Source organism: Fibrisoma montanum (genome assembly GCF_003583365.1).
GTDB classification, from domain to species: domain Bacteria; phylum Bacteroidota; class Bacteroidia; order Cytophagales; family Spirosomataceae; genus Fibrisoma; species Fibrisoma montanum.
The window spans coordinates 57,433-115,103 of the sequence record NZ_QXED01000009.1; the positions used below are offsets into that span (position 1 = coordinate 57,433).

General features: G+C 55.0%; 54 protein-coding genes (2 of these 54 only partly in view). 21 read left to right on the plus strand and 33 right to left on the minus strand.

From position 1 onward, the window contains the following. The 4 genes from DYU11_RS26020 to DYU11_RS26035 form a co-directional block, all read right to left on the minus strand. Positions 1-2,507 carry the 5' portion of a histidine kinase gene (locus DYU11_RS26020; protein WP_158600364.1) on the minus strand. It extends 667 nt beyond the left edge of the window, so the window shows 2,507 of its 3,174 coding nt (coding positions 1-2,507); its start codon is at positions 2,505-2,507; the stop codon falls past the left edge of the window. A 201-nt stretch (positions 2,508-2,708) separates the two neighbouring features. After that, a complete protein-coding gene (locus tag DYU11_RS26025; protein WP_229366052.1) occupies positions 2,709-3,848 on the minus strand; it encodes a bZIP transcription factor in 1,140 nt (379 codons plus the stop codon). A gap of 856 nt (positions 3,849-4,704) precedes the next feature. Beyond that, positions 4,705-5,076 carry a hypothetical protein gene (locus tag DYU11_RS26030; protein WP_119670669.1) on the minus strand — a complete coding sequence of 124 codons (372 nt, stop codon included), beginning with the start codon at positions 5,074-5,076 and terminating at the stop codon, positions 4,705-4,707. A 247-nt stretch (positions 5,077-5,323) separates the two neighbouring features. After that, on the minus strand, positions 5,324-6,193 hold the full coding sequence (locus DYU11_RS26035) for a hypothetical protein (RefSeq protein ID WP_147368037.1): 870 nt from the start codon (positions 6,191-6,193) through the stop codon (positions 5,324-5,326). A gap of 106 nt (positions 6,194-6,299) precedes the next feature. Between DYU11_RS26035 and DYU11_RS26040 the strand changes: the two genes are divergently transcribed. The 3 genes from DYU11_RS26040 to DYU11_RS26050 all read left to right on the plus strand — a co-directional run bounded on the left by DYU11_RS26040 (position 6,300) and on the right by DYU11_RS26050 (position 10,579). Continuing rightward, the gene (locus DYU11_RS26040; RefSeq protein ID WP_119670671.1) at positions 6,300-8,312 is read left to right on the plus strand and encodes an McrB family protein; all 2,013 of its coding nucleotides are present in this window, start codon (positions 6,300-6,302) and stop codon (positions 8,310-8,312) included. 40 nt (positions 8,313-8,352) lie between these two features. Continuing rightward, complete coding sequence (locus DYU11_RS26045) at positions 8,353-9,414, plus strand: galactitol-1-phosphate 5-dehydrogenase (RefSeq protein ID WP_119670672.1); 1,062 nt, start codon at positions 8,353-8,355, stop codon at positions 9,412-9,414. A gap of 82 nt (positions 9,415-9,496) precedes the next feature. Further along, positions 9,497-10,579, plus strand: a complete 1,083-nt coding sequence (locus DYU11_RS26050; protein WP_119670673.1) for an acyloxyacyl hydrolase — start codon at positions 9,497-9,499, stop codon at positions 10,577-10,579. Between the two features lie 19 nt (positions 10,580-10,598). Here DYU11_RS26050 and DYU11_RS26055 read toward each other — a convergent pair whose 3' ends face one another. Then, positions 10,599-11,093, minus strand: coding sequence for a hypothetical protein (locus tag DYU11_RS26055; protein WP_119670674.1), 495 nt, complete (start codon positions 11,091-11,093; stop codon positions 10,599-10,601). A 131-nt stretch (positions 11,094-11,224) separates the two neighbouring features. Between DYU11_RS26055 and DYU11_RS26060 the strand changes: the two genes are divergently transcribed. The 4 genes from DYU11_RS26060 to DYU11_RS26075 all read left to right on the plus strand — a co-directional run bounded on the left by DYU11_RS26060 (position 11,225) and on the right by DYU11_RS26075 (position 14,417). Then, positions 11,225-11,965 carry a hypothetical protein gene (locus tag DYU11_RS26060; RefSeq protein WP_229366053.1) on the plus strand — a complete coding sequence of 247 codons (741 nt, stop codon included), beginning with the start codon at positions 11,225-11,227 and terminating at the stop codon, positions 11,963-11,965. Between the two features lie 96 nt (positions 11,966-12,061). Beyond that, entirely contained in the window at positions 12,062-12,304 is a 243-nt protein-coding gene (locus DYU11_RS26065; RefSeq protein WP_119670676.1) for a TraR/DksA C4-type zinc finger protein, read from the plus strand. A gap of 304 nt (positions 12,305-12,608) precedes the next feature. Further along, on the plus strand, positions 12,609-13,955 hold the full coding sequence (locus tag DYU11_RS26070; protein ID WP_119670677.1) for an NAD(P)/FAD-dependent oxidoreductase: 1,347 nt from the start codon (positions 12,609-12,611) through the stop codon (positions 13,953-13,955). A gap of 66 nt (positions 13,956-14,021) precedes the next feature. After that, complete coding sequence (locus DYU11_RS26075; RefSeq protein WP_119670678.1) at positions 14,022-14,417, plus strand: hypothetical protein; 396 nt, start codon at positions 14,022-14,024, stop codon at positions 14,415-14,417. A gap of 41 nt (positions 14,418-14,458) precedes the next feature. Here the strand turns inward: DYU11_RS26075 and DYU11_RS26080 are convergent, their stop codons facing one another. Further along, positions 14,459-14,983: a 2'-5' RNA ligase family protein gene (locus tag DYU11_RS26080; protein WP_119670679.1), complete on the minus strand. Its 525-nt coding sequence runs from the start codon at positions 14,981-14,983 to the stop codon at positions 14,459-14,461. A 3-nt stretch (positions 14,984-14,986) separates the two neighbouring features. Continuing rightward, on the minus strand, positions 14,987-15,430 hold the full coding sequence (locus DYU11_RS26085; RefSeq protein ID WP_119670846.1) for an OsmC family protein: 444 nt from the start codon (positions 15,428-15,430) through the stop codon (positions 14,987-14,989). 190 nt (positions 15,431-15,620) lie between these two features. On the opposite strand from DYU11_RS26085, the gene DYU11_RS26090 reads away from it, so the two are divergent. From DYU11_RS26090 to DYU11_RS26100, 3 genes are all read left to right on the plus strand, one after another. Next, the gene (locus DYU11_RS26090; protein ID WP_119670680.1) at positions 15,621-16,391 is read left to right on the plus strand and encodes a hypothetical protein; all 771 of its coding nucleotides are present in this window, start codon (positions 15,621-15,623) and stop codon (positions 16,389-16,391) included. Positions 16,392-16,581: 190 nt separating this feature from the next. Beyond that, complete coding sequence (gene lipA / locus DYU11_RS26095; protein ID WP_119670681.1) at positions 16,582-17,460, plus strand: lipoyl synthase; 879 nt, start codon at positions 16,582-16,584, stop codon at positions 17,458-17,460. A gap of 88 nt (positions 17,461-17,548) precedes the next feature. After that, on the plus strand, positions 17,549-18,766 hold the full coding sequence (locus DYU11_RS26100) for a lycopene cyclase family protein (RefSeq protein WP_119670682.1): 1,218 nt from the start codon (positions 17,549-17,551) through the stop codon (positions 18,764-18,766). A gap of 4 nt (positions 18,767-18,770) precedes the next feature. Here the strand turns inward: DYU11_RS26100 and DYU11_RS26105 are convergent, their stop codons facing one another. Both DYU11_RS26105 and DYU11_RS26110 read right to left on the minus strand, forming a co-directional pair. Further along, positions 18,771-20,237: a gluconokinase gene (locus DYU11_RS26105; RefSeq protein ID WP_119670683.1), complete on the minus strand. Its 1,467-nt coding sequence runs from the start codon at positions 20,235-20,237 to the stop codon at positions 18,771-18,773. A gap of 132 nt (positions 20,238-20,369) precedes the next feature. Further along, complete coding sequence (locus tag DYU11_RS26110) at positions 20,370-21,269, minus strand: DUF2167 domain-containing protein (RefSeq protein ID WP_229366054.1); 900 nt, start codon at positions 21,267-21,269, stop codon at positions 20,370-20,372. 145 nt (positions 21,270-21,414) lie between these two features. On the opposite strand from DYU11_RS26110, the gene DYU11_RS26115 reads away from it, so the two are divergent. Both DYU11_RS26115 and DYU11_RS26120 read left to right on the plus strand, forming a co-directional pair. Next, on the plus strand, positions 21,415-23,013 hold the full coding sequence (locus DYU11_RS26115; RefSeq protein WP_119670685.1) for an FG-GAP repeat domain-containing protein: 1,599 nt from the start codon (positions 21,415-21,417) through the stop codon (positions 23,011-23,013). 145 nt (positions 23,014-23,158) lie between these two features. Beyond that, entirely contained in the window at positions 23,159-24,100 is a 942-nt protein-coding gene (locus DYU11_RS26120) for a hypothetical protein (protein ID WP_147368038.1), read from the plus strand. Between the two features lie 8 nt (positions 24,101-24,108). Here the strand turns inward: DYU11_RS26120 and DYU11_RS26125 are convergent, their stop codons facing one another. From DYU11_RS26125 to DYU11_RS26135, 3 genes are all read right to left on the minus strand, one after another. Beyond that, the gene (locus DYU11_RS26125) at positions 24,109-25,086 is read right to left on the minus strand and encodes a type I phosphomannose isomerase catalytic subunit (RefSeq protein WP_119670687.1); all 978 of its coding nucleotides are present in this window, start codon (positions 25,084-25,086) and stop codon (positions 24,109-24,111) included. A gap of 64 nt (positions 25,087-25,150) precedes the next feature. Further along, on the minus strand, positions 25,151-26,500 hold the full coding sequence (locus tag DYU11_RS26130) for an alpha-L-fucosidase (RefSeq protein ID WP_119670688.1): 1,350 nt from the start codon (positions 26,498-26,500) through the stop codon (positions 25,151-25,153). A gap of 81 nt (positions 26,501-26,581) precedes the next feature. Then, positions 26,582-27,667, minus strand: coding sequence for a M20 family metallo-hydrolase (locus DYU11_RS26135; RefSeq protein ID WP_119670689.1), 1,086 nt, complete (start codon positions 27,665-27,667; stop codon positions 26,582-26,584). A gap of 428 nt (positions 27,668-28,095) precedes the next feature. Here DYU11_RS26135 and DYU11_RS26140 point away from each other — a divergent pair, with 428 nt between their 5' ends. Together DYU11_RS26140 and DYU11_RS26145 are read left to right on the plus strand one after the other, a co-directional pair. Further along, positions 28,096-28,848, plus strand: a complete 753-nt coding sequence (locus tag DYU11_RS26140) for an Ig-like domain-containing protein (protein WP_119670690.1) — start codon at positions 28,096-28,098, stop codon at positions 28,846-28,848. Positions 28,849-29,272: 424 nt separating this feature from the next. Further along, positions 29,273-29,605: a hypothetical protein gene (locus tag DYU11_RS26145; RefSeq protein WP_119670691.1), complete on the plus strand. Its 333-nt coding sequence runs from the start codon at positions 29,273-29,275 to the stop codon at positions 29,603-29,605. Between the two features lie 372 nt (positions 29,606-29,977). On the opposite strand, the gene DYU11_RS26150 is transcribed toward DYU11_RS26145, so the two are convergent. Together DYU11_RS26150 and DYU11_RS26155 are read right to left on the minus strand one after the other, a co-directional pair. Continuing rightward, complete coding sequence (locus DYU11_RS26150) at positions 29,978-30,601, minus strand: hypothetical protein (protein WP_119670692.1); 624 nt, start codon at positions 30,599-30,601, stop codon at positions 29,978-29,980. Next, positions 30,588-31,106 (minus strand): RNA polymerase sigma factor, encoded by a 519-nt coding sequence (locus DYU11_RS26155; protein WP_119670693.1) that lies wholly within the window; start codon positions 31,104-31,106, stop codon positions 30,588-30,590. Before DYU11_RS26155 ends, DYU11_RS26150 begins: the two co-directional genes overlap by 14 nt. Positions 31,107-31,353: 247 nt before the next feature. Between DYU11_RS26155 and DYU11_RS26160 the strand changes: the two genes are divergently transcribed. The 3 genes from DYU11_RS26160 to DYU11_RS26170 are packed head-to-tail and all read left to right on the plus strand — an operon-like array spanning position 31,354 to position 34,064. Beyond that, on the plus strand, positions 31,354-32,232 hold the full coding sequence (locus DYU11_RS26160; protein ID WP_119670694.1) for a LytR/AlgR family response regulator transcription factor: 879 nt from the start codon (positions 31,354-31,356) through the stop codon (positions 32,230-32,232). A 44-nt stretch (positions 32,233-32,276) separates the two neighbouring features. Further along, on the plus strand, positions 32,277-32,879 hold the full coding sequence (locus DYU11_RS26165; RefSeq protein WP_119670695.1) for a hypothetical protein: 603 nt from the start codon (positions 32,277-32,279) through the stop codon (positions 32,877-32,879). Positions 32,880-32,891: 12 nt separating this feature from the next. Then, on the plus strand, positions 32,892-34,064 hold the full coding sequence (locus DYU11_RS26170) for a serine hydrolase domain-containing protein (RefSeq protein ID WP_119670696.1): 1,173 nt from the start codon (positions 32,892-32,894) through the stop codon (positions 34,062-34,064). Positions 34,065-34,164: 100 nt separating this feature from the next. Here the strand turns inward: DYU11_RS26170 and DYU11_RS26175 are convergent, their stop codons facing one another. From DYU11_RS26175 to DYU11_RS26190, 4 genes are all read right to left on the minus strand, one after another. Beyond that, on the minus strand, positions 34,165-34,740 hold the full coding sequence (locus DYU11_RS26175) for a DapH/DapD/GlmU-related protein (RefSeq protein WP_119670697.1): 576 nt from the start codon (positions 34,738-34,740) through the stop codon (positions 34,165-34,167). A gap of 150 nt (positions 34,741-34,890) precedes the next feature. Continuing rightward, positions 34,891-36,084 (minus strand): NAD(P)-dependent alcohol dehydrogenase, encoded by a 1,194-nt coding sequence (locus tag DYU11_RS26180; protein ID WP_119670698.1) that lies wholly within the window; start codon positions 36,082-36,084, stop codon positions 34,891-34,893. Between the two features lie 128 nt (positions 36,085-36,212). Beyond that, positions 36,213-37,256: an NAD(P)-dependent alcohol dehydrogenase gene (locus DYU11_RS26185; protein ID WP_119670699.1), complete on the minus strand. Its 1,044-nt coding sequence runs from the start codon at positions 37,254-37,256 to the stop codon at positions 36,213-36,215. 94 nt (positions 37,257-37,350) lie between these two features. After that, positions 37,351-38,229, minus strand: coding sequence for a helix-turn-helix domain-containing protein (locus DYU11_RS26190; protein WP_119670700.1), 879 nt, complete (start codon positions 38,227-38,229; stop codon positions 37,351-37,353). Between the two features lie 294 nt (positions 38,230-38,523). Here DYU11_RS26190 and bla point away from each other — a divergent pair, with 294 nt between their 5' ends. Beyond that, positions 38,524-39,273 (plus strand): subclass B1 metallo-beta-lactamase, encoded by a 750-nt coding sequence (gene bla, locus DYU11_RS26195; protein WP_119670701.1) that lies wholly within the window; start codon positions 38,524-38,526, stop codon positions 39,271-39,273. A gap of 82 nt (positions 39,274-39,355) precedes the next feature. On the opposite strand, the gene DYU11_RS26200 is transcribed toward bla, so the two are convergent. From DYU11_RS26200 to lysM, 5 genes are all read right to left on the minus strand, one after another. Next, positions 39,356-40,138 carry a phytanoyl-CoA dioxygenase family protein gene (locus tag DYU11_RS26200; RefSeq protein WP_119670702.1) on the minus strand — a complete coding sequence of 261 codons (783 nt, stop codon included), beginning with the start codon at positions 40,136-40,138 and terminating at the stop codon, positions 39,356-39,358. A gap of 322 nt (positions 40,139-40,460) precedes the next feature. Beyond that, positions 40,461-41,345: a trypsin-like peptidase domain-containing protein gene (locus DYU11_RS26205; protein WP_119670703.1), complete on the minus strand. Its 885-nt coding sequence runs from the start codon at positions 41,343-41,345 to the stop codon at positions 40,461-40,463. A gap of 97 nt (positions 41,346-41,442) precedes the next feature. Further along, positions 41,443-41,709: a hypothetical protein gene (locus DYU11_RS26210; protein WP_147368039.1), complete on the minus strand. Its 267-nt coding sequence runs from the start codon at positions 41,707-41,709 to the stop codon at positions 41,443-41,445. Positions 41,710-41,725: 16 nt separating this feature from the next. Continuing rightward, positions 41,726-43,081 (minus strand): OmpA family protein, encoded by a 1,356-nt coding sequence (locus tag DYU11_RS26215; protein ID WP_119670705.1) that lies wholly within the window; start codon positions 43,079-43,081, stop codon positions 41,726-41,728. Positions 43,082-43,230: 149 nt separating this feature from the next. Beyond that, positions 43,231-43,704, minus strand: coding sequence for a peptidoglycan-binding protein LysM (lysM, locus tag DYU11_RS26220; protein WP_119670706.1), 474 nt, complete (start codon positions 43,702-43,704; stop codon positions 43,231-43,233). Positions 43,705-43,952: 248 nt separating this feature from the next. Between lysM and DYU11_RS26225 the strand changes: the two genes are divergently transcribed. Together DYU11_RS26225 and DYU11_RS26230 are read left to right on the plus strand one after the other, a co-directional pair. After that, positions 43,953-44,738: an outer membrane beta-barrel protein gene (locus DYU11_RS26225; RefSeq protein WP_119670707.1), complete on the plus strand. Its 786-nt coding sequence runs from the start codon at positions 43,953-43,955 to the stop codon at positions 44,736-44,738. A gap of 241 nt (positions 44,739-44,979) precedes the next feature. After that, entirely contained in the window at positions 44,980-48,183 is a 3,204-nt protein-coding gene (locus tag DYU11_RS26230) for a TonB-dependent receptor (protein ID WP_119670708.1), read from the plus strand. 448 nt (positions 48,184-48,631) lie between these two features. On the opposite strand, the gene DYU11_RS26235 is transcribed toward DYU11_RS26230, so the two are convergent. From DYU11_RS26235 to DYU11_RS26245, 3 genes are all read right to left on the minus strand, one after another. After that, on the minus strand, positions 48,632-49,006 hold the full coding sequence (locus DYU11_RS26235) for a SnoaL-like domain-containing protein (RefSeq protein WP_119670709.1): 375 nt from the start codon (positions 49,004-49,006) through the stop codon (positions 48,632-48,634). 279 nt (positions 49,007-49,285) lie between these two features. Then, a complete protein-coding gene (locus DYU11_RS26240) occupies positions 49,286-49,873 on the minus strand; it encodes a hypothetical protein (RefSeq protein WP_119670710.1) in 588 nt (195 codons plus the stop codon). Positions 49,874-49,940: 67 nt separating this feature from the next. Next, complete coding sequence (locus DYU11_RS26245) at positions 49,941-50,279, minus strand: winged helix-turn-helix transcriptional regulator (RefSeq protein ID WP_119670711.1); 339 nt, start codon at positions 50,277-50,279, stop codon at positions 49,941-49,943. A gap of 257 nt (positions 50,280-50,536) precedes the next feature. Between DYU11_RS26245 and miaA the strand changes: the two genes are divergently transcribed. Further along, a complete protein-coding gene (gene miaA, locus DYU11_RS26250; RefSeq protein WP_229366055.1) occupies positions 50,537-51,454 on the plus strand; it encodes a tRNA (adenosine(37)-N6)-dimethylallyltransferase MiaA in 918 nt (305 codons plus the stop codon). On the opposite strand, the gene DYU11_RS26255 is transcribed toward miaA, so the two are convergent. The 7 genes from DYU11_RS26255 to DYU11_RS26285 form a co-directional block, all read right to left on the minus strand. After that, positions 51,451-51,744, minus strand: a complete 294-nt coding sequence (locus tag DYU11_RS26255) for a rhodanese-like domain-containing protein (protein WP_009279869.1) — start codon at positions 51,742-51,744, stop codon at positions 51,451-51,453. The two genes, miaA and DYU11_RS26255, sit on opposite strands and share 4 nt — an antisense overlap. 125 nt (positions 51,745-51,869) lie before the next feature. Then, entirely contained in the window at positions 51,870-53,714 is a 1,845-nt protein-coding gene (locus DYU11_RS26260) for a T9SS type A sorting domain-containing protein (protein WP_119670713.1), read from the minus strand. A gap of 25 nt (positions 53,715-53,739) precedes the next feature. Next, positions 53,740-54,516, minus strand: coding sequence for a PASTA domain-containing protein (locus tag DYU11_RS26265; protein ID WP_119670714.1), 777 nt, complete (start codon positions 54,514-54,516; stop codon positions 53,740-53,742). 132 nt (positions 54,517-54,648) lie between these two features. Further along, positions 54,649-55,242, minus strand: coding sequence for a riboflavin synthase (locus tag DYU11_RS26270; protein ID WP_119670715.1), 594 nt, complete (start codon positions 55,240-55,242; stop codon positions 54,649-54,651). A gap of 33 nt (positions 55,243-55,275) precedes the next feature. Beyond that, positions 55,276-56,052 carry a class I SAM-dependent DNA methyltransferase gene (locus DYU11_RS26275; protein WP_119670716.1) on the minus strand — a complete coding sequence of 259 codons (777 nt, stop codon included), beginning with the start codon at positions 56,050-56,052 and terminating at the stop codon, positions 55,276-55,278. A gap of 54 nt (positions 56,053-56,106) precedes the next feature. After that, complete coding sequence (locus tag DYU11_RS26280; protein WP_119670717.1) at positions 56,107-57,054, minus strand: glycosyltransferase family 2 protein; 948 nt, start codon at positions 57,052-57,054, stop codon at positions 56,107-56,109. An 8-nt stretch (positions 57,055-57,062) separates the two neighbouring features. Further along, positions 57,063-57,671, minus strand: partial view of a DegT/DnrJ/EryC1/StrS family aminotransferase gene (locus tag DYU11_RS26285; RefSeq protein WP_119670718.1) — the 3' portion only. It continues 501 nt past the right edge of the window; 609 of the gene's 1,110 nt are visible here — the last part of the coding sequence; its start codon lies off the right edge, out of view — the gene reads right to left on this strand; its stop codon occupies positions 57,063-57,065.

Genomic DNA, 57,671 nt, shown 5'->3' on the forward strand with positions numbered 1-57,671 from the left:
TGCGGGTCAATCTGATTGGTGATGGCCCTCAACTCCAGCAGAGCTCGCTGGCGGCTGGCTTCAGCTAATTGTTTTTGCTTATTAGCGGCTTCGGTCTCCAGTTGGGCCAGACGGCGCTGCGTACGGGCGGTTTTCAGCCGGCGACGGGAGACTGCTCTCACCTGACGAACGCGCAAGTACGCCAGCCCGGCCACTACGCCTACGATTAGGCACGTACGGAACCACCATGTAGCCCACCAGGGGGGGGCAATGCGAAACACCTGCACGTACGGGCGCGTATTCCAAAGGCCATTGGCACGTACTACTTTTATGGTCAATCGATAACGGCCATCGGTCAGGTTGCGGAACGTAACGGTTCTCCGCTTAACCGGTGCCGACCATTCGAGGTGTGCCCGATCAGATTGGCCATCCAGACGTTCGAGCCGGTAGCTATATGTCGTATTTGCCAGGATGTTGTGCGCTTCGGGTTCGCGAAAAATTACTTCAATGTCGTTTTGGCCAGAACTCAATCGCAGTTCGCTCGATTCATCAACGATTGTTTGGCCTGTGCGCAGGTCCCGAAACGAGTGGATACCCGCCTGAACTGGCTTAAGCAGGTTTAGCAACTGCTTTTCCGGAATCATCATCATGCGATCGCGAGTCGGTATCCAGACACGCCCCTGTGTATCGTGCAGGTAGCCATTGAACAAACACTGACTTCCGCGAAACCCGTTGTCCATATCAAAGTAAGCAATCCACTCTTCCCCGGATTGGTAGAATCGCTCCATGTCCATCACGAACAGGCCTTCCAGAGTACCTATGATGAGGTATCGCCCCAGAAACCGGCAATACGTAATGGTTTTCTGGATGTAATCGGCGGCAATGTGTCGGTAGCGTTTGTAGTCGTATAGCCACAGGCCCTGATCCGTCGACAGCCAGAGATTCCCCCGCTTGTCGCGCCGAATTTCGTTCAGCATCTGAACGGGCAGCCTCTTATCCGTTTTTCGCAGCGTTTGTACCGACCGGCTTCGTCCGTCCCAGATCAGGTTCGTTTTATACCCTCCAATCCAGAACCGCCCGAATTTATCCCGCTCAATGTCGTTGTACTGCTCATCAAAGGGCACGGCAATTACGTCTGTCAGGGCCAGCGTCCGGCGATTGTAAATGAGGATGGAACGGGTTGTAGCCAGCAGATAGCGGTTACGTGCCGAGTCGTCGTAAAAAGCAGCAATGATTCCGGTCGTGTCGGTGCCGGGAAACGAACGCAGGTGCTCCCCATCAAAATGAAAGACACCTTGATTTTCGCCGGAAGCGAATACAATATTCCCTTCGGTATCGTGGCGGGTAGCAGGGTAAAAGTACCGGATAAGCCGTCCCTGGTGGTATGTGCTATCCGCCACAATTCCCTGCGCCGTAAGCCGGCTTAAGCCGTAGCCCCACGAACCGAACCAGATTTTGCCGTTTCGATCCTGAGAAACAGAATTTGTTTCATCCAGCCACCCTTCTGAATAGTCGAAGTACCGCCAGCCGTTGAGCCGCAGGTGAAAGAGCCCGTTATGCGACGTAGCAATCCAAAGCTCGCCCTGCCGATCGAACAGCAAATGATCGACGGGCGAGGTACTGATGTGGGAATTCACTACAGTTTTACCATCGTACCAGCATACGTCCAGGTCACCAACCCGTTTTTGAAACGCCAATTCGCCATGCAGGCCGACGGCACAACAGACCAGGTACGACTCCGGCACTGGTACGTCGTACAACCGGTGGAGGGTTTGTCCATCAATTCGGTACAGCGTTGTGCCGGCCAGGGCGTAGATTCGGCCAATTGGGTCCGCCAGAAGCTGTGTAACCCCAACGTTCGAGCGGATTTCGGTTAATTGTTTATCGTTCAGTTGCCACAACCGACCGTCCTCTGTCGCGATCAACAGCCGCCGATTAGCCTGATCGGCCAATACACCGCGAAATCGTTGCTCGGGCTTAGAGAAGAAGCGCCGGGTAACGTCTTCATTTTGACCTTGCCGCCAGCAATACAACCGCTGCCCCACGTTGGGGGTAGCGGTCCGGGTCGTAAACCAAAGCTGGTCCCGATTATCGGCCGTCAGAAACCGGATTCGACGCTGAACCGCCCCGGGACCGTAGTCCACCTTAAATTCCTTAATGGCAAGACCAGTCGGACCAGTGAGGTTGATCTTAAACATTCGGACGTTGGTATTGGCCCAGAGGGTACCATCGGGCATCGATACCATCTCGTCAATGTTAACATCCGGTAATTGCGGAAAACGACGATGGTTGCTGATGGGCAACGTGCCATCATAGATGTTTAGGCCGTAGACGGTGCTGATCCATAGCCGACCGGCTCTATCCTGATGCAGTCGCAATACATGGGCGTACGTCAGCCCGTCATAAACGCCATACTTTCGGTCAGCGAACTGCTGGGCTAGACTTTGGTCAGCCCCGCAAAAACCGATCGCTCCAATCGCGAAAAAGAGCAGGTGCCGCAAAAAGGAAGCCAACCGAATAGAGTTCATACGTCTTGCAGGGCATTGACGTATCAAGTTACAAGGATTAGTCATACATCGCCAGACACCCATCAGCTAATGGATGAATACCTGACATTCACGGACCAAATGACTTAGTAAACGGATGAATTTTGAGTAAGTGATACGTGTAAAATGCATAAACCGATGGTTTCCCACCGGCTTATGCATTTTACCTAATCTAGTCGACTTCTAGCGGGTTAGTTTCTGATTAAGTTGTTGAAGCTGTTGGCGTAAGGTTATAATTTCTTTCTGTTGCTGAAGAACGTACAAGGTCAGTTCCTCAATCTTTTCGAGCAGTTTGGCATCCATCTTACCCACATCTACACCGTCTTTGATTACGTCCTCTGCTGAGGGAACGCCCGGCAGGTGCTTGTTGGTTTTGATGTATGCTTCTACGTCACCCAGGCTACGCAATTGATAGTGTTCATCAAAAACCTTATCGCTCCACTCATCGGTGCTAGCGATGGCCACTTTTACCTTTTCGGTTAAAATGCCTTCCTTAACGTATAACCGATACCCAAGGGGGATTGACAAGAGATCATTACCAATGATGACGGCGTCGTTCTGGGCTGTACTTAAGTAACGGCCCTTGCGCTCCCACAAGTCGGCATTAACGCCTACACGAGCGCTGCTGTTGCTGGAGGCCAGCACTACGTTGCCCTGCCCATCCACACTCAGAAACTTGTTCTGGTTGGTCATACTCGCTGGTGATGCACTCGTCAGGTTCTCCAGCCGCAGCCCCGACTGGTTGGCTACCCCACTCACTACATGCAAGCGAGCCGATGGCGCAGACGTACCGATGCCCACGTTGGCCCCGCTGCCCAGCACTACCGCGTTACTCACATTGACTTTGGCGTTGTTACCGATGGCCGTCGCATTGCTTAGTCCACTGGCTCCGGCATCGGCCCGAAAGCCCACAAAGGTATTGTTGATACCCGCAACATTGGCTCTGCCAGCCTCAAAGCCCATCGCCAGGTTGTTGTCGCCGTTGACCCCCTGCCCGTTGCCGGCGTTAGCCCCTAAGTAGACATTGAACGAACCACCGGTGTTGCCGCCCCCGGCATTATCACCCAGAAAGAAGTTAGCCGATCCACTGGTGTTAGCAGCCCCGGCGTTGGTACCCATGATGAAGTTCGAGGAGCCGGTAGTGTTGTTCACCCCGGCCTGCACGCCGATGAAGGTGTTGAACTGGCCTGTGGTGTTGCTGTAGCCTGTGCGGTGGCCCACAAAGGTGTTGGCCGGGGCGTTGGTATTGTAACCAGATTGGTTACCGACAAAGGTATTCTGAGTTCCATGCTGGTTAGTCAAGCCAGCTCTACTGCCTAGCATGACGTTACCCGAAGCTTTATTGTTAAAGCCGGCACTATCGCCAATTACTATATTGTAGTTTGAGTTGTTACTTTTATATCCCGTCTTATATCCGATGAATACATTTTGATACCCGTTATTGATATTAAAACCGGTTAAATACCCAAGGTACACATTGCCTATCCCACCCTTGTTAAATGCGCCAGCAAAATCACCAAGAAGTACATTCCCCCAGCCAGTGCTTGTATTTTCACCAGCGCTGTTGCCAATCATGATATTGTTAAATCCTTCCGTGTTGTTACGACCAGCGTTAGCTCCTAAGAAAACATTCTCTTTACCAGTAATATTTTGTTGGCCGGCACTACGTCCAATAAAAGTGTTACTTTCTCCTCTTGTTGTTTTATTGCCGGCTTCTGTGCCCACAAACGTGTTGTTGTACGCAGTTGTCATACTGTACCCAGCCCGATAACCAGTAGCTACGTTATCCGATCCGGATGTATTCTCTAGGCCAGCCTCCCGGCCAATAAACGTGTTGCCAGCACCCGTAGTAGTCTTAGCACCAGTTCGGTAACCGGTAAATGTATTATCGCCACCACTGGTTATAGCATTACCTGCTCCTCGGCCCAACATAGTGTTGTACGGACCAGTCAACGTAGTATTGCCTGCTTCAATACCCACAATGGTGTTAGCAGAGCCAGGCGTAGGTGAGGAAGGGCCGGTTGCTACGTAGTTGTTCTGAGCCAGGACCGGCAGTTTACTCATCAGGAGTACAGCAATCAGCAGTAAGACGTAATAACGGTTCATGTTTGTGCAGGATTAAGCCAACGTCAGGCCGTATTGCACGACGTTGGCAGTGAAGAATGGGAATCTGACTTGTCTATTGATTGCTGTTGAGTCGGCTCTGGCTGCAATCGCCCGCATCAATACGGATGGCGCCCGACCATTTGCTCACCGACTTTCCGTTCAGTTTAGCGACTGCATCCATCGAATAGCTACCCGCCGGACGCTCCACCCGCAGTAGCATGCCGGCAATCTCCGTCTGACAATCCGGTTGCCGCCCCATCAGGTAAGGTTTGTTCAGCGTGCCCACCAGCTCACCGTTGAGCCGCACTTCAATCTGATCGAACTGGTCGGCGGCCTTGTTGGTGTAGAACTGGTAGCTGCCGGTGGCTGGTTTAACTTCATTCCGTTCGTTGCTACAGCTAACGGCCGTCAGTAAGGTAAGCAGGGCAATGACAATCGTTTTCATGGTTTGTTTTGATTAGTATCTGTTGTGTTTTGGTTAACGGTTCAAAACTAGCCTGCACAACGGTGGTAGGCGGACAACAGCCAATCAACGGGACGAACCCCCGGTCAACCCGATCGAAATCCAGTTATTCCGGCATGAAATGTAAGCACCTGAGCGAACGGTCAGCCGATCGAAAACCCATTAACCCAAAAACAGCAAAGCCACTCCGCACGGAATGGCTTTGCTCAAACGAAACACCCTTAAATACTCACTCACACTGGTAGGTAAATGCCTGGCGGCTTTTCCGGCTGATGGGCGTCGGTACGCTCAGGGTGTATGTCTGGGAGTTCTGCTCCTGAGCCGTCAGTTTGTTGTCTGCGTCGTACAGCAGGGAAATCGTAGTGGATTCACGCAGCGAACCGCGGGTGCCGTTTGCGTTAATGGCGTACGTTCTGAAGCCGCTCGGGGCTTTCTGGTGCCAGAACCGACCGGGCAATCCCTCGTTATTCTGAATCAACGCCATCACCGTCATCAGGCAGGGCTCGGGCAGGTATGTGTAGGGCGACGGATTGGCATCGAATGTATAGTCGGTTTCCTGCACCACGGCCGTACCATCAATGTAGCCGAATCGGGACCGCTCGTTGATCAGGTTACCAGTGACGTCGTAGGTGAACGTAAACGTCCGCTCGTTGATCAGCGCACCGGTGGGCAGCACCTGCCGGGCTTCCACGATCTTGCTCAGCCGCCCGGCCGGAGTGTACTCCATGGTGAACACCGTCTGGGTTCGTCCGCCACTGGCGTAGGTAGCACGGGTAGCCGGTGTATTGGCGCCGGCGAAGTCGAAGGTAATCGTGGCCTGGCTGTTTGCCGCCCGGACAAGGCGGTTGTTTTCATATACGGTCTGGAAGCTGGCTTCCTGCCGGGTTGATCGCTCAAACAGGGAAGCCAGAGCCTGTCCGTTGTAGGTAAACCCACGTTCCAGTACGTTGGTCAGGTTACCGCCTGGGTCAACATTCTGGTCGGTCATGCCTACCAGCCGGCAGACAACCGGGTCTGGATCAGATTCGCGCTTACAGGCCAGCGTAGCTACCAGCAACAGCAGCACAAGAACACGGTTCGGTAACAAAAAGGGTCTCATTTTTTGCGATCTATACACAGCAAATGTATATTGTATGAATAGGCTTACCTACTTTCTGACGGTAGAATAATGTAATTTAGCGAATTGACAAATTATTTCGAATTCAGTGGTACTTGATAGCCCTCAGCAACTGCTTCTTAATCGAATCAGCGAGATCGGCCACCCCGAGGCCATCCGGCGGTTCTTTGGGTTACTCAAAGAGTTGATCGACATCGTCAACCTGCCCAACGGCGATGCCCGGCTGGCGTTTGTTGCCGATAAAGAACGAACAATCACCGCCAACATAAATTTCTTCACGGCGCTACGCATTTTTAAACCTCATTCGAGTGAAGTTGAATACAGTCTGGTCATTAAAAAGGATTGTCTTGAAAGCTTGCCTTTTGTTGATGAAGTAGAGGTTGTCCCACTTACCGAAAAGTCTGACTATGTACTGGTAGTGATTGGCCATTCGAACGGTCACCTTATCAATAACCCTATCCTTCACAGGTGTTGGGCAGACAGCTTAGTCGACTTAACCGTTACTTCCAAGCGTGGCCCTCATGCGCTTCGACACGACTCTTTAGTCTATCAGGCAGCGGAAAATGACGGCTTGCGAGAAGAATTATTTAATCAAAGTATGCGTAAGACCAACGCACGTCGTTACTGGCTCTTGCATGCTAATCCGGATTTGTACGACATTACGGCGGAATTAACGTCTGCCACCGTATCAGAATTTAAAGTTTCTATTGGTAGTAAGGATAGAATAACCCCCGGTGATAAGTTTACGCTTTGGCGTTCTGGCAGTAATGCGGCTGTTCTCGCATTTGGTGAAGTGAAGGATAAGCCTTCGGTTCGGGTTAGAACCAAAGACGATGAACAGTTTGTCAAAAACTTTGATCGCCTGAAACGCGAACGCTGGGCTGTAACCGTCGAATACCAGGATAAATTACTCGAAGCCCCCGTTAGTAGAGATAGTATTCTTCATCACCCTGTTCTGAAAAATCTCCGTGTATTTCAGAATCCACAAGGCGTCACGAACACCGAACTGACGCACGAACAGTATCATGCGTTACGTGAGTTAGCTAATCTCAACGGCCACTACGTTGACGAGCCGGAAGCGGATTACACTACCCAGCCGCCGACTCCCGACCAGCCGCGAAACCTGATTCTGTACGGCCCGCCCGGCACGGGCAAGACCTTTGCCCTGCAACCGTATCTGCACGACGGGAAAGCCAGTTTGATTACGTTCCATCCGTCGTACAGCTACGAGGAGTTTGTGGAAGGCATCCGTCCCGAAGTAGTAGGCCATCAGGTTAGCTACCGGGTGCGGAAAGGCCTGTTTTATAAAGCCTGTCTGACGGCCGTGCAACAGGCCGGATACGCCACCCTGGCCGACTGCCTCAACGATTCGGCCGACAACCGGCGTCGGCGGCTGCAACAGGCTCCGCCCCATTACCTGCTGATCGATGAGGTCAACCGCGCCAACGTAGCGAGTGTCTTTGGGGATCTGATCACGCTGCTGGAGGATAACAAACGACTCGGCGCGGATCATGAACTCTGGCTGATGCTGCCCTACTCCCAGGAGCGCTTTGGCGTACCGGCCAATCTGTTTGTGATCGGCACCATGAACACCGCCGACCGGTCAATTGCGTTGCTGGACATCGCCCTCCGCCGACGGTTCTGCTTCCGCGAAATCCTGCCCGATCCGGCAGTGCTGGGCACAGTAGAAAGCATCGATCTTGCGGCTTTACTACAAACCATCAACGATCGCATCGAGTACCTGCTCGACCGCGATCACCAACTGGGCCACGCGTACCTGACGGGTATCGAAACCGTTGCCGATCTGTGCGGTGCCTTCCGAAACCGGATTATCCCGCTGCTGCAGGAATACTTCTTCAACGACTGGGCGAAAATCCAGTTAGTGCTGGGCGACAATCCAGCCTGGGGCAAGGCACCGGAGCAGCGCCTGATCTGGGTCAAGAAAAAGTACACTCCGTCGCTGATCAGCAGCCTGTTCGGCGAAGTACCCGATATGGCTGACGACGTAGTGACCTACGAGGTCAATCCGCACCTGCTGCGGGGCGAGTACGAGCAGATACCGAACGAAGCGTTTATACACATTTACCAGAAACCAGCGTAGCGGCTTGCGGCCTGTGCTACGTTGATCGACGTACTACATCATGAAAGCTCTTGTTCTGACTGAATACAATCACCTTTCCGTACAGGAAATGCCCAAGCCGGCTATCAAACCCAACGAGGTACTGGTACGTGTGCAGGCCGTTGGTATCTGCGGCTCCGACGTTCATGGTATGGACGGCAGCAGCGGACGCCGGATTCCTCCCATCGTGATGGGCCACGAAGCCTCCGGTATTATTGCTGAAGTCGGCGACGATGTCCGGAGCTGGTCCGTGGGCGACCGCGTTACGTTCGACTCGACCGTGTATGCCCTCGACGACTGGTACAGCCGCCGGGGTATGTACAACCTCAGCGACGGCCGCGAGGTGGTGGGCGTGTCGACGCCGGATTTCAAACGGCAGGGCGCATTTGCGGAGTTTGTGGCCATTCCTCACCACATCCTGTACGCCATTCCGGACAATGTATCGTTTACGCAGGCCGCGCTGGTCGAACCCGTGGCCGTAGCCCTGCACGCCCTCAGCCTCACCCCGATTCAGGTCAACGATTCGGCCGTGGTAGTAGGCGCGGGCATGATTGGTCTGTTCGTCATCCAGGCCCTGAAACTGGCCGGCTGCGGAACCATCATCGCCATCGACCTCGACGACGACCGGCTCGCCCTGGCTCAGAAGCTGGGGGCCACCCACATAATTAACGCCGGAGCGCCGGACCGCGGAACGCCGAACAGCGGAGCGCCGGACGTAGCGAAGCAGGTACAGGCGCTCACGCAGGGCCGCGGGGCCGACGTATCGTTTGAAGTGGTCGGTGCCGGTCCGACCGTCAAAACCGCCATTGACTGCGTTCGGAAAGGGGCTACCGTAACGCTGGTCGGCAACCTCGCCCCGTCCGTTGACATACCGCTTCAGGCGGTGGTCACGCGGCAACTGCGGTTGCAGGGCTCCTGCGCGATCAACGGTGAATACGAAGCGGCTCTGGCGCTGATTTCGTCGGGTCGTATCAACGTCGAGGCAATTCTGAGCGCCGAAGTACCACTGGCAGAGGGACCCGATTGGTTCAAGCGACTCTACGAAAAGGAAAAAGGCCTGATTAAGGTCGTGTTGAAGCCGTAAATGCTTAGGGCAAGGGGTTTGGGGCAGGGGTGACGATTTACCCTAAGCTCTTTTCCCCAAGCCCCTTGCCCAAGCCTGTATCATGAAAGCCCTATTGCTTCTAACCTGGTTAGGATCGGCGGCTGATCCCACGGAACCGGACTCCGTGCTGCGACAGATTGGTGTACGTACTCAAACTGGTTTCATCATTCCGCACGCAGCCGATCTGAAGGAAATCTCGCAGTCGCGACCCTTGGGCGTCGAGCTGACGTACAGCCGCATGGCCATCACTCAGGAAGCCTACGATCGCTGCAACTGCTTTGCCCGCATTGGCGCTTACGTCAACTACGTAGCGTTCAACAACCCCGCCGAACTGGGGCGCACCTTCGGGCTGGGCGGTTATTTCGAGCCGTTGATCAACTACCGCAAACCGCTGTATTTTTCGGTGCGGGCCACGGCCGGGCTGGCCTACCTGACGCGGGTCTACGACGCTGACACCAACCCGCGCAATACGTTCTTCAGCCACCCGATCAGTGGGCTTCTGGCCTTGTCGTTCAAGACGCACCTCCGCCTTTCGTCCCGGCTTCACGCCGAGGTTGGGGCCGACTACAATCACATTTCCAACGGCGGTACGCGCCAGCCGAACCGGGGCATGAACTTCCCGACGGTATCGGCAGGCGTTACGTACCACCCGGCGCAGACGGCGTTTCCTGATCCTCGCAACTGGTCACGTCCGGCGCTGGCCCGTCGGTTCATAAAGCGCGTACTCGCCTTTGGTTCCATCCGTACGGTTCCGCAAACGGCACTATTTCCCGAACGGGCCGAACCGCTTTGGGGCCTGACGGCCACGGCCGGCTACCGGGTCAGTCGGCTGAGCGCCTTCACGGGTGGGCTGGAGTTTGCCGATGATGGCTATACCCGCGAACAACTCCGACGCGAAAACCGCGACGTTGACCACCGGCGCATGGCGCTGCTGGGCGGTTATGAATTATGGCTGGGCCGGTACGTTTTCTCGACCCACCTCGGCTACAATGCTTACCAGCCCAGCCAGTCCCGCAGCGAGCGTGTGTTCCAGCGGTATCAACTCCTCTACACCCTGCAGGACCGCTGGGTATTGGGTGTTGGCCTGAAAGCCATCCTGAACACCGCCGAGGGTTTCGACGTTCGGGCGGGCGTTCGATTTTAGTCCGCGTACGGTACGATCCTTATTTTTCAGCCTCCTTGCGGGCCTCTTTCGCCTTTTTGGTGTTGGCGGTCCGGGGTTTCCCCTCCGCCGACGCCTTCAGCTTCTTGGCATTAGTGGCTTTACGCTGCGCGGGGGTCAGTTTTTCCCAGGCTTCGGCGGGCAGGTAGCGGGCCGTTTTGTCGCCTTTGTCGGCGGGTTTGCCGTCTTCGGTGCGCCAGTCCTGGTCGGTCCACTCTTCCAGGTGCTTCTGCGATTCGGTCCGCTCGTCGCTTTTGTAGGTGCCCCCGGCTTTTTCGTATTCGTGCGTCAATAACTGAGCTTTTCGGGCGCTCCACTGACCGGGTTTCCCACCCTTGTCGCCCTCCATGATTTCGTTTTTCAGCTTCTCGCGCAGCTTTGGGTCAGTGTAGTTGTCATCAGACTTTTTTGAACGGCTGCTCGCTTTGGACTTAGTGTCGTCCTTCTTAGTCTTCGAAGCCGGCTTCTTTTCATCGGTTTTGGTTTTGGTCGCCATTGTTGTTTGCTGCTTAGTGATCAACCGTTAACCGACTGTACGCGAAAAAGTTGATGGCGCCGGCAGGCACTGGATAGAGATTTTAACCATTCGATAGCTTTCAGGTTAAATTGATTGACAGCGTTATGAAAATGAAACAAGTACGTGAAGCAGTTGGGTTAATTTTTTTGGTAGTTCAGTCGTTGACCGCCCTATCGCAGCCTGACAGCAAGCAGGCGGCCGACACGACGCGTGCTATCAGTGAACGCCCAACCCGCGCTGCACTCATTGCCGAAACTGACCAGCGGTTTTTCTATTTCAGCGACTCCCGCAACGAGGCTAATCGCTGGGTTCCCATCAATGTGTGGGGGGCCCGGGTGGGCATGCTGCTTCCGGCGGCCTATAAAATCGGCGTCGGTGTTTACTACGCCAACCAGCAGATCAGCAAGCCCGGCCTGATTCCCGAAACATCGGCGTCGGTCCGGCGGCAATTATATTATCTGACTGCCTACTATGAGCCTTACCTGTACCGCAAAAAGTTGTGGGAGCTGAGCCTGCTGACCGAACTGGGCTGGGGTTACTCCCAATACGAACGCATCGACAACCCGGCGCTGGAGCAGGAACTGGCCAAAGGAAATTTCATGCCCGCCGGCCTGGGCGTTTCCTTCTCCGTTAAAATGCCTACCATCCGTGGTTTTCGGCCGCTGCGCTGGTTCGGCGTCAATTTCCTGTCGGGCTACCGGTTCATCCTGAAAAAAGACATTCCCGCCAGTCAGATCAACTACAATGGCCTTTACTACTCCATCGGTCCGGCCTTCTTCCTCGACCGTTTCACAGCCGATTACCGGGCGTGGCGCAACCAGCGAAAAGCACGGCGGTCGGCAGAGAAATAATTTGTACATTTCCTATCAAAATGATCAATAATACGCAATTTTACTGCACTATTTTATGAAGCCGGGTGTTTTATTAATGTACTACTCAGTAACGTTATGTATTGTATCAAGTGCGGTCAATCCATTCCTGAAGCGCGTCTGAAAGCTGTTCCCGGCACCAAGACCTGCGTTCGTTGTTCGTCAGCCCAGCGGGTGGCTGGCTTCCCGCTCATCACGGGCAAGACGGAGTACTCGGCCTTACAGATCGTATCACAGCAGGAAGCCCAGCAATTGCATAAGATGGGAGCCCGGCGCGGTACGGGTGCCTCTACCTACATGAAGAAAGAAAAGCGGACGTAGTGCCGCCATCACCGCCGTAACTTTTTAATTTTCTGGATTTTGGCCGGGCCATTTAGGCAGGTTAGCGGCCGGTTCCCACGGGAACCGGCCGCTTTGGTTTAAGCCCGGTTCGGTCTCGTCCGGTCAGACGTACCGTCAGACCTTGGCTGGAATATTTCGGTCTGACGGTACGTCAGACCGCCGATGTTCGTCAACAATCAGGGGAGTGCGCGCAGACGTATCCTCAAACTGCATTCCACATAGTCGGGCTATCTGTCAGCTGGCCGACATACAAACTGCCGGCAATTGCGTACATTTAGCCACTATGCGCCATATCGTTATCCTCGGCAACGGCATATCAGGTATTACGGCTGCCCGCGAAATTCGTAAGCACAGCGATGACCAGATTACGGTCATTTCTTCCGAAACCGATCACTTCTACTCACGAACGGCCCTGATGTACATTTACATGGGGCACCTCGAATACCATCATACCAAACCGTACGAGGACTGGTTCTGGGCGAAGAACCGGATTGCGCTGGTTCGGCAGTCGGTAGAATCCATCGATTTTGCCCAGAAAGAAGTCTACTGGGAGAAAGGCAGCCTGCACTACGATGTGCTCGTGCTGGCGGTGGGATCGAAACCCAACTTTTTCGGGTGGCCTGGGCAGGAGCTGGCGGGCGTTCAGGGATTGTACGGCATTCCGGATCTGGAACGTATGGAAGCGGCCACTAAAGGCATTAAACAGGCGGTGGTCGTTGGCGGTGGGTTGATCGGCATCGAACTGTGCGAAATGCTGTTGTCGCGCGGCATCCACGTTACGTTTCTGGTGCGGGAGAAAAGCTTCTGGAACAGCGTACTGCCCGACGGCGAATCGGCGCTGGCGAGTCGGCACATTCGGGAACACCACGTAGACCTGCGAACAAACACCGAGTTACAGGAAATCCTCGGCGACGGCACCGGCCGCGTTCGGGCGGTTGTGACAACGGCCGGCGAGGAGCTACCCGCGCAGTTTGTGGGCGTCGCGGTGGGCGTCAGGCCCAACATCGACCTCCTGAAAGAAACGCCACTGGAAACCGACCGGGGCATTTTGGTAAACCAGTACCTGGAAACCAATCTGCCCGATGTGTATGCGATCGGCGACTGTGTGCAGCACCGCACTCCCCCAACCGGCCGCAAGGCGCTGGAACAGATCTGGTACACCGGCCGCATCATGGGCGAAACCGTTGCGCAAACCATACTGGGCCATCGGACGGCCTACCAACCCGGCGTCTTTTTTAACTCGGCCAAGTTCTTCGACATTGAATACCAGACGTACGGCCTGGCCCCGGCGCACCTCCGCGACCACAGCCACCTGCGCACCTTTTACTGGGAACACGCCGACGGCCGGAAAGCCATGCGCTTTTATTACAAAGCCGACGATCAGGTCATTGTTGGGGTCAATACGGTAGGAATCCGGCAGCGGCAGGCTGTCTGGACCCAGTGGATCACCGACCATCGAACCATTCAATATGTTCTGGAGCACCTGCCCCAGGCCAACTTTGACCCGGAGTTTTACAAACAGCACGAAGCCGACATCCTGGCCAGTTTCAACGCGGCCAATCCGGAGAACACGGTTCGACTGAAAGCCAGAAAAGGGTTATTTAGCTGGCTAAGTGAACAGATGAGTTAAGGTATATACAGCAGTCGGATCAGCCGACGTTACTACATGACAGTCTGTTTCAACTTGCGATCTGTTATGAAAAAATGGGTACTCATCGGGCTTATCAGCCTGTTTGGCACCCGGGCATCGGCTCAGGTGCTGGTGGGCGGGGTTAACATCAACGAGAAAGACATTACGTATTGCCAGCTGATTGGATCGAACCGGTCCGGTGGGTTATCGACCACCCGCATCTGGATCGACTACGGCCAGCCCCGTTTTGCGGCTACTCCGTTCAACCAGCCGGCTATCAGTGGCCCCGATGGTGTTGCGATAGACTTTCCGACGGTTATGGCCGCCCTGAACTTCATGACCCGCAACGGCTGGGAATTAGTTTCGTGGCAGCTGGCTTCCGACAAAGAAGGGGGCGAGGGGCGGTTCGTTTATCTGCTCAGAAAGCGGGGAAATCAGACCAGCCAGGATCAGGGCCGGTAAACGAATTCAGTCTGCTTTTGGCGGGGTTAGCAACCGGGTAGTTACGTCCCGCCAAACATAAACTGCTGCTCCACGACCCACCCCTGGCCGGTATGCCGAAGCAGGGCGAATGCATCGGCGGTAAACCTGCGGTCGTAAGACTGAGCGGAAAAATACGCCCAGGCTCCCGGAAAGGCGCTCTGCGTCAAATCCCGGAATGCAACCGTCATGTGGGGATGAAAAGGTCGCCGGTCGGGTTCGACAGCATAGGTCGTTCGGCAAAATTCGGCAATCTGCTGCTGGCAGGCGGATAAGAATTCGGACGGCAGAACGTTGACAAAAATAACGCGTCGGCCAAAGCGGTCGAAGTCACGGAGCGATACGGGAAACGGTACCTGGCGATCGGCCAGCGTCTGCAAGGGAGCGAAATCAGTCTGATCCCTGCGAAACGGCGGAATCAGCGTGATGTGCGGGGGCGACCGTAGCGCATGGCCGGAACCGAACCGTTCCAGCGCGGTTTGTTTGAAAGCCGTTACCTCCCGCTGAATATCGGCAGGAGGCAACAGAGCGATGAAATAAAGCTGCACAAATCAGACCGCTTCCGCAACCTCCCACCGGATCGTTACGTCCTGTACAATATCTGGATGCAGGCTGATGGCTACCGGACACGTATGCGCAATTTTTTCCAGCCGGGCGCGGGTATCGTCGCTGGGCAGAAAAGGACCGTCGCTGTTATTGGCCCGGAGCGTCAGTTGGATTTCGATGCGGGCAATACGCCGGGGAGCATCGCTGGACATCACCTTCGTGACCGTCAGTTCGCTTCCCTTCAGGTCGATACCATCGCGCCGGGCGTTGATTCCCATGGTGGTGATGATGCACGTACCGAGCGCGTTAGCCACGAGATCGGTCGGCGAAAAGGCTTCCCCGCGCCCCTGGTTGTCGGTGGGAGCGTCGGTGTTGATTGTAGTACCCGATTGCAGGTGTGTACATTCGGTGCGCAGATCGCCCAGATAGTCAATGTGAATCGTTGGCATGTTGGAGATTCGATTTTTACGTAAGCAGCCGGTCAGCCGGCATCGGTAACCCTGAACAAACAGAGTAACAGGCTGAACCACTGAAATTACCCAAACATAAAAATTATGAATTGGTTACCCTAATAGTACTACTGCGTTATGTTGGGAATTCGTTGAACTTTAGTACTTTTAATTCACGATTTTTACAAAAATGCGAACGATATACAAAGCACTGAGTGTAGCGCTGGGCTGGTGTCTGCTGGTTGCTGGCGGGGTTTCGGCACAGAATCTCGACTCAGACGAAGATAATTACCAGACCATCACCACCTACGGCGTCACGACAAACACGAATTCCGGTATTCTGGGCGGTTTTTCGTTTCGGCAGGCTAAACTCCTGCCTACCCAGTTGTTCGGCATGAAGCAGTACCGGTACCTCAGCGTTGAACTGGTCAACGTGAAGCACCCGAAAGAATTTCAGTCCAACAACGGCATTACCGGCTCGCGCTACATCGACGGGAAGCAGAACTACCTGTTCGTGTTGCGGCCGCAGTATGGCCGGGAGGTGAAGCTGTTCGAACGGGGTCCCGACGAGGGCGTTGCCGTGAGCGGCATCATAGCCGCCGGTCCGTCGCTGGGTATCATCAAGCCGTATTACGTGCAGATTCAGGAAGGCAACCAAACGCGTACCGTTCCCTACTCCTCACTGGCTACCATCGGCGCTACCCCTGTTGGCTCCGGCGGTCTGTTTCAGGGCATCGGCCAGTCGAAACTAACGGTCGGCCTTCACCTAAAAACGGCCCTGAGCTTCGAACTCAGCACCTTCCGCACCAATACGACCGGCATCGAGATCGGCTTCCTGACCGAACTTTTCCCGCAAAAAATCATCATCATGCCCGGCAACGACCCCACCAATCCGGATGAGGGTAACCGAAGCTTCTTCACGTCCGGCTACGTAACGCTCTACTTCGGCTCGAAGAAATAAAAGTTTGAAGGAGGAAAAGGAGGAGGGAGGAAAGGAGAAAAGGGACTAATCAATTCCTTTCTCCTTCCCTCCCTCTCTCCTTTCCTTCTCCCTCTCTCCTTTCCTCCTCTCCTCCTTTCCTCCCGTCTTTCTCCTTTTCCTTGAACTTTACGGCGGGAAAAGTAATTTTGTTGGAAAGGATTGTGGAGCCATGATCGAACTACCTGTAATACCCTCCGAACAACAACGTAAGAAACGGCCGGACTGGCTGCGCGTGAAGCTGCCGATCGGCCCGGAATACGCTAAAGTTCGAAAACTGGTCGATACCTATAAACTGCATACCATCTGCGAGAGCGGCAACTGCCCGAACATGGGCGAATGCTGGGGTGCCGGTACGGCCACGTTTATGATTCTGGGCAACGTCTGCACCCGGAGCTGTACGTTCTGCGCTGTAGCTACGGGCCGCCCCAACGAATACGACACCGACGAACCCCGGCGCGTGGCCGAAGCCATCGTGCTGATGAAGGTCAAGCACGCCGTGATTACGTCCGTAAACCGCGATGAGCTGAAAGACCGGGGTGCTGAAATCTGGTACCAGACCGTGCGACTGGTAAAAGAAGCGTCGCCAACAACAACGATTGAAACCCTGATTCCCGACACAAAAGGAAACTGGGAGGCCCTGGAACGGATGATTTCGGCCGGGCAGGAAGTCGTTTCGCATAATATGGAAACCGTAGAACGGCTGTATCGCCGGGTGCGTCCGCAGGCCAGATACGAACGCAGTCTGGAGCAGATTCGCCGGACGAAGCTGTATGGCCAGCGCACGAAATCGGGCATCATGCTCGGCTTGGGCGAAACCCACGACGAGGTGTTTAAAGCCATGGACGACCTGGTCGAAAACGGCCTGGATATCCTGACGCTCGGCCAGTACCTGCAGCCGACCAAGATGCACCACGAGGTGATTGAGTGGATTCACCCCGATACGTTTGCCATGTACCGCGAAGAAGGTCTGAAACGCGGCCTCAAATACGTTGAATCCGGACCGCTGGTGCGGTCGAGCTACCACGCCGAACGACACGTGCTGGTGTAGATTTAACAGAATAGTTGCAAACAATTCGGCGTAACTGTTATTTAGTAGTAAAGTCCGGGCGATCCGTTCCGGACTTTTCTTTTGCCGCATGAAAAAATACGACTTCATCATCGCCGGGGGCGGCATGGCGGGTTTAAGTCTGGCGTATTATCTGAGTCAGTCACCCCTGAGTGATCGCTCGATCCTGATTCTTGACCGTGATTCCAAAGATCGCAACGACCGTACCTGGTGTTTCTGGGAACAGGGCGCCGGGCCATTTGAGTCAATTGTGTTCCGGAAATGGCGTACGGTCGATTTTCACGGCACTACCTATGCCGGGCCGATCGATATGGGTGATTATCAGTACAAGATGCTGCGCGGCATCGACTTCTACGACTTTATGCGGGAAAAGCTGAGCGCTCACAGCAACATTGAGTTTCAGCAGGCGACCATCAACCGGATTAAGGATACCCCCCAGGGTGGGTTTGTGATCGCCAACGATGAGCCCTACATCGCCGATTACGTTTTCGACAGTACGTTTGCCCTGAAAATGAACCAGCCCGAAAACCATAATTTGCTGCAGCATTTTCGGGGGTGGGTCATTCGTACCGAAAAGCCCTGCTTTGACCCCGATCGCCCGCGCATTATGGATTTTCGGGTAGAGCAGCACGGCGATTGCCGGTTTGTTTACGTCCTGCCGTTCGACGAACGAACCGCGCTGGTAGAGTTCACGCTGTTCAACGATAAGCTCCTGACCGAAGAAGATTACGAAAACGTACTGCGCCGGTATATTGAGCAGCACATCGATACGGGCACCATAATTCAGGGTCAGGAGTGGCTCAAGGACACCGGCCCCGTGGATGAATACATCGATACCCGAACGTACCAGATCAGTGAGGTCGAAACCGGTGTCATTCCCATGACCGATGAACCGACGCAGGAAAACCCTTCGGATCATATTGTTCGTATCGGAACGGCGGGCGGATATACCAAAGCCTCGACCGGCTACACCTTCCAGCGGACCCAGCGCTACCTCCGTGCTATTGTGGATAATCTCGTCGCGACGGGTCGACCCAACCGCCAGACGACGTGGTTTAGCCGGCGGTTTAAACTGTACGACAGCGTTTTTCTGAACGTACTGGAGAAACACCGCCACCCGGCCGACGATGTCTTTACGCGGGTGTACGTGGAAAATCCGCACCGAGTTTTCAAATTCCTCGATGAAGACACCCGCCTGCCGGAAGAACTGAAACTGTTTACGACCATGCCGTGGTGGCCGTTCACGTCCGCCTTCTTTGACGTACTGCGTCGGCGGTGGTTTGGGTAGCCTTCTACTCCACCGTTTTGACTGCCTCCTGAAAACGCCGGAGCGCATTGCGGTAGAGCCGATGGCGACCTGCGTCGGGCTCGAACGTAACGCCAAACTCGACCCGATCAGCGGCTTCGTCCAGCGATTTAACCAGCCCGATGGCTTTCATCGTCAGCAGAATAGCCCCAATGGCTCCGCTCTCGTTGCTGGCGTTGAGCCGCACGGGAACCCCGGCCATATCGGCCAGCATCTGCACCCAGAACGCTGACTGGGCAAAGCCGCCGTTCGCGTGAATGACCCGGGTGGCACCGATCTGAGCGGCCAGCAGTTCATTAATGGTGAGCAGGTTCAGGAGCACCCCTTCCAGAGCGGCCCGGACGAAATGCGCCTGCGTGTGCTGCCAGTCGACGTGCAGATACGCTCCGCGCGCGTGTGCGTCCCAGAGCGGAGCGCGTTCGCCCTGCAGGTACGGCAGGAACAGCAGCCCGTCAGCCCCGGCCGCCACCTGCTCAGCCTCCGCCAGCACGGCCTCGGTCTCCTGGCGCATAAAACGCTCCGACAACCACTCCAGAACGTTCCCCCCGTTGTTGGTCGGCCCGCCGACGACGTAGTACCCTTCATCCAGGATATAGCAGAACAACCGGCCCTGCGGATCGCGCAGCGGTTGCCGGATGGTCTGGCGAATGGCTCCGCTGGTGCCGATGGTCAGCGTAGTAATGCCCATATCAACGGCCCCGGCTCCCAGGTTGGCCAGGCAGCCGTCAGACGCTCCGATCAGTAGTTCGACGCCCACCGGCAAACCCAGTGCCGCTGTTGAGGCACCTGATTGCAACGACCGACGGTGCGTGGTAGGCACCAGCGCCGATAACTGATCAGGCCGAACCCCCGCAAACTGCATAGCTTCCTCACTCCACTGTCGGTCAATGGCATTGAACAGCCCACTGGCCGTGGCAATGGAATAATCAACCTCAAACGTACCGGTCAGTCGAAACCACAAAAACTCCTTGATAGACCCAACATGAGCCGACCGACGCAGCAGCCGGGGATCGTGTTCGCGCAGCCACGCCAGCTTGCAGAGGGGCAGCATGGGATGCACTGGAACGCCCGTCTGCTGATAGAGGAGCTGACCGAGCTTATCAGGATCGTTCCGAAGGGCGTCGGCCTGGGCTTCGGCGCGGTTGTCGGACCAGACAATGACCTTGCTGAGGGGGTTTCCATCAACGTCCATGGCCAACAGGCTGTGCATGGCCGAACTGAACGCCAGGTGGGTAATGGTACTGCCATCGGCGGCCACCTCCCGGCTTACCTCGGCCATCACCCGGCTGAACGCCTGCCAGATCTCGTCGGGGTCCTGTTCGGCATATCCCGGTTCGGGCGTGAGGGTGGTAACGGGTGATGACGCATGCGCAACAATCCGGCCCAGATCCGCCGACAGGGCAAGGGCTTTGACATTAGTGGTTCCGATGTCGACCCCGACAAAACAGTTCATACCGCAACAGGTGGGTTTACGTAGCTATACTGACGCAAGTTTGGGCAAAGGCGGCACAAAACAAAAAGCCGGGTGTTGTCGAAACAGGACAACACCCGGTATAGAACCCAATTTATCAACACAATCAGTTAGTTACGAAGCTTCTCCCGCCGGTTCATCAGCTACTTTTTTACCGCCGAACAACTTACGCAGGGCCGATAGCCCTCCAGCCACCCCGATCAGGATCAGCTTCCAGAACTTGGCAATCAGGGCGAAGACCCCTACTTTGGCCAGTACTTTTCCGGCCACCAGCCCGCCGATCCCAACGGCCGCTACTTCATCCAGCTTCGGGTCGAAATCGGTGTATTGGTTACCTGATTCAAACGCTACGCTGCCGATCACTCCCGGAATCTGCTGCTTCACGGCCGTCAGTTCGTTCATACCGGCGATGGCATTCAGGCTGATAACGCCTTTCCGCCCGAGAATGCGCACGTCGTAGTTAAGTGTATTGACCGTAGCACTATCGCCGAATTTGATTTCCTTGGCCCAGTGCAGCACTTTGTGCTCCTTATCGTAGAATGGAGGTGATGCCCAGCCGACGAGCGCAATGGCCGGGTAGCCGTTCTTGACCCGTTCGGCACTTTCGTCCTCGGTGCCTTCCTGCATGTCTTTCAGCAGGTCTTCGTAGTCAATTTCGTCAGCGTCTTCATCCTTTACGTAGCCCATCTCGTCGTAGGTCACGTTGAACGCCCACGATTGATCGGCTACCGGACCGCCCTGCTCCGGAAACAGCATCCCCTGCGTTGATGAGGCTACATCAGCGGGATTACCCCACAAGTCAATCAGCACCCGGCGGCTCTGATCGGCATCCAGAAACTTAAAACCCCTGGGGACCGTCAGCTTCGCCATCCCGTTGTTAAGTGCGATGACGCCTGTCTGGTATGTAAATGTTCGGTTAATGGAATCGATGACCGCTTTTTCGGTATCCGTTTGTGCAGACACAAGTGCCGGTACTGCCAGCAGGCAGCTCATCATCAGTAAGTACGTTTTCACGGTGGTAGAAATGGTGTTATGTAAATCCGTGTGCAAAAAGGCTACAAGTCAACAAAACCCCAAAAAAAGCTACGTCTATTTATTATTCGTATAGTACTATTCAACGCGTATGATGTATACGGCCTAAAACCCTTATTTTTGTTGAATGTCGTCTTTGCGTCTTTTCGTGATTTCCTTCACTGCGCTGCTTTTAGAGGCCAGCCTGCTGGCGTGCCGGTCGTCGTCGGCCACCGAAACGGCCACACCCGAAGCTACCCAGCTGACAGGCCAACAACTGGCGCAGGCCCATTGCAGCAGTTGCCACCAGTTTCCGGATCCGTCGCTGCTCGACAAAAAGACCTGGCAGCAGGGCGTTTTGCCCAATATGGCCCTGCGGCTGGGGGTTTCTACCGAGCAGATGGCCTTTTACTCGACAATCGCTGATCCGACCGAACAGCAACGCGTGATCGCTTCCGGCCTGTTTCCAACAACGCCGGTGATTCATCCTACCGACTGGCAAAAGATTGTAACCTACTACCAGACCGAAGCCCCGGAAACACCCCGCCCCCAGCCGGCTCACCGGCCCGTTCGGACCGAACTTCCTCTGTTTCAGGCGCAGACTCCAGCCGGTACGCTCAACGGAATGGTTACGCTCCTGCAGTACGACTCGCTGTCGCACCGCATCTGGGCAGGCGACCGATCAGGTCATTTGTACGCATTCAACGACCGGCTGGAGCGCCTGGATTCGGCCCGGGTCGGCAGTCCGCCCGTTGGTTTGCGCACCAACCGCGACGGTAGCTTCGACCTGCTCGCCATTGGCCTGATGGACCCGAACGACCAGCAGACCGGCGAGTGGCTTCACCTGCCCAATACCCGCCAACCGGCTGCGCCCCGCATCCAGACCCTGCAGCGGCCCGTCGATGCGGCCTTTGCCGACCTGAACCGCGACGGTCGCGAAGACGTAGTGGTCTGTCAGTTTGGGAATTACTTCGGCCAGTTAACCTGGCATGAACAGCTATCCTCGGGGTATAAGACGCACGTAATTGAGGCCGTACCGGGTGCCCGGCAAACGTTGATTCGGGACGTAGACGGCGACCGGTGGCCCGACATTGTGGCGTTGCTGACGCAGGGCGATGAGCAGGTCGCCGTGTTCTATAACCTGCGCAACGGTTTTTTCCGCAAAGAAACCGTGCTTCGCTTTCCACCGGTCTATGGCTCCAGCTACGTTACCCTATCCGATGTTGACCGCGACGGCGACGAGGACCTCGTATACACCAACGGCGACAACGCCGATTATTCGATCGTCCCGAAAGCGTACCACGGGGTCCGTATTTTTCTGAATAACGGGCAATTCCGCTTTAAGCAGGCCTGGTTTTATCCCATGCACGGCGCCAGTAAGGTTGTAGCCCGTGACTTTGACCAGGACGGCGACATCGACCTCGCGGCCATCGCCTACTTCCCGGATTTTTCGCAGCAGCCTAATCAGGGATTCGTGTATTTCGAGAATGAAGGTAAGCTCAGCTTCCGCCCTCGAACGTTCCTGAAGGCCGGTCGCGGGCGCTGGCTGACGATGGACGCCGGGGATATCGATCAGGATGGCGACGAGGATATCCTGCTGGGGTCGTATTTCCAGCCGGTGAACCCCAAATACCGCGACCTGATGGAAACCTGGCGCAAACCGGGGACAGGCATCACACTGCTGCGGAATACGTTGCGAAGCGCGGCACCGGGCAACAAACAGCTTGCAGGTTCGACCTTTCGGTAATACCAACAGATCAGAGACTCGTTCTGCATCGCAAAAAGTCAGCCGCTTTGTCAAGGCAACAATCCGTTAAGCTCTGATTCAAAAATCGCTGGTATTTGGTATATTAACGTCTGATTAGATTTGTTCATCATCAGACGATTACTGTATGAAGCATTCGCTACGTGCTCTCTTTGTGTTGATGCTGTTGGGTGTGGGGCTGGAACAACGGGTACTGGCGCAGGTGGATTCGCTGACCCTGGCGGATACCATTCATCTCACTAAACAACAGGCTTTTCTGTCGTTCCGACGTAGCTACGACTACCACTACGCCAGTGGGCTGTCGGACATGCAGCTACGCCCCCTGCTCCGTCGCTCTACCAACCCTACCACCCGGAAGTACGTTCGGCGGGGGCAGCAGGCTCAACACGTGAACGTCGGTATGAATGCAGTTGGTTACGGGCTGTTCATGGGCGGCTTATTCACACCCCTGAACCGGCCTGAAACCAACCTGTCGATGATGCTGGGCGGAATCGGGCTTTTCTATGGCTCGCTGATCGTGACCGGACAACGTGCCCGCCAGTACGAAAAAGCCGTACGGTCGCACAATCAGTTTCTCCGGGGTCAATCCGCCGATTACTACGCCCCCCTGTTCGACGAAGGGTTCCAGGTCCGCCCGTTGTCACTGACCGATACGATACGCCTTGTTCGCCGGGGATTGAGTAACCAATATACGTACCGGGGTATCCAGCTCCATCCGGCCGGACAACTGATGAAACTGGCCGATCGGCTCGGCGATCAGGATGTGAAAGATGGGCTGCAATACAATCGGCGGGTTAATTACATCGCTGGCCTGGTCAATACGCTCAGCATCAGCTTTCTGCTACCTCGCGTGTTGCTGTTCGGGATCCAACGGGCAAACGGACGGTCAGCCACCCTGAACTCGCCGTTGGTGTGGGGATCGCTGGTTGGTCTTACTTTTGGTCATGGGTTACGCATCCATGCCAACCGGGTCCAGCTCCAGACAGTGCAGCTTCTTAACGATCGCATACGCCATCAGCCTCCCCCTACCATCCTGACCGAATTCGGTCCCAGCCCGTCGAATCCCTGACAAAAAAGCTACGGTACGTATGATTCCAGCACGGTCATGTCGCCGTCCGGTACGAGCGTCACCGAGTTGATCGACGCCGGGATCAGCGCACACTGGCCCATTTTCAGCGGTACGTTGTAGCCGCCTTCGGTTTGAACCGTCAGCGCCCCCGCTACGCAGACCAGAATCACGAAGGAGTCAACGTGTGTGTAGTCGTGCAGAACCTCCTGGTCGAAGTTCAGTACGTTCGTGACAAAGTAATCGCTCGTTACGGCGTTCACGCTCTCGTTGCGTTTCTTCTCGTACCGGGTCTTGTAGTCGTCGTAGTGGTGATAGTTGATCGCGTCGACGGCCAGTTCAGTGTGGAGTTCGCGTTTCTGGCCTTTATCGTCGGTACGGTCGAAATCGTAGATGCGGTACGTAATATCGGACGTTTGCTGGATTTCGGCCAACAGAATCCCCTTACCAATGTAGTGAACCCGGCCGGCCGGCAGGAAAAATACGTCGCCCGCGTGCACATCCTCCATGTTCAGAATATCGGTCAGCGTATTATCGGCTACGGCTTTTACGTATTCGTCTTTCGTCACCTCCCGGTTGAATCCCGAATTCAGTTTCGCGCCTTCGTCGGCTTCGAGGATGTACCACATCTCGGTCTTGCCCAAACTGTTGTGCCGCTCTTTCGCCAGTTCATCGTTCGGGTGCACCTGAATAGACAGGTCGTCGTTGGCGTCGATGAACTTCACCAGCAGCGGAAACGTATCGCCAAATGTTTCGTACACGTGTTCACCAACCAGCTTTTCTTTGTATTCGCCCACCAGTTCCTTCAGGTTCTTTCCTTTCAGTGCCCCTTCGGCAACCACCGAAATGTTACCGTCAACCCCCGAAACCTCCCAGGTTTCACCGCAGTTGGGCAGGGGCGAAAAGTCCTTTTCCAGAATTGTTTTAATCTTTTGACCACCCCAGATTTTGTCTTTGAAGATCGGCTCGAAGGTAAGCGGGTACAACATAAATACGATTGGTTGAAAGCGTTGTTGGTTGGCTAACTGATGGGAAACGGTTTTTGTTAACGGACTATTCGCGCGGAGAGGCTTTGTATACCCCGGCTTCGGCCAGTTGAACCGGACCGGTAGCGTCCATGATCGTCAGGCGAATTTTCCGGCTTTTTACGGGGGCAAACCGCAGCAGCCGTTTGTAGCCTACGGTCGTGAAGGTCTTCAGGGGCTGCCACGTGTCGTTTATCCAATACTCGACCTGCCCGCTGGCGATCCGCTGGCCGTTCAGAATGTTTTCCTGGATAGCAATCCGGTCGAAGGTCTGCTCCCGACCCAGGTCAATTTCAACGGGCTGGTTGGTCGACAACGTAACGTACGTTTTCAGCTGATCGTCGGTCAGACTGGGACTCCCACTCACAAAATTTGTTTTGAACGTTTCGTCGAGAATACTCCGAAATTCGCGCAGGCTGGCCACATCCGGCTCCGACAGCAGCCCATCCCGGTTGGGCGGTACGTTCAGCAGCAACAGGCTGTTACGGCCCACCGACTGGTAGTACAGGTTGACCAGGTCCTGAGCCGACCGGACTTTGGTATCCTCGGCGGGGTGATAGAACCAGCCCGGGCGAATCGATACGTCGGTTTCGGCCGGAATCCAGTATTTACCGTACTTGTCGCCCTGGTTGAGGTATTTCGGATCAGCCTTGCCGGGGGCCATCCCGTCGGTGTTGATGGTCGACCAGCAGGTTTCGCCCGCGTTACCAGCCTCGTTGCCGACCCACCGAACATCCGGGCCTACGTCGGAGAACATGACCGCGTTGGGCTGCAGTTCGCGCACCAGCGCCCAGTATCCATTGAAGTCATAGGCCATATCCCGGGCGTTCTCACCCTTGGCCCCGTCGAACCATACTTCGGCCACTTCGCCGTAGTTGGTCAGCAGTTCGCGGAGCTGACTCTTGTACAACTCATTGTATTCGGCCGTTCCGTAACGCGGATCGTGACGATCCCAGGGGGAAAGATAAAAACCGAACTTTACCCCAAATTCGCGGCAGGCATCGGCGACCTCCCGAACGACATCGCCCTTGCCATCGCGCCAGGGACTGTTTTTAACGGAATGGTCGGTTGAGGCTGACGGCCACAGGCAGAAACCATCGTGGTGTTTGGCCGTGATGATGGCGGTTTTGAAACCAGCGTCCTTCAGGGCTTTGATCCACTGCCGGGCGTCGAGCTTCGCTGGGTTAAACTGCGCCGGTGTCTCTGTTCCATCACCCCACTCCTTATCGGTGAACGTATTGACCGTAAAGTGCAGGAAGGCAGTGGTTTCTGATTGCTGCCAGGCTATCTGGCGGGGTGTGGGAGTTGGTTGCGCGGCAACGAAGGTAGCAGCCAGAAGATGGATGCTGAATAAACCGCCCAACAATTGCTTGATCATAGTTTCCTTTTAGTTACAGTAAGTAGATAGTTTCAGCAAAAGTAAGCCGATTTTTCAAAGGAGCGATACGTTCAGCGTTTGTCAAAGCACTTGTTCCAGCATCCGGATGTATCCGTCAATTCCCGCTTCAATTTCGTGGAGGTAGATAAACTCGTCGGCCGAATGTGACCGCCCCGAATGCCCTGGCCCACACTTGAGCGACGGGCAATCGAGCAGGGCCTGATCGGAAGTAGTTGGTGAGCCGTAGGTGTGCCGACCCAACGCCAGCCCCGCCCGCACGATGGGGTGATCGGCCGGGATACTCGACGGCTTCAGCCGGATGGAGCGTGGCTTGACCTCGGATTCGATGTGAGCCTTGATCGTGTCGATCACCTCTTCCAGAGTGTACTGCTCGGTTACGCGCACATCGACGGTAAAGGTACAGGCATCCGGCACGACGTTGTGCTGCGTACCGGCGTTGATGATCGTTACCGACATTTTGATTGGTCCCAGCGTCGGCGAGACTTTCGGGAACTGGTACGTCGTCAGCCAGTTGATGTCCCGAATAGCGCGGTAGATGGCGTTATCGCCTTCATCGCGGGCGGCATGGCCACTGCGGCCGTGGGCGGTGCAATCGAGTACAAGCAGCCCCTTTTCGGCAATAGCCAGTTGCATTTCGGTCGGCTCGCCCACGATGGCGAAACTGATCGGCGGCAGTTCGGGCGCAACAATTTCCAGCCCATCCCGACCGGAGATCTCTTCCTCGGCGGTGGCGGCCATCACGATGTTATAGGCCATGTCGGGCCGGTCGTAGAAAAAGCAGAAGGCAGCCAGCAGCGATACCAGACACCCCCCAGCGTCGTTGGAACCCAGGCCGTACAGTTTGCCGTCGCGTTCCAGAGGCTCAAAGGGATCGAGTGTCCAGGACTTGTTCGGTTTCACCGTATCATGGTGCGAGTTGAGCAGCAGGGTCGGTTTGGCCGGGTCGAAATAGCGGTTATACGCCCACAGGTTGTTTTTCAGGCACTGAACCGGAATCTGATGTTGAGTAAAGAAGTCATTGATCAGAGCTGCCGTCTGGGCTTCTTCCCGGCTGAACGACGGCGTAGCGATCAGGCGTTTAAGTAACGAAACCGCATCGGCGGTAAGCGTTGTCTGCTGAACCGTACTGGTTGTAGGTTGGGACATAAAACGAGTGTTGGCCCCCCAAAGATACGGCCTAAGTACCGTAGTTCTGCCGAATGGTCCAAACTTTAGCCAGTCGTTCAATGGCGTTGATCAGGCCGAGCGTACCGCTTATGCCCGATCAATGCCACTGTCCATCGGGTGCGCCCATCAGGAATTCAAGCATTAAATTGGAAGAGTACTAATCTCGCAAGCGTCCGGTAAAGCGTTACGGGGCCTACAACTACGACAAGCAGTGGAGGTGGCTGAGCTGGTGCTCCAATGCGTCATTTCCGTGGTTTAGCTTTACCCGCTAAAAGCTTATACGTATAGAAACGCTTCGTCTCCAACATGATGCAGTTGACAATGAGAATTTAACAACTCAGGCCCAAACGAATTTCTGATCGGGTGCGGAGGTAATAGTTTCGAGCCATAAACTCGTTTCTACACGCATGAAAATTACTATCTGGATAAGTATTGTGGCTTGTCTTTTGAATCTGGCAGCCTGTAAAAAATCGGATGATGTCGTACCCGCTGGGGGTGAGCATACGCAGGGGGGGTATGTTACTGGTAAAGCCGTCGACAGGTTAGGAAACCCCATAGAGGGGGCTGAAATTGTGGCTAATAACACAGGGACCTACAGTAACAATGTGGTAGGGTACACCGATGCAAACGGCAACTACAAACTCAAACTAACGTCTGGACCACTCGTTGGGTCGTTCTACGTCCGGGGAACGGTCAAGGTAAAATACGACGGACAAGCGTATACTCTGCCCTTATTTACTGAGAAAGATGGCGCTTTCGACGCCGATCAGGGATCAGTCAAAAACCTCCGGCTAAAAACGTCGGGCGACCGTACGGGCAACTTTGGCGACGAAGGCTATTATGGTGGTCAGGCAGAAGTTGACAACTGGACAAAAGCAGTTGAGTTTTCGGATGTTGAACTAACCTTCAGACCCAGCGGCCCCCTGATTGACGGCAGCACCGGTAAAACTATAACCACAAAGCTTAATGGGTATTATGTGGATGATGTACCTTTGGGAAAGTACTCGATTACGGCGCGGCAACTGTCCACTCAGAAACCATTAGCCATCCGGATTCGGAACAAAGGCCAGGAGTACACTCAGGCGACCATTGGTAAATTTGAACCCGCTTACGAAGGGGCCGAACGCTTCCGTATGATGATCCAGATCAGCGATTTGTAAGCTGAAAACGTTCCCAGAACGGATCAAGACCTTTTACGTCTTTAACAGCCTGCTCCCTCTGGTGCCCTATGCAGACGGGCCGGAGAGAGCAGGCTGTTAATTAATAAGAGTGGCGTCGTAAAAAACTACTGGTTCGAAGGGCGTAGGCCTGGCTGGGTCCGTATCACGCGGTATGATCGACTGGCGAATGTCGTCGAAGGTCGGTTTTCATTCGACCTCGATGAGAAGTTGAATCAATACGACTCCCACTCTGCGGTAGCCCGCTTTCACGACGGTTTATTTCGCATCAAGCTGGAAGACGTAACGTTGAGAAACTGATTGTCCTGGCATTGCATTGATCACCCAGAGCCTGTTAAAATAAGTTAACTAAGTAAACCTATAGATTGACTAAAATACCTTTGCCCGTAGATCAAACTCAGGGTTTATGAAAAACTTTCTGCTTGCAGTATGTCTTTTGCTGTCTCTTACCGGATGGGCACAGTCACCAACAACCAATTCCTGGATTGAGCCAGGCCAACTTCAGATTGGCCTCGGCGCTTCGGCTGGTTACGGCAACCGGATCGGTGGTTATTTACGGGCTACGCCTTATGCAAAATATTTCATCAGGAAAGGGTGGGCAATTGGTGCCGAGGGACGCTACAATTACAATGGGCCTGATGGTAACCAGTACGTCGGCGCAGGTCTATTCACGCAATACCATTTCCTGCGAACCAGTACGTTCTCCCTGTTTGGCCAGGCAGGTTATTACTATGGTTAGGCCAACTACGGCTTTTACCGCACGGTTGAGGAAAGTCCGAATTCAATCCGTTTTGTACGGTATAGAGATCAGTTTACGTATGGTATGTTGAGTGCAGGCTTAGGCGCCCAGTATCGGCTTGGCAAACGCTGGGCGATTCAGGGGCTGGCCGAAACGTAGGGTAAACGCGTTTCCGAGCGATGGGCATAGTTTTACGTTGGGCATTACCTTCCGCATTAAATAGGTCGTACCGATCAGCAAAACGTTTTATGCATACCTGCCCGGCCATTCGCAGCTAACTCGTAAACCCAGAGGGGTCGCACGTAGCGTTGAAGGGGCTACTTACTGCCCAGGCTGTTCTTACCGGTAGGCATAAGGTCGTTGTCATCCGTTTCACTCCTGATACTCGCCTAACAGGTCCCTGAGCTGCTGAAGCGGCCGGATAAAGCTTTTCCTGTTTTCGGCACGGATAGCGCCGTAGCAGGACACCAACGTGAGGGTGTAGGTTATGAGCGCACCTTCCGGATAGGCCTGCACTCCTCCCGGTACGTACAGCATAAAAACCAGAACAACACCTATGGCCGCACTGACCGGAATGAGCACCAGCTCGTACCGTTTTTTGAAGCGAAAAAAGCTGTTCAGTAACTGGTACTGCTCCGACAGGTAATCGCGAACCGAGGACGGCAGTTTTCCCTTAAGCTGCCCCCTGGCAACCCGCTTGAATTTGTTCATCAGAACAATGGTGAAGGGAATGTATAGCCCGATACCCAACAGGCTCAGCAGGCGAACCTGCGTTTGTGGCCAGTACTTTATCAGAACGTGGCTCAACAACGCATACACCAGTAGCTGCAGGGTAAAGGAGGCCCAGAAATAGGTAAAGCTTGCTTGCGTATGCTTCCGTACCCTGGTCGTAACGATTTTCCGGAGGGTGGCTTCGTCGAGCGATGCCGCTCCGACAGAAGCGGGCGTTGGGCTGGACTGCTCCCAGTGTTTTTTCAATTGATCAAGAGTTGACATTGTCAAGCGAGTTTGCTTGTTTTTTCAGTTGTGCTTCCAGTTCTTTTTTGATTCGTACTAACCGTACGCTTACGTTGGACTTTGTCAGACCGGTAATGCTGGCAATCTCCTCGTAGCTTACCTCGTCCAGGTACAAGAGCACGATGGCTTTATTTAGAGGAGACAAAGTGGCGATCGCCCGAAAAAGGGCCTGCCGTTGCTCTTCTTCGGGATCAGTCGGCGGCTCAGGAATCTGCTGGTGGCTGAGCGAAAGACTTTCCCAGTTTTTGCGGGTAGTTTTCCTGTACCAGGTCAGCGCCGTGTTCAAGCAGACCCGGTACATCCAGGTAGTGAAACTGGAGCGCCCGCCAAAACCAGGGTATGATTTCCAAAGCTGATAGAGCATCTCCTGGAGCAAATCGGCCCGCTCGTCAGGATCCTGACAGTACATCCGGCAGACCTTATGAGCTATGCCTAGGTGGGCGTTGACCTCGTCAAGAAATGGTTTTTCAAACTGGCTGGCCATCGATCAGATCGTTAGGGGTTTGTACTGCAACCTACCAGTTAGTAGTCGCTAAGGCTCAAAAACTACATCCGGTCTACAAAAACTCAAACAACCAGGCAATAGAACACGGATAGCAATCATGGTCGACCGCGGCATTCACCGCTGATTGAATGGACCATGACAAGTTCAGAAGTGCCTCTCATACAATTTTTGTTCGGCCAGAGCCGCAGAAAGCCCAACTTTGTCGTACCATTTCAGAGGACTACGTATGTCGAAATCGTTTCGTGATCGCCGGCTGTTTCTGATCCTGATTCCGTGTATCAACGTCATTACCTACTACCTGACCTACACGCATTTGCCGCCCGGCTGGCTGCTGCCGCTGACGTTTGTCATCGACACGCTGGAAGGGTACGCGGCCTGGTGGGTGTTTCGTCAGATTATTCGTTACCTGGATGGCCCCTTCCCCTACGAGCGGAGTCTCTGGAAACGGGTAGTGCTGCAATGTACACTGACGGTCGGTGTTGGCATCGGCATCATCATCGCTCTCACCGAGCTGGTCAACGCCATCGCCACCGACAAACCGGTGCCCAGCAGTTTCTACACCCACGACATCTTTATCATCTCCATCTGGATTCTGGTTGTCAACGGCATTTACATCGGCGCGTATTTCTACTACAGGCTTCAGCAGATCGAGCGTAGCCAGCTGGAGGATAGTCAGCCCGCACCGAGTCTGCCGCAACCGGGTCTGGTCGTTCGGCTGGGGAAGCAGAGTGATCTGATTTTGTACGAGCAGATGGCTGGGTTCTGCGTCGAGGATGAGTACACAATTCTGGTTACGGACCAGGCAAAACGGTACGTACTCGATCAGTCGCTGGATAAGTTAGAGGAAACCCTGCCGGCGCAGTCGTTTTTCCGGCTGAACCGGCAGTACCTGTTGCATCGCCAGATCATTGCCGGTTTTGCCCGCTTGGAAAACGGCAAACTCAGCGTTCGGTTGAACACCGGATCGGGCATCGCGGATCAGGTTTCGGTTAGCCGCACCAAAGCTATGGCGTTCAAAAAGTGGTTTTCGCCCGACGAAATCACCGACAGTTCACCGGTTATTTCGCTACATCTCACCGAAAAACAGCCTTCTGCGCTCAATTAAAGGCCTTTTCGTCTTCTTCCTTTGCTGGCAAACAGTAAAACAACATGAAGAAGACACTATTCATTTTCATCTGGCTGGCCGCTCTGCATCCGTCGGTGAGCCGGGCGCAACGTAACGGTAGCGAGCTCCTTCCGGCCGGGCGCATGAGCTGGCCACTTATGGTGAGCGTGCAGTTTCATTCGCTGGCCTTACCGGTTGGAAATATACGTCCTGCGTTCGCCAATCCCGGTCTGGCGCTGGGCACCGAATACCGCTACAACCGGCGGGGAAATCTGCTCCAGTCGATTCAGGCCGGCTACTACCGCAATCGCTACGCGGGCGACGGGCTATTCATCGTCACCCAGGCCGGTTACCGCCCCCACTTCGGCCCCGTTTATGCAGACCTGAAAGCGGGCGTAGGCTGGAACTATACGTTTCACCCCAACACAACCCTGGTGCTGAAAGAGGGGCAGTGGCAACCGGCGGGCCGAACCGGTAAAGGCCTCCTGATGGTGCCGCTGGGCCTGTCCATTGGCTACAACGGCCCGTCGCTGGTAGCTCCGTTTGTCGGCTATCAGTTCTTTGCACTGGCGGGGTATAATCCCTCTGTTCCGGTTGTGCCCAACCAACTGCTGCAAGTCGGTGCACACATTCACTTCAACTACTAATTGAACACTACCATGAAATCATTCCTCGCGCTGGGGGGACTGCTGGCTTTTACGCTGGCCTGCGAGCCCCTTGACCAGAACGTAGCGACGGCTATCTGTCAGGAAGCGACCCCACTAAACGCCAGTTATTCAAAAGCTCAGCCGATTCAGCAGTTGCTGGACCGCTACACCAGAGCCGGAATTCCCGGCGTAGCGGTTGCGGTTTATACTCCCCAGGAAGGCTACTGGGCGGGAGCATCGGGCTACGCCAACCTCGAAACCAAAACACCCATGCAGGTCTGTCATTTGCAGTATGGGCAGAGCGTAGCCAAGACCTACACGGCGGTGGCGATACTCAAACTGGCAGAAGCCGGTAAAATAGACCTGAACGCCCCGATCAGCCGGTACCTGTCGCCAGGTATCAGGGCTAAAATCACGGATGCCGACAAGATTACGGTCCGAATGCTATTGACTCATACGTCGGGGATTGCCGATTACACCGACAACGCCGAGTTTGTGGCATCGCTGTTACAAAATCCCCTGAAGTCCTACACGAGTGAGGAGCTGTTGGCCTACGTAGCGAAGCAACCGCTGCTCTTTCCATCGGGAAGCTACTCCCGTTACGCCAACACCAACTACCTGCTGCTGGCGTTGATCGCCGATCAGGTGCAGGGCGACCACGCTCGTCTGATTCAGCAGAGCATCCTCGAACCACTGGGTCTGCAACAAACCTTCTACCACAACTCCGCTACGTATCTGAATCAGCCTACTCTGGTCGACAGCTACTTTGATCGCTTTGGTAATGGAAAACTAGAGAATATTACGCAGATGCAGCGCGTCAACGTCGGCAGTATGAACGGCGATGACGGCATCATTGCTTCGCCAACCGATTACGTCAAGTTTCTGCGCGGTCTGAACGAGGGTCAGCTTGTGTCGGCCCAGAGTCTGAAGGAAATGACGACCTGGGTTAACGACCGGGACGGTCAGCCGGCTTATGGCATGGGTCTGGAATACGCCAGGCTCTCCGGCCACGTCGGGTATGGACACGGCGGGGCCGGTATTGGGGCCGGTTGCGGCTTGTACTATTTCCCTGCCAGGCAGCTGTACGTCTTCATTGGCATCAATCTGGGCGTTCTTACCGGGGGGCCGTACGTAGAAAAAGCGGGCAACCTGAGTGATGAACTGATCGACCTGTTGCTGAAATAAATGGTAATCACCAGGTCCCCGATCTGAACACAACGTCTTCCGAATGACGGGTTGTCTCCAGATCGGGGACCTGGTGGTAGATACCTAACAGGCAGGTATGTTATACCGCTTTGACGACCTTGGCCGGAACTCCCGCAACGACCGTATTCGGCGGTACGTCCCGGCTCACCACCGCCCCCGCTGCCACAACCGCGTTTTCGCCAACCGTTACCCCCGGCAAAATGGTAGCCCCGGCACCGATCCACGCATTCCGTTTGATCACCACCGGCCTGGGCAGAACAGTCTTACGGTCTGCGGGGTCGAGCGGATGGCTCTCGGACGTAAGATTGACGCTGGGGCCGATCTGCACATCGTCTTCGATGGTGATGCCGCCAATATCCAGAAACGAACAGTTGTGGTTGATAAAGACGTTTTTACCCAGGCTAATGAACCGGCCAAAGTTGGTGTAGAACGGCGGAAACACCGTTGTGGACGCATCCACTTCCGTGCCTATAATGTTGCTCAACCGCTCGCGTACCTGGTCAACGCCGGTTGCCGTAGCGTTCATCGCAACGCATAGCTTTATGGTCCGGGCAACGACTTCGGCGAACCGGGCATACTCCGGGTCATCTTTTCGGAGTGGCTCACCGGCTCGCATTCGCTGGAAAATGTCGGTTTGTTTACTGAACTCATTCATATTGTTTGCTTCTCTATTCCGGTTCAAAGGCGGCCGGCAACCGGGTTTTTGACGGCGGTCACGGCTGCGCTACGCTGCTGTCCGTCATGTTACAAGCCAGGCTAACGACAAACGTGGGAAAAGCGCCAGTATCGTTTCAGCCGGCGGTGATCAGATCGTTGCGGCATCGATCACGTAGCGGTAACGGGCTTGTTTGTCAATCACTTTTTGCCAGGCGTCATTGATCTCCCCGGCTTTGATCACCTGAATCCTGGGGACAATTTTATTAGCCGCGCAGTAATCCATCACTTCCTGGGTTTCGGGAATACCGCCGATGAGCGATGCCCGGAAGTTGACCCGGTCATTGGCTAAGCCGATGTTGCTGATCGTTAGTTGAAAGCCAACCGGCATACCAACCTGCGTATACGTTCCATCCACCTTCACGCAGGACGCGTAAGCCGCTACGTCATACTGAGCCGGAATCGTGGCAATCATGTAATCCAGTGTTTTGCGGTAGGGTTTCAGCCGGGCCACATCATCCACCACAATGACTTCTTTAGCGCCGAAAGAGCGAATGTCGGCCACCTTCTCGGGAGACGTAGTAAACGCATAGACCTCAGCCCCTTTGGATACGGCCAGTTTAATGGCCAGATGGCCCAGGCCACCAATGCCCGCCACACCCACTTTATCGCCTTTTTTGAGATTGGCTTTCATCAGGGGCGAGTAGGTCGTGATGCCCGCGCAGAGTAAAGGAGCGGCATCTTCGAGTCGGATGCTTTTGGGAATCTTAATGGCGAAATGATCCCTGACGACGATATTGTTCGCGTATCCACCCTGTGTAATGCCCGTTGGTGAGGTTTTATCGGGGTTACCGTAGGTGAACAGCGTCGCGCCGTTGTCGCAGTGCTGTTCCAGACCGTGCGTACAGCTTTCGCAGGTCATGCAGCTATCGACCATACAGCCGACGCCCGCCTGATCGCCGACCCTGAACTTGGTGACGTTCTTCCCGACGGCCGTAACAACGCCCGCAATCTCATGCCCCGGCACCTGCGGATAGGGCTGCGGGCCCCAGTCTCCGCGCATCTGGTGAATGTCCGAATGGCAAATGCCGCTGTATTTTATCTCGATCAATACGTCGTTGTCGCCCAACGGCCGACGTTCAAACGTGAAAGGACTCAGCTTACCCGACTTGTCGCGGGCGGCATAGCCTCTGGTGGCTACGTTGGCGAGCGGCCGAAGGGAAGCGTTACCCTGAGCAACGAAAGGGGTCGCACTAGCCAGTAAGGTACCCGCACTCAGCAAAGCCGATTGCCGGATGAATTTGCGCCGGGAGGAATTGCCTCCCTGATCAGACGTAGTATTCATTGTGATGTAGGTTGAGTTAATGAGTTGCCTTAGATGCGTGGGCCAGAACGTTCGGCCGGCCATTGTCTTCACCCAGACTATACGGAATCAATCGCTCAGGCTGGCATGCCGCTCCGTACGAAAGCGCGTTACAGCGTCGCCATGTCGATCACAAACCGGTACCGAACGTCGCCCTTCAGCATCCGATCATAGGCCTGATGAATGTCGCGGATGGCAATTGTCTCGATATCCGACACGATGCCCGTTTCGGCGCAGAAGTCCAGCATTTCCTGCGTTTCGGCGATGCTGCCAATACTTGAACCGGCGATACTTTTCCGGCCAATGATGAGGCTAAGGGCCTGAATGGCAGCCGGGGTTGGGGGAGCCCCCACGCAGATGTGTACACCATCGACTTTCAGCAGCGCCAGATACTGCATGTAATCATGTTCAGCCGATACCGTATCCAGAATAAAGTCAAACTGTCCTTTAACGGCTTCCAGCTGGGCGGGATCACTCGTTACCACGAAATGATGAGCGCCGAGTTTTTTAGCATCGGCTTCCTTGGCAGCCGATGTACTCAGAACGGTCACGTCGGCCCCGAAGGCTACACCAAATTTCACGCCCATGTGCCCCAACCCACCCAGACCGAGAACGGCCAGCTTATGACCCGGTCCCACCTGCCAGTGCCGCAACGGCGAATAGGTGGTAATGCCCGCACAAAGCAGCGGAGCCGTAGCTGCCAGGTCCAGCGTCTCCGGAATGTGCAGTACAAAGTCTTCGTTGACGACGATGGTGTTGGAGTAGCCGCCATACGTAGGGGTTTTCCGGTCCTGCTCCAGGCCATTGTACGTCTGGCTATTCCCGTTGAGACAGTACTGTTCCAGGCCCTGCTGACAGGATGTACACGTGCGGCACGAATCGACCATGCACCCGGTACCGGCCAGATCGCCCACGTTGAACCTGGTTACCTGAGCGCCAACGGCGACGACCCGGCCGACGATCTCGTGACCGGGAACCATGGGGAAGATGCTGCCACCCCAGTCATCTTTAATCTGGTGAAGGTCGGAGTGACAGACTCCGCAGTAGAGAATGTCAAACTGTACGTCGTGTGGCCCAACCTCACGACGCTGGAAATTCCAGGGGGCCAGACTTGAATCGTTCGTCTGGGCGGCATATCCTTTTGCTGCAATCATAACGCTTGCTTTGCTTGATACCTATATTCAGATGCAAAGCTACAGCCGCAACGAGGGAGCCGGGTAAAAGTATTCAAACCAATACTTATACATTTCAAACCTCCGCCAGGCGGAAGCTGCGGGGATTGGTGCCCGTGAACTTCCTGAAGAAGTTATTGAAATAGGACGGATACTCGAAGCCCAGGGCATACGCAATATCGGAAATGTTCCAGTCGGTATGCTGCAGGAGGGCCTTGGCCTCGCTGAGCACCCGTTCGGCAATATGAGCGGTGGTGGATTTGCCGGTTACCTCGTTCACGGCCCGGTTCAGGTAATTGACATGAACATTGAGGTTCCTGGCGTAGTCCTGGGCCGTGGTCAGCTTCAACGGGCGGTCGGTGGTTTCAATGGGAAACTGACGCTCTAAAAGCTCCAGAAAAACGGAAGTGATTCGGGAAGCAGCGTTCTTATGCTGGTCAAAGTTTCTGGAAGGTTCTAATTTCAGCGCTTCGTGAATGATCAGGTGGATGTAATTGCGTATCAGATCATCCTTGTACGAATAATTCGTCTGCTGCTCCTCGATCATGCGCTGGAAGATCGTGTTCAGAAACTCGCGCTGCGGTGGGCTGATCGTGAAGATGGGCGTACCGCTGATCCTGAATAGTGGCGAATGCTGCAGGCTCTCCGACCGGTCCGACAGCTTAAGAAACTCCTCCGAAAACAGGCAGGTATAGCCGACATACGTGGTTGAGATCGTTTCCCACGAGTACGGAACATGCGGGTTACCGAAAAACAAAACGGTATCGTTGGCTTCAAAGCTCCGGTCCGCATAATGAATGATGCTCTTGCCGGTGGTCAGGCAGATTTTGTAAAAATCCTTCCGACTGTAGATGCGGGTGGCATTACTGTCATCATCTATCCGAAAAGCGTTAAAGCCTTTCAGCTTTAGCTCATTGTTAAACTCCGAAACCGAACGTATTAGTTGATCTGCCATACACAAAGTTAAGAAATTCAAATCTATTTGCCTACGTATGCTCCCTTCAGCTCATAGCACCATTCGGGAGTTGGCCAGCTAAATGCCATACTATGCAGCGACCTGTTTTGCGGTATTGGGCTGGTTCATGGTCGGGCGCTTGGCTCATCACGGCGTACAGTTGATGTTGAAGCGAATTGGGGTTCGCCAGGCCGCTGTACCCTATTTTCCGTTATCTTTATTGGCCCGATCAGCCGTAAGCGATGGTCCCTGTTTATCACAATCCGGTTTATTGTCGAAACCCGCTTTCCAACTATGCGTATCCTGCCGCTTCTCTTTTTGGCTGCCCTTCTGACGGGTTTTGCCAGGACTCAACCAGCCCCAAAACCGAAGCTCGTCGTTACCCCGCTCAATGACCGGGTGTACGTCCACACCACGTATGGGGTGTACCAGAACAACTCAATTCCGTCGAACGGGCTAATTATCAAAACGAGCGACGGCATTGTACTGGTTGACACGGGCTGGGACACCAAAGACGATACGGACAACAGCCGCCAGCTGCTGCAATGGGTAGCCGACAATCTGCGCCAACCTGTTCGGATGTGCATCGTCACCCACGCCCACGAGGACCGGGTAGGCGGCATCAGCGAAATGCGGAAAGCCGGCGTGCGCGTCATCAGTACCCCTCTGACGGCGCAAAAGTCCGTGAAGCTGGGCTACGACGCCCCCGAAAGCGTTCTGCCCAATGATACTACGTTTACGGTGGGTCAGGTACCGATTCGGTGCTATTTCCCCGGCGAAGGCCACACCAGCGACAACATCGTGGTCTGGTTGCCCAACGAGCAGATTCTGCATGGGGGTTGTTTCGTGAAGAGCGTTGGTGCCTTCGGTATGGGTAACGTAGCGGATGCCAATCTGAACGAATGGGTGAACTCCATCCGGCGGGTAAAGACTCAGTTTGGCACCGCCAAAATTGTGGTACCGGGTCATGACGAATGGGGCGATACCCGATCGCTGGAACATACGCTGCAGTTGCTGTCCAAACACGCTGCGGCCAACCGGTAGACCGACCGCCGGGAACTCCGACAAGCTACTAAAACCAGACCCCAGGGGTTGTCGGGGCCTGGTTCACTTTCATCCGTTTACGCTACTCACGGAGAGCCAGCCGGATGGCTTCCTCTACGGGCCAATGCCGTACGGTTTTGTCTTCAGGTCGCAGCTCATCGCTCAGCAACAAGGGTGGCTGAGCCAGAAACCGGGGCTCGCTCCCCTGATGCCTCTGAGCCGCATGCGCCAGAAAGGGGTGGCATAAATACACCGTACCGGCTTCACCGGTTGCCAGGACGTCTTCACGATCCGGCAGGTGATTCAGCTTACCGGCGAGTTCCACGAAGGAAAGGCCCTGCTCACCGGCCGGCTGCAACAACCGCGCTACGTCCCGGTGTGAGCCCACCCGAATCCGCGTAGGTGCGTCAACGTCACTGACATCCGAAAACAGAAACAGCATCAGCAAACCCCTTCCTTTCGAGCGCACATTGACCCGCCACTCGAAGTAGTTGGAGGGGTCGGTTCCGGGAAAGCTGGCATCCACGTGCCAGCCGTCATCGCCGGATTCCTCATGCGAGGGAAAACGAACGGGAAACGAACCCATAGCTTTCGGCGCTACCCACCGACCCGGGCCTACCAGTTCGTCAAAGGCCTGATGCAGAACGGGCGTATTGGCCGCGTCGACGAAGGGTTTCTGGGTGTACATACCCAACCAGACGACCGGCCTGGTCCACGTAGCAGGATCGTGGGGATCGCCATCCATGTCCTGCCACAAAATGGTTCGCACCTCCTCGGCAAGTTGGCCGGAGAACGCACGATCAATGCGAACGAATCCATCCTGAATGAATTGCTCGATCTGTTTTTCTGAGAATATACCTGGCATATATGATTCGTTATGCGGCCGGCAAGCGCGTATACACAGCGCCTGACCTTGACTGGATTACCTCAAGGTGCCACTAAAAGGCGCTGCTACGCAGACCTGTGCCTGACCAGCTGATTTGACAAAACCTGAATGAGGGCAATAGAAAGCGAAGGCCTTGACTAAGGCGGTCTGTCGGAACGACAAACGGGCGGGACGATTTATAACATTGGTGCCATTCTCATACTGGCAAAGGTATCTGAAATCAAGCGGCTTGTCAAGATCCGACTACCAATACCGTCAACTGAACGAACGCACTGGCCTGGCGGAAACCCGTGCCGACCGCTTACCCTTCGTAATACTTCACGCCCCGCTCACGGAGAAACTGTTTGATCACATCCACGTGAACGCACTGCCCTACGTTCAGGAACGGATAGTTGGAAACGCGGGTTTTGCGACCGTTGACCAGTACGTCGCGGTTCTCAATATCGAAGCCCAGGTGCAGGTGCCGCGTGGCCGATTGCATGCCATAAATCAGGCCATTGGTATCGAACAGCGGCCCACCACTCTGCCCGCGCAGACCGGGTGTGCTCATTTCGATGCCCGTCACGTCACCGTTTTCAGTAAGCAGTCGGGTAATGATGCCATCGATCGGGAAGCGGGGCGAAGCCGTTCGCCCTTCGGTGGTCCATTCAATGTCGTCGGTGGCCGGGTTGAAGCGGAAGTTCGTAAAATCCGGGAACGGATACCCCAGGCGGCACAGACTCCGGCCTACCTTAACGCGGCTGGTGTCGCGCAGGAACGTAGCGTAGGAGCGGTACAGCGTGCGAGTATACCCCCTGAATCGCAGAATGGCCAGATCCTGAGTCGGGTGCAGGTCAATGCTCACCTCCCGGAACACATCCACGCAGTTGACGAAGCTGTTCCGTACCCGCACGAGCGTTTCGGGCCGGAGTCTGTACTTCTCTTCCAGCCGGCTCAGGTGGTGCGCGATATTTTTCTCCCGCTGCACGGCCCGGCGTTCGGCCAGAAAATTCAGGTGGTTCTGGTAAATGGAATCGGCGTTGGTAATCAGTTCGGCTACGTGTTTGCACGTAACAGCGCAGCCTTCTTCGTTCACGAAAAACAGCGTTGCACTACCCGGAATGATTTCGTTGTGACCATATAGCCGAACGATGGAATGAAGAGGACGGGTGAAGGGATCAATGCGCTCAATGGCGTCAACAAACATACAGCAGGAAGATAACGGGCACTACCGGCCCGGGCGTAAAGCCTGCAAAAATAGCAAAAAGGCGGGTCATACCCGCCTTTTTGCGTTGAATGAACACCTATTGCCTGGGCGTCACTTTTACCTCGGCCGGAACAGTCGGGCCTTGCGAGGCACTATCGGGTGGTGCCTGAATGGGCCCCTCCATGCTCGACATGGTCGTATCGCCCTGGCGGCCCATAACGCCCATCGTAGTGTCCGAAGCCGCTGCGTTTTCGGCCTGGTTTTCTTTATTATCGCCCGAACAGTTGAAAAACACTGTGCTGGACAGGGTAATCAGGCCCGCCAATAGTCCGGCCCGAACTCGACTCCGTGTGTTGCGTATCATGATTCAGTAACGTTGATTAAAGTTTGGTAACGACTACGTCGATGCGCCGGTTCTGCTCCCGGCCGTCGGGCGTGTCGTTGCTTGCTGTCGGCTTGGTCGAGCCAAACCCTTGTGTTGTAATGCGATTTGCCTGAATACCGGCCGCCGTTATGGCCGACTTCACGGCGTTGGCCCGGTCGAGCGACAATTGCTTGTTGGCCGCTGCGTTACCGGTATTGTCTGTATGCCCTTCAATCCGGATGTTCAGCGATGGATACGCTTCCATGATCTGTATCAGGTCATTCACATTGGGCTGCGACTCGGCCGAAATCCGCGCCGAATTGGTCTCGAACGTCAGGTTTTCGAACGTGAATGTCTGATCCAGGTCCGTCGGCTTGCTGGCCAGAAATTCAGCCAGTTGCGCATTGAACGACCCTTCGACCAGATTCAGTCTCCGTCCACCCGGCAGCTCAACATCCCGCCGGGCCGCGTTGGTTTCCTCGTCGCGGATACCCAGCGCTCCCGGCGCCGTCGAATCGGCTACCTGCCCGTTGGCCCCCCGGATATTCTCCTTCGTAGCCGCCGACGTATCCTCGACCGCATCGCGCTCGGTAGCACGCGTTGTGTCTGTATACACCCCGTTGATACCATCCTGGTCTTCGCGGCATTTCTGCACGATCAGCCCCACCACCAGCACACCGAGAGCCACCATGGCCCAGCGCAGCCAGCGCACGTTTTCGCGCCGACGATCCCCTTCGGGGCTTTTCGGAATGTTGGGGTTGATAACCGTACTCGTGAAGTTATCGGCCCCCTGCACCTCGGTCTGAGGGCCGGCGGGCGTATGCAGCTTGTCGAAGCCGAGCAGGGTCGCAATGCCTTCCAATCCTCTCGGCAGGCTCGTGCGGAACTCGTCGGCCTGGCCCAGCAGAAGCGTGGTCAGATTCGACGCCGTCAGGCCTTTATCCTGCTCCTGCCGCCCCAGAATTCCCATCAGCACCGACCCGGCCAGACTCAGCACCGTCAGGGCTGACAGCGGTTTGACACCACTATACTGGCCCAGCACATCGACCGCCCGGTCGAGATTGGAGCCGAATATCTGCCGTAGAAAGTCCTGCCCCTGGGTCGACGTTTCGACGGTTTCCTGATGAGCATCCGTTACCTGCGCCACGGCCAGCGGGGTGCGGCCATAATCACGTTTTTCCAGAAAATCGATAATCCCGGATGCTCCGCCCGATGCCTGTACCCGCCGGGTTAATCCGCCCAGCAGGGTTGGCAGCGCTCCATCGACAGTCTTTTTAATATTGGCTGGCGTTTCGTTTAGTTCACCGCTGAGTTGGTCAATAACCGAAGGCGTAAACTGCTCTCTTAAAAAAGATAATAAATGAACAGCCATTTTTCATACGTTGGTTAGTTAGCTTAATAAACGAGTCGTCAGCCCGAATGTTCGGAAAGCTGAGCAAGGGGCAAACGACAAAGGGTCCGAGGTATCAGGTTACCAGTAACCTGTTACGTCAGACCCTTTATCGTTTGATGGCAATCGGCTTACAGTTGCGGAATGCGCAGTACCTGATTGGGGTAAATCAGATCAGGATCCTTGAGCATCGGCTTGTTCGCTTCGAAGATGATGCCGTATTTCATCGGGTCACCGTATACTTCCTTCGAGATTTTCGACAACGTATCGCCTTCCTTCACGGTGTAGTACTTCCCTTCCGGAGCCGGCGTGACAACGTGCAGTTGATTATCGACCGTCTGCACGCCTTCCACATTACCAACGGCCAGGGCAATCTTTTCAGCATCCTCCTGCGACCTCACTTCGCCTTCCAGCGTAACGGTATCGCCTTTGGTTTTAACCGTCAGTTTGTTGTAGGCCAAGCCCAGTTGCTTGACGTGGTTCAACAGGGCGCTGGCCCGCAGCGGCTCGACCTGCTCCGCCTTGGCCGGATCGTTGGCTGGTGCTTCCTGCTCTTTGTTGAAGATCTTTTCGCCTACTCCTTTGAAGAATGATAAGAGACCCATTGGTTTTGTGAGGTTTTGTGAAACATGTTCATTCGGAAACACGATGGCTCCGAATATACCACCATCACAACCTGCGAACCATACGATTGTTTAATCCATACTTTGATTTTAATTGTATAACAATTTGAGGCTATTGGCGGTACTAACCCATTGATCTGTCAGTATACGTTCAGTTTCGTTTTCACCTTTTTATAATCATATGTTTGAAGTACGGCTACGCAGCCGGCTAACAGGCAATCGGCTTACGCATGAAAAAAGTACACGTCATTTTCGCTTTGGTTTGCTGCTCAACGGTGGGGTTGGCTCAGGAGCCGTTTGAGGCTGGGGTAAAAGGAGGAGCAACCTTTACGCATGGCTACACGAGAATTCCGGCCGTGACCGTGCCGGTATCAGCCTCGGCATCCGTCACGATTCCGCAACTGAATAACGACAACAACGGAATTGGCACCAGCTATTCGTACGGGCTTTGGGCGCGAAAAAACTACGACCGGTTCTTCATTCAGGTGGAAGCCGATTTCAATTCGTTCCTGCTTAAACAGCAGACCAACCTGAACGTACCGGCCGCGCTGGCGTTTACCATTGCCCGGCAACCACGCCCATCAATCATTCCGGCCGAAACGCCCACGGCCGTGACGATCATCTCGGAGTCGACGCTTCAGTCGATCAACATCCCGATTTTGTTCGGCCGGCGCTGGGTCAATGGGAAGATCCGGGGGTACCTGGGGCCGAATCTGCTGTTCACCACCCGGGCCGAAGTCAGGCGCAATACGTCGGCTACCATCGGGGGCGCTACCATTACGGTTCCGGAAACCACAACCGACCTGAAAAATCCGAATCTGCAAAACCCCACGGAAGCGCAGCTGAAGGTTAAAGCCTTTACGTTTGCCGGGGAGATTGGGGTTGGCTATACGATTCTGAACCGCATCGATCTCGATGCCCGCTACGCCGTGCCAGTCGGGGGAGTTTATGAAAACAAAGCCATCACGGGCTATCTCGGCATTGCCACCGTTACGCTTGGGTACCGGCTGTTTTGATGAGTACTTTCCGACTGTTCCGGCTACGGAATCAGGTACTTTCTCCGCCGGGGTCCGTAGCCGGCTTTTGTACGTTACCGGCACGGATTGGACGAAAGGCCGACGTAATGCAAACGTATCCCCGAATCGGTCTATTACTAGAACCTCAACCGATTAATGGTTACAAACAAGTAATAATCTGTTAACATCAAAGTAACATACACCTACTCTCTTTGCATTGGGAAATTTTACCCATTGCTTCATGAGAAAAAAGCTACTTTCTTCAATTATTTTCATCTTCATTGCCTGCGTCGCGATCAATCACGCAATAGCGCAGACCACTCAGGCTTCCATATCGGGAGTTATCCTGGAAAACAACAAAACACCGCTGCCGGGCGCTACGGTCCGGGTTCGCAATGAATCGACGGGCTTCTCTACCGGAACGATCACAAACGCGCTGGGCGAGTACTCGTTTAAAGAATTACCGTTGGGTGGCCCCTACACCGTACAGGCTACCTTTGTTGGGTATGGCGAACAGAAACGGACGGGCTACTTTCTGAACCTGGGCGATGCCATTCGGGCAAACCTGTCGATGCAGGAAGACGGTCAGACGCTGCAGGTCGTAGACGTTGTAGCGTCGGGTTTGAAGAACAAAATCGAAAACTTCGGGGCGGCTACCGTCGTTACGGCGCGGTCCATTGCCACCCTGCCTGTCAACGGCCGAAACTTCACTACCCTCATTGACTTGTCGCCCCTGGCCGGTCGGGGCGGTAACCTCGCCGGACAGCTTGGCTCATCGACCAACTTCACCATCGACGGTATGACGGCCAAAAACCCAACGTCAGCCGGAGCAACTACCAGCCGGAGTGGTGCGCCGTACTCGATTTCCATTGAAGCCGTGCGGGAGTTCAAGGTGATTACGAACCAGTACGATGTCGTGTACGGACGTGCCGGGGGTGGTCTGGTCTCGGCGGTAACTAAGGCAGGTACGAACAAACTGACGGGCAGTGTATTCAACTACACCCGCGCCAACTGGCTGGCCAGCCGGTTCGACATCCGGGGAAATCCGCGGACGGTGCGCTTTGCTACCAACCAGTTCGGTTTTTCGCTGGGTGGCCCTATCATCAAAGACAAGCTGCACTTCTTCGTGGTTTGGGACCGGCAGCAGGATTCGCGCCCGCTCATCGTAGCCGACATCCAGTCGCCCGTTGATGAAAACCGTTTCAACGTGACCCGCGCTACGCTCGACCGGTTTGTAAGCATTGCCCGCAACCAGTACGGCACTGCCAATACGCCCCAGTACGGTCAGTTCGACAAAGTACGTGGCTCGAACGCAGGTTTCCTGCGGCTCGACTGGCAGATCAACGACAAAAACCTGCTGACCATCCGCAATAACTTCACCAGCGACCGTAATAAGCTGGGACTGGTCGATAATACAGCCATCAACATCCTGGAATCGTACGGTAACGATTTCAACTGGGACAACAGCCTGCTGGCCACACTTCGTACGTCGCTGAACCCACGTATTACCAACGAACTGAAGCTGCAGCATCTCTACACGTACCAGCTCAGCAGCCCCGGCGACCAGTTGCCATCGGCTAACATCCCCAGAAACATCGTTGAAAACGTAGCATCGACGTTGTCAGATGGCGCTAACCGGGCAACCAATATTCAGATGGGCGGCCATCGGTTTGCGCAGGAAGGTTTTACCAATAATGTACTGCAGCTAGTCAATAACCTGTACTACAACACCGACAAGGCCCAGTTTACGTTTGGTACTGACATACAGTACACGAACGCCGAATCGGTTTATGGCAGCGAAGTAAATGGCCGGTTCCACTACACAGTTGACGGGTCACTCTCAGCACTCGACAAGTTTGAACGACTGCAGCCCTACCGCTATTTCCGCGAAGTACCCCTGAAAGACGACTGGAGCGTGCGCAGCAACATCTGGAACGCCGGGCTGTATGGCCAGGTAAGCACCCGGCTGGCTACGGGTCTGGATATGACCGCCGGTCTGCGCTTCGACTACGCCCATTATCCTAAAGCTGCGCTTAACCAGGCGGTACTGGAGGACCTGAAACTGCGGACCGACAACCGGCTGCGGTCGTTTGTTGTGCAGCCGAGGCTGCAGTTTACGTGGGACGTGAACGAGCGTCGTCGTGACATCATCCGCGCTGGGGCCGGGGTATTTGCCTCCGATATCAACAACTACGCCATCATCAACAACCTGACGTTCGATGGTACCAACCTCGCTACTGTTGATGTACGCGGTGCCAATGTACCCAGGCCTGACTTCGCGGCTTACCGCCAGAACTACGCCAGCATTCCGGCCCTGGCCCAGTTTCAGTTGCCGACCATCAACATGACGGGAGCCGACGCGCGTGTGCCGGTGCTGTACAAGGCCAACCTTTCGTATACACGCTTCCTGAGCGACCGCCTGAAGGTAAGTCTGTCGGGCTTTATGTCGCTGGCCCGTAATAACTACACGTACGTAGACCGGAATATGGAAACCGAGCCGTTTTTTCGCTTAGCCAACGAAGATAACCGGGGCGTGTATGTGCCGCTGGCATCGATGCCCGCCAACGGGGCAGGCGACTGGCTGCAGGGCCGCATCAGCCAGCGGCTTGGCCGGGTGCTGGAGCTGACCAGCGACGGGAAGGTCAACCAGTTTGCCGTGGTAGCCGATGCAACGTACCGCTACTTCCGCGACGGAGAGTTTACGGTCAGCTACACCTGGAACGACACCCGCGACAATACCTCGTATAACGGTAACGTAGCCAACACCGCCACCCTGGTGCAGCCCGTGAAGGATGACCCGCGTAACCTGAGCCGGATAACCTACTCCGATAACCAGTTCCGCCACAAAGTTGTCTTCTTTGGTACACTGCCAACGTTCTGGGGGGTTACGCTGGCCGTTCGCTACTCAGGCCTGGGTGGAACGCGCTATACGCTGCTGTCGGGCGCCAACAGCAACGCCGACTTCGTAGCGGGCCAAAACGACCTGGCCTTTATTTTCGACCGCAACAGCGAAAGCGTACCGGCCAATGTGCGGACGGGTCTTCAGGCCATCATCGATAACCCCAATGCCAGCCAGAGCATTAAGGATTACATCAACGCCTACTCGGGCCGCATTGCCGAGCGCAACGGCGGCATCAACGGCTTCTACGGTATATTCGATATCCGGGCCAGCAAGCGGTTCCGGGTGTACCGGAATCATAGCATCGAACTGTCGGCCGACGTGTTCAACTTCGCCAATTTCCTGAACAAAAACTGGGGCGTTAACCGCTCGCTTGGTTCGCAGGCTCTGTACGCGCTGGGCATTCCGGCCACAGCCACCACACCCGCCCAAACTCCGTTCGACCGGGCCAATCAGCGGTTCGTATACCGGGTTAACACAGCAGGCATTGTTACTCCCTCCGGCGATCCTTTCCAGGTACAGTTGGGGGCACGGTATAGTTTCTAAAACGAATCAGAAGTTTCATCTTAATACGCCAACGGCAGCCTTTGGACTGCCGTTGGCGTTTAGAGCTGTCTATCTTTTTTGCCCTTGCTTATAAAGGGGTAGTTCTGCCGAAAAGTCTATAATTCGTCACTTGGCTGTCTAAAGGAGCATACTGCCCAAACCGTCTTAATGATCAAAAGTCACGACTTTCTGATCCACAGTCAATTAAATGCTTTACCGGTTGAATTGTATCAAAAGTAGAGTCAAAAATTATGTAGAATTTGAGTTTACAATACCAACTTTTTAAACCACAAACTGAAGAGGAACAGATCATTAACTAATAAGGGTAGTTCAGACGATGAATTATGTACTTTTCGTGATTAAAACCTCTGCCTATTTACAGATAAGCGGGAAAGTATAAAAAAGCGTTTTTAATGGCTGGGGTGAAAAACAGCGTCGCGTACTCCGCTTATTTAAAGTCATCGTAGAAAAATTGCTCGGAAACGATTTTGCCATCCCGGACTTCAAAAATACCAATCTGCTCCTTGACGCGACGAGCTTGGCCCTTTATGGTTACATCCATGCCCATTGCACAGGCAAAATAGTAAGTGGATACAACCGGCTCACTACAGAATCCCCCATGCATCTCCTCCACTATATTTTGATAGAAGTACTGTTCCTTCTCCTGCATAGCACTCAGCCCCTCGGCACGTAAGGGGAGTTGAGAATTATTTTCTGGTTCAATACTTATTGCATCCGACGAATAGAGTTCTTGTTGGATGGTGTGCAATTCACCGATTTTGGCCAATTCAACGTAACGCTTAGCTACTTCTTGAGTTGTCATAAAGTGTTTTGAGTTTTGATGAACGCTGCAAAACTGCGACGTTCATGTGACAGCCTTATGTCAGTAGCGTTGAGCTGAACCAGTTAATTAGGTCTGTACTACAGAACAGGGTTTCGTGCCCGATCTGGACCTTGATGAGGCTGGCTTTCTAAAGATTTATAGAATGGACTTATTAATCCCACCAGATTGGTTAGGTGACGAATTATATACGATTCGGCAAAACTACCCTAAAGGAGCTATGCTGTCCAGCCTGGTTAAATTAAAGTAGAATTGTACGCCTTACTGCTCAGCCGACAACGTGTAAGCCTCGCCGGCCGGCTGCAGGCGGTAGCGCATCATGATGACGCCCCCCGTTGGCTCAGCGTTGGTATCGCCCGGACGGTACACCGGAAATTTACGGCAGAGGATATCGCGCTCAATCCACAGACTATCGTGGCCCATGTAGCCAGCACCGGGCTTTTGCCAGTCCACCAGCCGAATATCCACTTTGCGTTCGAGAAGGAACTGCCACCCATATACGCGGCCGAACGATCCGCTGCCGTTGCTGGTCGAATATACATACAGCTCAGGAAACCGGTTGTTGTCCAGATCAGCCACTTCGGCATTGACGATGGCCCCATCGATACGGGTTTTGAAATTGGTCAGCAGGAGATCCCCCCGGTACGCTTTCACCGTAAGCTCACGCACCGCTCCCGTATCGGCAGCCGAAATATTGAAGGTGTAAATATTGTATCGCAGCGACGTAGAATACGTAGTGGTGAGAGGTTGTTCGTACCGACCCGCTACAGGCCGGCGCTTGGCTGCACCGGAGCCAAACCCCAGCAGCCAAACCATCCCGAGCCATACGTAACTGAGCCAATTGATCATTCTTACCTTCGTCGCTGTTCGCCTGAATAACGCTGTGAAGGTAAGAATAGTTACCTACGGCTCCGGATTACACCTCAAGAAACGTTTCGCCGACGGTCTTCAGCTGAAGCAGAATAGGCAGCACTTTACGGCCACGTTCGGTCAGGCTGTACTCCACACGCGGGGGCGTTTCGCCGTACGTTGTTTTTTCGATCACCCCTAACGCTACCAGTTCTTTCAATTCCTGAACAAGCACCTTCTCGCTGACTTCCGGGATCCGCCGACGTAATTCACCGTACCGGCAGGCCTGATCAGTGAGTTGAAAAATGATGTACAGACGCCATTTGCCACAAACAATGTCCAACGTTTTCTTCAGTACAAGCTGGGTGATTTCGTCGGTCTTCAGAGTACGACTCAGTTCATTCATACGTGAGGCCTTATACTAACCTTTTGGTGGGTAACCTATTGATTTGTAAGGATTTGATCAATCAGACAAATATAAATAAAGAAACAGGATTCCTGCTTTACTACCCGGCATTATCGACGGCAGACGCTGTAACTGGCTTTTAATCAACAGTGTATTCGGACTGATTCGTCGCCTGACCTGAGCGGCTAACCCGCCCCGCTTTATGGATTACCTCTGAATTGGTTACTTTTGTTGTTGCACTACGTTTCTCCGTTTCGTTGACCAAGACGCTGCTTGTTATTGCCGGGCCTACAGCCGTTGGAAAAACATCGCTGTGCGTGCAGTTGGCCAAAGCTCTTCAGACCGACGTCGTGTCGGCCGACTCCCGCCAGCTTTACCGCGAACTGACCATCGGTACAGCCAAACCAACGCCTGCCGAGATGGACGGTGTCCGGCATCATTTTATTGACTCTCATTCGATCACCGAACTGGTCAGCGCCGGGCAGTATGAACGGGAAGCCCTGGCTCTGCTCGATCAGTTGTTTCAGGAAAAAGACGTAGTAATCCTTTCGGGCGGAACGGGTCTGTACATCAACGCGGTGTGCTACGGCCTGGACGATATGCCCTCAACCGACCTGAACACACGGGAACAGCTCATGGCACGCTTGCAAACCGAAGGGCTGGCAGCTTTACAGGCCGAATTACGTCGGCTCGATCCGGTCTATGCACAGACCGTCGATATGCAGAACAGCCAGCGGGTGGTGCGGGCCCTGGAGGTGTGTCTGACTACGGGGCGGCCGTATTCGTCGTTCCGGCGACAGGAAGCTGCTGAGCGGCCTTTTCGGTCGGTGATGGTTGCACTCGACCGCCCGCGCGAGGCACTCTACGAACGAATCGACCGGCGGATGGACGCTATGCTGGCCGCTGGCCTGGTCGACGAAGCCCGATCACTTTTGCCTTACCGCGCCCACAACGCCCTTCAGACGGTCGGTTATAAAGAGGTATTCGAGTATCTGGATGGTGCGTACGAGTACGAAGAAATGGTACACCGGCTCAAGCGCAATTCGCGACGGTACGCCAAGCGCCAGGTGACGTGGTTCCGCCACCAGGGCGACTTCCGCTGGTTCGGCGCGGAGGACGTAGAGGGGATACTACAAATGAGCCGCCGGGCGACCCCACCCGGCGGCTCTGACTAAAGAGCCTGATACGCCAGCATGCCGCCGGTGACGTTGCGGACGTTGTTGAACCCGTTTTCTTCCAGAAACTGCTGAGCGCGGGCGCTCCGTGCCCCTGACCGGCAATGCACAATCACTTCTTCGTCCTGCAGCCCGTCGAGTTCATCCACGCGGTACGGCAGTTCGCCCAGCGGAATCAGCTTGGCACCAATGTTATATTCTTCGTACTCGTTCGGCTCGCGGACGTCGATGATATTCAGTTGTTCGCCTTTGTCGAGCCGTTCTTTCAGCTCCTGTACGGTAATATCCATGATCTGTGTGTTTTTACTGGCTATTGATGGTCAAACAGAAAATCGGCCGGAGTCATTCACTTCCGGAATGGCTTGCCGGAAACTACGGCAGCAAGTCTACTACTTAGCGGGCAGAATTAACAGAGCTACTTTTGAATAATTAGTTTCTGCACAACCGTTCGGCGGTCGTCGGACAAGCGGAGCAGGTACAAACCATCTCTCAGATGGCCCAGATCAGCCGTTTCCTGACCACGAGCCGGGGTCAGTTCGTACAGCAATCGCCCGCTCAGGTCCAGTACGTCGATCCGTGTTAACCGTTCGTTCTCCCAGCGGATTACGCCACTGGTCGGGTTGGGGAACACCATCAGGGGCCGGATCGCTTCGGGTTGGGGCAGGGACGTAACGACCGTATCCGGCCGCCCCCCCATTACGGGCCTCAGCATAAACGCACCCCGAAGGTTCAGCGCGGGCGTACTCAGGTTCTGGTCCCAGCTGCTGCCGCCGTTGTAAAAAATCTGGTTGCCAAACGGACTATTCTTATCGAAGCCGATTCGGAAGAACGTCGTATCGCTGATGCTGATCTGTTGATAGCCAATGTAGAACGTATCCCGCACGGAAATGCTCCGGTCGAAGCGTAGGTCAACGAACCCGTTGCGGTTCGGCGGATACTGGGTAGCAAACGACTTCTGGTAAACGGCCGTGCCGGGGCGACCGTTGCTGTTGCTGTATACCGTGAGCACAAACGGCTGGCCGCTCTGATTGGTCCGGAACGGCAGCACACACACCCGCACGCCCGACACAACATCTGGCTTGCTGGCAACAAACCGAACCGCCCACCGCTCGCGGGGACCAATCTGCACCCCAAACTCGGCCGTACCGTCGTCGTAGGCGTAGTAGTCGTCCAGGGTTGTCACGCCCGAGATGGTATCGTTCTGGCGCAGATTTACCCCCGGAATGGAAGGGTTCTGATCATCGGTGGTCAGTACGTCGAATTTGTAGCGTAACACGGCCCGGGCAGCGGCTCCCAATCCGGCCCCGGTGAAGCTAGGCCGCGTACTTTTCACCTGCGAACTGAGCCCCTGAATCAACACGGAAGTCTGGTTGGGTGTATCCTGCAGCACTTGCCCCGTCAGTTCGTCGCGAACGGTGAAGCGGTAGGTGGTGAAGTTAAAATTGTTGAACAGGTTATTGATATCCGTCGTGACGGAATCGGCCAGCTCAGCAGCCGGATTAACCAGAAACTGCGTCAATGGCATGGCCGAGTACCGTTTCAGGAGCGGACCGGGAGCCTGCCGGGCCGCTACGTCCTTGACAAACCGGTCGCCCACCGTACGGCCTCGGTTCAGGTAAATGTAGTCGATGCTCCACGTATCGAAGGGGCCACTTTCCCGCCCGAACGAACGGAACCGAAACTGAAACCCGGCGTGCAGGTAGTTTGCTGAGCGAACAGCCACGAAGACCTGATTGAAATTGTTGTTGGGTTCACCACCCACTGCAAACCAGACCGTTCGCCAGGCACCGGCCTGATCCCGGAACTGGAGCGTCAGCGAATCGCCGGGGTCGGGGGCTTCGCCGAGGCCGCGTATCTGCCAGTAGAAACTCAGGTAAACCGAATCGGCCGGTGTGAGTCCACCCAGGTTGATCGGCAGCGACGCCAGCGTATCGGTGTACCCCTGCGAAAATTGATTGTTCCGAACGTAGGGCAGACCGTCGGCACGAAGTCCATCGAACGACGCTACGTTGACGGTCGGCTGATTGATGGCCAGCGTATTGTTGATGTAGACCCCACTGCCGGGTTGCCAGCGGGCCGGATTGGGCCGGTCGAGGCCGGGGCGTCCCTGAGCCGTCGAGAAGTCGTCAAAAAAAGGCAAAGCCAGTTGGGCAAAGGCGCTGGTATGGAGCAGCCAGGCAACGATCAGCAAAAGGCCCGGCCGCAGCGTGCGTCCGGCAAGGCCCCGGTATGACAGCAAAGACGTAGAAATCAGGTTCATAAGGATTAGGCTCGTCGCTCTCCGCTCAGTCCGGTTCAATCGGCCCGACCACCCACAGATCAATCTTCTCGCCTACCCGGATGCGTTCGCCGGGTCGGGCTTCGGGTTTTTGCCGGACCACCGTTCCTACTTCTTTTTCGGGATCATCGACCGAGATTTTGGTACCCACCTTCAGGTCAGACCCTACGATGATCGTAACGGCCTCATCCAGCGGCTTACCTATAACGTTGGGCACTTCAAATATCGTACTACCGAGCCCATCGCCAATTTCGAGATCGATTTTGGCGCCTTTCGGAACGGGTGTACCCGCCACTATTTCTTTGCCGTTGTAGAACTGACCCAGCACCGCGTTTTTGGCGACGTCGGGGACGTATTTGCGCTCCCCCACTTCCAGACCGGCCGAGCGCAGGTTCAGTTCGGCGCTGCGGTACGTCAGGTTGATCAGGTCAGGCATACCGACCGAGGGCGGAACGCGCTTGATCAGCGTCAGATAAATTTTTCGGCCTTCCTTCACTTTGGTGTTCGGCCGCGGGTACTGCGCATGCACCGTCAGGGGTTCGGCCCCGGCTACGAACGTACAGTCGGTGGTCACCTCATACCGAAGATTGCGGTCTCCCAGAAACGTCTGCACCTCATTCAGGCTCATTTTCGTTACGTCCGGTACGGTGATCGTCTGACCGTGGTTGGTCGTGAACGGCAGGTACACAAAAAAGAAACCGAGGAACAGAACGCCCACCAGGGCCAGGATGATGCCAATGTGAATCAGCAGGTCAAAAGGGGATCGGGTGCTGATTTTCGTCATTCAATTAAATGGGCTTACGGTTTTCTGTTTACGGTTCACGGCCTTCCTGTTGGCGGCACCTCTGACGGAAACCCGTGAACTGTAAACCGTAAACAGGTAATCAGATTGGTAAAAATAGCGGAATCGGACTGCTTACCGATAGCCCGCCAGCATTTTTTTGATATACTTCCCAACGATGTCGAACTCCAGATTGACGACGTCCCCGGCTTTCAGATCCCGAAACGTCGTGTGCTCATAGGTGTACGGGATGATCGTCACCCGGAAGCCGTCGTCGTGTGAGTTAAAAACGGTTAAACTCACGCCATTGATACAAATCGATCCTTTTTCGACGGTGACGTTGCCGGCCGCATTCGGATCGTACTGAAAATCAAACAACCAGCTACCGTTCATGTCCTGCACATTGGTACAGATTCCGGTCTGGTCGACGTGCCCCTGCACGATGTGCCCATCGAAGCGGCCGTTGGCGGGCATACAGCGCTCCAGATTCACGCGGTGGCCGGGTTTGAGCCGACCCAGATTGGTTTTCTGCAGGGTTTCGTCAACGGCCGTTACGGTATAGCTGTCGCCCGCAACACTCGTGACGGTCAGGCAGACGCCGTTGTGATTAACGCTCTGATCGACTTTCAGCTCAGTAGCCAGCGATGAGTCAATCCGAAAGGTAAGATTAGTTCCTTCGGCTTCAATCGCCGAAACGGTACCGGTGGTTTCTACAATGCCAGTGAACATAATTCCGTAAATGTAAATGGGTCGGCGGGTGAGTTACGGCCTTTTCGGCTGCCTGCCGACAGTTATAAACAGCGAACTGCCAAAAGGCGTTCGGGGTAACACCCGGCGCTCGACCTTAACTACCCGGTACAGCGCTTCATTGACAACTTCACCAGGAAAATACACGTCCGAACCGGGGGCGTCGGCCGTCCGCCAGCCGAGCCGTAGCTGCAGATTCTGCCACTGCCGGATAGCCAGAATCAGGGGCGACAGAGCCAGGCTCCAGTACGTAGCGGATTGAAGCGCAAGACCGGCTGTAGGCAGCAGTTGCTCAAAATCCGCCCGAACGAACCGGCGCGTACTCCCGACGGCCAGATCGTGCTGTCCCCGAAAAACGTTGAAGGCGTTGTTGTTGCTGATGAGCAGCCCTCCCGGCCGCAGCCGGCGGGCAAACTCGGTTAACAGTCGCGTCAGAGCGGGATCATCGAAGTAGCAGAACACGTCGTTGCAGACGATCGCGTCGACCTGCTGCCGGGGTGCGTACGCAGCCAGTTCGTTGAGGTTCACACGCGTCACGTTCAGGCCCCGTTCGTGACAGAACGCGACCGCATCGGCCGACCCGTCGACGCCCTGCAGGTGTTCGTAGCCCGCCCGGCGCAGAAAATCCAGCAGACCGCCCGTTCCGCAGCCGGCGTCGAGAATATGGATATTCCGACGTTGGCCAAAATGCCGGCGCAACGCCTGCTCAACGCTTTCGTGCAGAATCCGATACCACCAGAGCCGCTGCTCCAGGCGAAACATCTTTTCGTATTCGTCCCGTTTGTCGAACATAGAGGAATAAGGGAGGAAAGGAGGAAAGAGAGGAAAGGAAGAAAGGGGAACAGCTTACGGCTCCACCCTTTCCTCCCTCCTCCCTTTTCTCCCTCCTCCCCTTTTTAATACATAAGGTGGCAGGCCACTGTGGGCCATGAACAGTTTACCGACGTACTCACCCAGCACGCCGATAAACAGGCATTGCAAACCCGCCAGGGTCAGCACCGCCCAGATGACAATCTGCCAGCCCGCAACCCGGTAGTCAGTCGCTATCGACACTGCCAGCAGACCAAAACCCAGTAACAGACCCAGCCCGAACAGGCCCAGGCCCAGTACAGTGAACACCCGCAACGGCCAGAGCGAGTAGCCGATCAGAATGTTCAGGAACAGTGACACCAGTTTTCTGAGGGTGTAATTCGACTGGCCTTCGCGCCGGGGGTCGTGCGGTACTTCCACACTGCCCACGTTGCGGGTCACGCGAAAGATCAGGCCATCGATGTACGGATACGGCCCCTGGTATTTTCGGATTTCCGCCACAACGTCGCGGTGAATCAGCTTGAAGCTGGATAAGTACAGGCCGGATGGTTTATTCAGCGAATAGGTCGTCAGCGTATTGACGAGCCGACTGCCCAGGTTACGAAACCAGTTGTGTTTTTTTTCGGCGTAGCGGCTGTACACCACATCGTACCGACCCGTTTCGGCCGTTTTCAGCAACGTAACGATGGCTTCAGGGGGATTCTGAAAATCGTCGTCGATAATCACAACGTACTCGCCTTCCGTCTGGTTAAGTCCGCACAGTACGGCATTAAACTCCCCAAAATTTCGGCGGAGCGAAAAAAAGCGCACGTTGTCGAACCGATCCTCCAAGGCCAGACAAACCGCTTCGGAGCCGTCGCGGCTGCCGTCGTTGACCAGAACGACTTCGAACGACAGGGGTTGCAGCGCCGTTTGTAAACGCGCCACCAACGGCCCAATGGTTCGCTCGCTGTTGTAAACGGGAATGACGACGCTCAGTTCCATGCGGCAAATTAACGTCCAAACTGGTTTACTGCGTCGATTACGTGCTCTACGTCCGCGTCGGTCAGGCTGGGGTTAAGGGGCAGGCTAACCACCTCCCGGTGAAGCTGCTCCGAAATTGGCAGTGATGCATTGGCGTACGCAGCATAAGCCCGCTGGCGATGGGGTGGAATGGGATAATGCACGTCTGTACCGATTTCCCGCTCGCGCAGATACGCCCGCAGCGCGTCCCGCCGAGACGTAGTTTGCCCATCGTCCGGAACGCGCACGACGAACAGATGCCAGGCATCGCTGTCGATCTGATCGGCGGGCGGCAACAGAACCGTCGGTCCCAGCCCAGCCAGATACAGCCGCGCCAATGCCCGCCGTCGTTCATTATCGGCGGCCAGACTGGGTAATTTTACGGATAGAACAGCCGCCTGTACTTCGTCAAGGCGACTGTTGTGCCCGGCATAATCGTTCACGTAGCGCTGCGCTGAACCGTAGTTACGCCAGGCCCGGAGCCGGTCGGCCAGACCGTCGTCGTTGGTTGTAATAGCGCCTGCATCGCCGATCGCCCCTAAGTTCTTGCTGGGGTAAAAGCTCCAGCCGGCCGCATGGCCAAGACAGCCGGCCGGTCG

Coding starts and splice junctions, on each gene's coding strand:
- DYU11_RS26155 (WP_119670693.1), bottom strand. CDS start 31,106: ATGGCCAGCCAGTTTGAAAAACCATTTCTTGACGAGGTCAACGCCCAC.
- DYU11_RS26070 (WP_119670677.1), top strand. CDS start 12,609: ATGCGCCATATCGTTATCCTCGGCAACGGCATATCAGGTATTACGGCT.
- DYU11_RS26090 (WP_119670680.1), top strand. CDS start 15,621: ATGCGAACGATATACAAAGCACTGAGTGTAGCGCTGGGCTGGTGTCTG.
- DYU11_RS26215 (WP_119670705.1), bottom strand. CDS start 43,081: ATGGCTGTTCATTTATTATCTTTTTTAAGAGAGCAGTTTACGCCTTCG.
- DYU11_RS26260 (WP_119670713.1), bottom strand. CDS start 53,714: ATGAACCTGATTTCTACGTCTTTGCTGTCATACCGGGGCCTTGCCGGA.
- lysM (WP_119670706.1), bottom strand. CDS start 43,704: ATGGGTCTCTTATCATTCTTCAAAGGAGTAGGCGAAAAGATCTTCAAC.
- DYU11_RS26170 (WP_119670696.1), top strand. CDS start 32,892: ATGAAATCATTCCTCGCGCTGGGGGGACTGCTGGCTTTTACGCTGGCC.
- DYU11_RS26240 (WP_119670710.1), bottom strand. CDS start 49,873: ATGATCAATTGGCTCAGTTACGTATGGCTCGGGATGGTTTGGCTGCTG.
- DYU11_RS26175 (WP_119670697.1), bottom strand. CDS start 34,740: ATGAATGAGTTCAGTAAACAAACCGACATTTTCCAGCGAATGCGAGCC.
- DYU11_RS26160 (WP_119670694.1), top strand. CDS start 31,354: ATGTCGAAATCGTTTCGTGATCGCCGGCTGTTTCTGATCCTGATTCCG.
- DYU11_RS26050 (WP_119670673.1), top strand. CDS start 9,497: ATGAAAGCCCTATTGCTTCTAACCTGGTTAGGATCGGCGGCTGATCCC.
- DYU11_RS26075 (WP_119670678.1), top strand. CDS start 14,022: ATGAAAAAATGGGTACTCATCGGGCTTATCAGCCTGTTTGGCACCCGG.
- DYU11_RS26045 (WP_119670672.1), top strand. CDS start 8,353: ATGAAAGCTCTTGTTCTGACTGAATACAATCACCTTTCCGTACAGGAA.
- DYU11_RS26180 (WP_119670698.1), bottom strand. CDS start 36,084: ATGAATACTACGTCTGATCAGGGAGGCAATTCCTCCCGGCGCAAATTC.
- DYU11_RS26105 (WP_119670683.1), bottom strand. CDS start 20,237: ATGAACTGTTTTGTCGGGGTCGACATCGGAACCACTAATGTCAAAGCC.
- DYU11_RS26150 (WP_119670692.1), bottom strand. CDS start 30,601: ATGTCAACTCTTGATCAATTGAAAAAACACTGGGAGCAGTCCAGCCCA.
- DYU11_RS26025 (WP_229366052.1), bottom strand. CDS start 3,848: ATGCTAGGCAGTAGAGCTGGCTTGACTAACCAGCATGGAACTCAGAAT.
- DYU11_RS26135 (WP_119670689.1), bottom strand. CDS start 27,667: ATGTCCCAACCTACAACCAGTACGGTTCAGCAGACAACGCTTACCGCC.
- DYU11_RS26245 (WP_119670711.1), bottom strand. CDS start 50,279: ATGAATGAACTGAGTCGTACTCTGAAGACCGACGAAATCACCCAGCTT.
- DYU11_RS26120 (WP_147368038.1), top strand. CDS start 23,159: ATGAAGCATTCGCTACGTGCTCTCTTTGTGTTGATGCTGTTGGGTGTG.
- DYU11_RS26125 (WP_119670687.1), bottom strand. CDS start 25,086: ATGTTGTACCCGCTTACCTTCGAGCCGATCTTCAAAGACAAAATCTGG.
- bla (WP_119670701.1), top strand. CDS start 38,524: ATGCGTATCCTGCCGCTTCTCTTTTTGGCTGCCCTTCTGACGGGTTTT.
- DYU11_RS26225 (WP_119670707.1), top strand. CDS start 43,953: ATGAAAAAAGTACACGTCATTTTCGCTTTGGTTTGCTGCTCAACGGTG.
- DYU11_RS26235 (WP_119670709.1), bottom strand. CDS start 49,006: ATGACAACTCAAGAAGTAGCTAAGCGTTACGTTGAATTGGCCAAAATC.
- DYU11_RS26130 (WP_119670688.1), bottom strand. CDS start 26,500: ATGATCAAGCAATTGTTGGGCGGTTTATTCAGCATCCATCTTCTGGCT.
- DYU11_RS26165 (WP_119670695.1), top strand. CDS start 32,277: ATGAAGAAGACACTATTCATTTTCATCTGGCTGGCCGCTCTGCATCCG.
- DYU11_RS26140 (WP_119670690.1), top strand. CDS start 28,096: ATGAAAATTACTATCTGGATAAGTATTGTGGCTTGTCTTTTGAATCTG.
- DYU11_RS26145 (WP_119670691.1), top strand. CDS start 29,273: ATGAAAAACTTTCTGCTTGCAGTATGTCTTTTGCTGTCTCTTACCGGA.
- DYU11_RS26230 (WP_119670708.1), top strand. CDS start 44,980: ATGAGAAAAAAGCTACTTTCTTCAATTATTTTCATCTTCATTGCCTGC.
- DYU11_RS26055 (WP_119670674.1), bottom strand. CDS start 11,093: ATGGCGACCAAAACCAAAACCGATGAAAAGAAGCCGGCTTCGAAGACT.
- DYU11_RS26210 (WP_147368039.1), bottom strand. CDS start 41,709: ATGATACGCAACACACGGAGTCGAGTTCGGGCCGGACTATTGGCGGGC.
- DYU11_RS26085 (WP_119670846.1), bottom strand. CDS start 15,430: ATGCCAACGATTCACATTGACTATCTGGGCGATCTGCGCACCGAATGT.
- DYU11_RS26205 (WP_119670703.1), bottom strand. CDS start 41,345: ATGTTTGTTGACGCCATTGAGCGCATTGATCCCTTCACCCGTCCTCTT.
- DYU11_RS26265 (WP_119670714.1), bottom strand. CDS start 54,516: ATGACGAAAATCAGCACCCGATCCCCTTTTGACCTGCTGATTCACATT.
- DYU11_RS26280 (WP_119670717.1), bottom strand. CDS start 57,054: ATGGAACTGAGCGTCGTCATTCCCGTTTACAACAGCGAGCGAACCATT.
- DYU11_RS26275 (WP_119670716.1), bottom strand. CDS start 56,052: ATGTTCGACAAACGGGACGAATACGAAAAGATGTTTCGCCTGGAGCAG.
- DYU11_RS26270 (WP_119670715.1), bottom strand. CDS start 55,242: ATGTTCACTGGCATTGTAGAAACCACCGGTACCGTTTCGGCGATTGAA.
- DYU11_RS26030 (WP_119670669.1), bottom strand. CDS start 5,076: ATGAAAACGATTGTCATTGCCCTGCTTACCTTACTGACGGCCGTTAGC.
- DYU11_RS26115 (WP_119670685.1), top strand. CDS start 21,415: ATGTCGTCTTTGCGTCTTTTCGTGATTTCCTTCACTGCGCTGCTTTTA.
- DYU11_RS26190 (WP_119670700.1), bottom strand. CDS start 38,229: ATGGCAGATCAACTAATACGTTCGGTTTCGGAGTTTAACAATGAGCTA.
- DYU11_RS26100 (WP_119670682.1), top strand. CDS start 17,549: ATGAAAAAATACGACTTCATCATCGCCGGGGGCGGCATGGCGGGTTTA.
- DYU11_RS26065 (WP_119670676.1), top strand. CDS start 12,062: ATGTATTGTATCAAGTGCGGTCAATCCATTCCTGAAGCGCGTCTGAAA.
- lipA (WP_119670681.1), top strand. CDS start 16,582: ATGATCGAACTACCTGTAATACCCTCCGAACAACAACGTAAGAAACGG.
- DYU11_RS26185 (WP_119670699.1), bottom strand. CDS start 37,256: ATGATTGCAGCAAAAGGATATGCCGCCCAGACGAACGATTCAAGTCTG.
- DYU11_RS26255 (WP_009279869.1), bottom strand. CDS start 51,744: ATGGATATTACCGTACAGGAGCTGAAAGAACGGCTCGACAAAGGCGAA.
- DYU11_RS26035 (WP_147368037.1), bottom strand. CDS start 6,193: ATGAGACCCTTTTTGTTACCGAACCGTGTTCTTGTGCTGCTGTTGCTG.
- DYU11_RS26060 (WP_229366053.1), top strand. CDS start 11,225: ATGAAACAAGTACGTGAAGCAGTTGGGTTAATTTTTTTGGTAGTTCAG.
- DYU11_RS26200 (WP_119670702.1), bottom strand. CDS start 40,138: ATGCCAGGTATATTCTCAGAAAAACAGATCGAGCAATTCATTCAGGAT.